The sequence below is a fragment of the Lacrimispora sp. genome, assembly GCF_047605665.1.
Taxonomy (GTDB): Bacteria; Bacillota; Clostridia; order Lachnospirales; family Lachnospiraceae; genus Lacrimispora.
Genome location: NZ_JASGFH010000013.1, coordinates 1 through 57,671, shown reverse-complemented (window position 1 = coordinate 57,671; position 57,671 = coordinate 1). Strand labels below are relative to the sequence as shown.

The 57,671-nt window shown below is 46.7% G+C and carries 45 protein-coding genes (1 of these 45 running past the window's edge); 5 read left to right on the top strand and 40 right to left on the bottom strand.

Annotated elements, in window-relative coordinates; translation table 11 throughout:
* From QM657_RS11950 to lgt, 5 genes are all read right to left on the bottom strand, one after another.
* A protein-coding gene (locus tag QM657_RS11950; protein ID WP_415066892.1) for a DUF4073 domain-containing protein crosses the window boundary here: on the bottom strand, positions 1-4,088 show its 5' portion. It extends 2,038 nt beyond the left edge of the window; only the first 4,088 of its 6,126 coding nucleotides appear in the window; its start codon is at positions 4,086-4,088; its stop codon lies off the left edge, out of view.
* A gap of 348 nt (positions 4,089-4,436) precedes the next feature.
* The gene (locus QM657_RS11945; RefSeq protein WP_415066891.1) at positions 4,437-5,546 is read right to left on the bottom strand and encodes a response regulator; all 1,110 of its coding nucleotides are present in this window, start codon (positions 5,544-5,546) and stop codon (positions 4,437-4,439) included.
* Positions 5,547-5,557: 11 nt separating this feature from the next.
* Entirely contained in the window at positions 5,558-8,569 is a 3,012-nt protein-coding gene (locus tag QM657_RS11940) for an ATP-binding protein (protein ID WP_415066890.1), read from the bottom strand.
* A gap of 235 nt (positions 8,570-8,804) precedes the next feature.
* Positions 8,805-8,957, bottom strand: coding sequence for a hypothetical protein (locus tag QM657_RS11935; protein WP_415066889.1), 153 nt, complete (start codon positions 8,955-8,957; stop codon positions 8,805-8,807).
* Entirely contained in the window at positions 8,926-9,837 is a 912-nt protein-coding gene (lgt, locus tag QM657_RS11930) for a prolipoprotein diacylglyceryl transferase (RefSeq protein WP_415066888.1), read from the bottom strand. The genes QM657_RS11935 and lgt overlap by 32 nt, the downstream gene beginning before the upstream one ends.
* Before the next feature lie 207 nt (positions 9,838-10,044).
* Here lgt and ychF point away from each other — a divergent pair, with 207 nt between their 5' ends.
* Entirely contained in the window at positions 10,045-11,142 is a 1,098-nt protein-coding gene (gene ychF / locus QM657_RS11925) for a redox-regulated ATPase YchF (RefSeq protein ID WP_415066887.1), read from the top strand.
* A gap of 203 nt (positions 11,143-11,345) precedes the next feature.
* Positions 11,346-11,981: a formate/nitrite transporter family protein gene (locus QM657_RS11920; protein WP_415066960.1), complete on the top strand. Its 636-nt coding sequence runs from the start codon at positions 11,346-11,348 to the stop codon at positions 11,979-11,981.
* A 430-nt stretch (positions 11,982-12,411) separates the two neighbouring features.
* Here QM657_RS11920 and QM657_RS11915 read toward each other — a convergent pair whose 3' ends face one another.
* From QM657_RS11915 to QM657_RS11840, 16 genes are all read right to left on the bottom strand, one after another.
* The gene (locus QM657_RS11915) at positions 12,412-13,899 is read right to left on the bottom strand and encodes a glutamate synthase subunit beta (protein WP_415066885.1); all 1,488 of its coding nucleotides are present in this window, start codon (positions 13,897-13,899) and stop codon (positions 12,412-12,414) included.
* A 13-nt stretch (positions 13,900-13,912) separates the two neighbouring features.
* Positions 13,913-18,448 carry a glutamate synthase large subunit gene (gene gltB, locus QM657_RS11910; protein WP_415066884.1) on the bottom strand — a complete coding sequence of 1,512 codons (4,536 nt, stop codon included), beginning with the start codon at positions 18,446-18,448 and terminating at the stop codon, positions 13,913-13,915.
* A gap of 416 nt (positions 18,449-18,864) precedes the next feature.
* Positions 18,865-19,131, bottom strand: coding sequence for an HPr family phosphocarrier protein (locus tag QM657_RS11905; protein WP_415066883.1), 267 nt, complete (start codon positions 19,129-19,131; stop codon positions 18,865-18,867).
* A 102-nt stretch (positions 19,132-19,233) separates the two neighbouring features.
* On the bottom strand, positions 19,234-19,869 hold the full coding sequence (locus QM657_RS11900; RefSeq protein ID WP_415066882.1) for an epoxyqueuosine reductase QueH: 636 nt from the start codon (positions 19,867-19,869) through the stop codon (positions 19,234-19,236).
* A 69-nt stretch (positions 19,870-19,938) separates the two neighbouring features.
* Positions 19,939-21,081, bottom strand: a complete 1,143-nt coding sequence (gene rpoD, locus QM657_RS11895; protein WP_415066881.1) for an RNA polymerase sigma factor RpoD — start codon at positions 21,079-21,081, stop codon at positions 19,939-19,941.
* 117 nt (positions 21,082-21,198) lie between these two features.
* Positions 21,199-22,158: a diacylglycerol/lipid kinase family protein gene (locus tag QM657_RS11890; RefSeq protein ID WP_415066880.1), complete on the bottom strand. Its 960-nt coding sequence runs from the start codon at positions 22,156-22,158 to the stop codon at positions 21,199-21,201.
* Between the two features lie 5 nt (positions 22,159-22,163).
* A complete protein-coding gene (mutY, locus tag QM657_RS11885) occupies positions 22,164-23,267 on the bottom strand; it encodes an A/G-specific adenine glycosylase (RefSeq protein WP_415066879.1) in 1,104 nt (367 codons plus the stop codon).
* Positions 23,254-24,231, bottom strand: a complete 978-nt coding sequence (locus tag QM657_RS11880; protein ID WP_415066878.1) for a biotin--[acetyl-CoA-carboxylase] ligase — start codon at positions 24,229-24,231, stop codon at positions 23,254-23,256. The genes mutY and QM657_RS11880 overlap by 14 nt, the downstream gene beginning before the upstream one ends.
* A gap of 5 nt (positions 24,232-24,236) precedes the next feature.
* Positions 24,237-24,545 (bottom strand): DUF6637 family protein, encoded by a 309-nt coding sequence (locus QM657_RS11875; RefSeq protein WP_415066877.1) that lies wholly within the window; start codon positions 24,543-24,545, stop codon positions 24,237-24,239.
* A 2-nt stretch (positions 24,546-24,547) separates the two neighbouring features.
* Positions 24,548-25,483, bottom strand: a complete 936-nt coding sequence (argF, locus tag QM657_RS11870) for an ornithine carbamoyltransferase (protein ID WP_415066876.1) — start codon at positions 25,481-25,483, stop codon at positions 24,548-24,550.
* Between the two features lie 83 nt (positions 25,484-25,566).
* Positions 25,567-26,727 (bottom strand): patatin-like phospholipase family protein, encoded by a 1,161-nt coding sequence (locus QM657_RS11865; protein ID WP_415066875.1) that lies wholly within the window; start codon positions 26,725-26,727, stop codon positions 25,567-25,569.
* Positions 26,728-26,847: 120 nt separating this feature from the next.
* Positions 26,848-27,780, bottom strand: a complete 933-nt coding sequence (locus QM657_RS11860) for an SPFH domain-containing protein (RefSeq protein WP_415066874.1) — start codon at positions 27,778-27,780, stop codon at positions 26,848-26,850.
* A gap of 1 nt (position 27,781) precedes the next feature.
* Positions 27,782-28,222 carry an NfeD family protein gene (locus QM657_RS11855; RefSeq protein WP_415066873.1) on the bottom strand — a complete coding sequence of 147 codons (441 nt, stop codon included), beginning with the start codon at positions 28,220-28,222 and terminating at the stop codon, positions 27,782-27,784.
* 162 nt (positions 28,223-28,384) lie between these two features.
* Positions 28,385-29,161, bottom strand: a complete 777-nt coding sequence (locus tag QM657_RS11850; protein ID WP_415066872.1) for a TrmH family RNA methyltransferase — start codon at positions 29,159-29,161, stop codon at positions 28,385-28,387.
* A 13-nt stretch (positions 29,162-29,174) separates the two neighbouring features.
* Complete coding sequence (locus tag QM657_RS11845) at positions 29,175-31,085, bottom strand: NAD(+) synthase (protein ID WP_415066871.1); 1,911 nt, start codon at positions 31,083-31,085, stop codon at positions 29,175-29,177.
* The gene (locus QM657_RS11840) at positions 31,085-32,461 is read right to left on the bottom strand and encodes an MATE family efflux transporter (RefSeq protein WP_415066870.1); all 1,377 of its coding nucleotides are present in this window, start codon (positions 32,459-32,461) and stop codon (positions 31,085-31,087) included. Before QM657_RS11840 ends, QM657_RS11845 begins: the two co-directional genes overlap by 1 nt.
* A 165-nt stretch (positions 32,462-32,626) precedes the next feature.
* Here QM657_RS11840 and QM657_RS11835 point away from each other — a divergent pair, with 165 nt between their 5' ends.
* Positions 32,627-33,067, top strand: a complete 441-nt coding sequence (locus QM657_RS11835) for an RrF2 family transcriptional regulator (RefSeq protein ID WP_415066869.1) — start codon at positions 32,627-32,629, stop codon at positions 33,065-33,067.
* Positions 33,068-33,131: 64 nt separating this feature from the next.
* On the opposite strand, the gene QM657_RS11830 is transcribed toward QM657_RS11835, so the two are convergent.
* The 17 genes from QM657_RS11830 to QM657_RS11750 all read right to left on the bottom strand — a co-directional run bounded on the left by QM657_RS11830 (position 33,132) and on the right by QM657_RS11750 (position 54,387).
* Positions 33,132-33,887: an acyl-CoA dehydratase activase gene (locus QM657_RS11830; RefSeq protein ID WP_415066868.1), complete on the bottom strand. Its 756-nt coding sequence runs from the start codon at positions 33,885-33,887 to the stop codon at positions 33,132-33,134.
* Between the two features lie 3 nt (positions 33,888-33,890).
* The gene (locus QM657_RS11825) at positions 33,891-35,045 is read right to left on the bottom strand and encodes a double-cubane-cluster-containing anaerobic reductase (protein ID WP_415066959.1); all 1,155 of its coding nucleotides are present in this window, start codon (positions 35,043-35,045) and stop codon (positions 33,891-33,893) included.
* 109 nt (positions 35,046-35,154) lie between these two features.
* Positions 35,155-35,895, bottom strand: a complete 741-nt coding sequence (locus QM657_RS11820) for an amino acid ABC transporter ATP-binding protein (RefSeq protein WP_415066867.1) — start codon at positions 35,893-35,895, stop codon at positions 35,155-35,157.
* Between the two features lie 20 nt (positions 35,896-35,915).
* Positions 35,916-36,749, bottom strand: a complete 834-nt coding sequence (locus QM657_RS11815; protein ID WP_415066866.1) for a transporter substrate-binding domain-containing protein — start codon at positions 36,747-36,749, stop codon at positions 35,916-35,918.
* Positions 36,750-36,778: 29 nt separating this feature from the next.
* On the bottom strand, positions 36,779-37,441 hold the full coding sequence (locus QM657_RS11810) for an amino acid ABC transporter permease (protein ID WP_415066865.1): 663 nt from the start codon (positions 37,439-37,441) through the stop codon (positions 36,779-36,781).
* A 291-nt stretch (positions 37,442-37,732) separates the two neighbouring features.
* Entirely contained in the window at positions 37,733-40,087 is a 2,355-nt protein-coding gene (locus QM657_RS11805) for a ribonucleoside triphosphate reductase (protein WP_415066864.1), read from the bottom strand.
* A 280-nt stretch (positions 40,088-40,367) separates the two neighbouring features.
* On the bottom strand, positions 40,368-41,615 hold the full coding sequence (hflX, locus tag QM657_RS11800) for a GTPase HflX (RefSeq protein ID WP_415066863.1): 1,248 nt from the start codon (positions 41,613-41,615) through the stop codon (positions 40,368-40,370).
* Between the two features lie 9 nt (positions 41,616-41,624).
* A complete protein-coding gene (locus tag QM657_RS11795; RefSeq protein ID WP_415066862.1) occupies positions 41,625-42,401 on the bottom strand; it encodes a tetratricopeptide repeat protein in 777 nt (258 codons plus the stop codon).
* A 40-nt stretch (positions 42,402-42,441) separates the two neighbouring features.
* Positions 42,442-42,879, bottom strand: a complete 438-nt coding sequence (locus QM657_RS11790) for a dUTP diphosphatase (protein WP_415066860.1) — start codon at positions 42,877-42,879, stop codon at positions 42,442-42,444.
* 2 nt (positions 42,880-42,881) lie between these two features.
* A complete protein-coding gene (scpB, locus tag QM657_RS11785; RefSeq protein ID WP_415066859.1) occupies positions 42,882-43,586 on the bottom strand; it encodes an SMC-Scp complex subunit ScpB in 705 nt (234 codons plus the stop codon).
* Positions 43,587-43,636: 50 nt separating this feature from the next.
* Positions 43,637-44,434 carry a segregation and condensation protein A gene (locus tag QM657_RS11780; protein ID WP_415066958.1) on the bottom strand — a complete coding sequence of 266 codons (798 nt, stop codon included), beginning with the start codon at positions 44,432-44,434 and terminating at the stop codon, positions 43,637-43,639.
* Between the two features lie 75 nt (positions 44,435-44,509).
* Positions 44,510-45,364, bottom strand: coding sequence for a metallophosphoesterase (locus QM657_RS11775; protein WP_415066956.1), 855 nt, complete (start codon positions 45,362-45,364; stop codon positions 44,510-44,512).
* A 177-nt stretch (positions 45,365-45,541) separates the two neighbouring features.
* Positions 45,542-45,766 (bottom strand): hypothetical protein, encoded by a 225-nt coding sequence (locus QM657_RS11770; RefSeq protein WP_415066858.1) that lies wholly within the window; start codon positions 45,764-45,766, stop codon positions 45,542-45,544.
* A gap of 124 nt (positions 45,767-45,890) precedes the next feature.
* Positions 45,891-47,246, bottom strand: a complete 1,356-nt coding sequence (locus QM657_RS11765) for a serine hydrolase (protein ID WP_415066857.1) — start codon at positions 47,244-47,246, stop codon at positions 45,891-45,893.
* A gap of 229 nt (positions 47,247-47,475) precedes the next feature.
* Complete coding sequence (locus QM657_RS11760) at positions 47,476-52,698, bottom strand: stalk domain-containing protein (protein ID WP_415066856.1); 5,223 nt, start codon at positions 52,696-52,698, stop codon at positions 47,476-47,478.
* Positions 52,699-52,803: 105 nt separating this feature from the next.
* Positions 52,804-53,382, bottom strand: coding sequence for a hypothetical protein (locus tag QM657_RS11755; protein ID WP_415066855.1), 579 nt, complete (start codon positions 53,380-53,382; stop codon positions 52,804-52,806).
* Between the two features lie 327 nt (positions 53,383-53,709).
* The gene (locus QM657_RS11750) at positions 53,710-54,387 is read right to left on the bottom strand and encodes an NUDIX domain-containing protein (protein WP_415066854.1); all 678 of its coding nucleotides are present in this window, start codon (positions 54,385-54,387) and stop codon (positions 53,710-53,712) included.
* Between the two features lie 185 nt (positions 54,388-54,572).
* Here QM657_RS11750 and QM657_RS11745 point away from each other — a divergent pair, with 185 nt between their 5' ends.
* Together QM657_RS11745 and QM657_RS11740 are read left to right on the top strand one after the other, a co-directional pair.
* Positions 54,573-55,067 (top strand): superoxide dismutase family protein, encoded by a 495-nt coding sequence (locus QM657_RS11745; RefSeq protein ID WP_415066853.1) that lies wholly within the window; start codon positions 54,573-54,575, stop codon positions 55,065-55,067.
* Positions 55,068-55,189: 122 nt separating this feature from the next.
* Positions 55,190-55,846, top strand: coding sequence for a phosphoesterase (locus QM657_RS11740; RefSeq protein ID WP_415066852.1), 657 nt, complete (start codon positions 55,190-55,192; stop codon positions 55,844-55,846).
* 67 nt (positions 55,847-55,913) lie between these two features.
* On the opposite strand, the gene QM657_RS11735 is transcribed toward QM657_RS11740, so the two are convergent.
* Together QM657_RS11735 and QM657_RS11730 are read right to left on the bottom strand one after the other, a co-directional pair.
* Positions 55,914-56,933, bottom strand: coding sequence for a glycosyltransferase family 2 protein (locus QM657_RS11735; protein ID WP_415066851.1), 1,020 nt, complete (start codon positions 56,931-56,933; stop codon positions 55,914-55,916).
* A partial coding sequence (locus tag QM657_RS11730) for a lysostaphin resistance A-like protein (protein ID WP_415066850.1) occupies positions 56,930-57,671 on the bottom strand: 742 nt, incomplete at its 5' end. The genes QM657_RS11735 and QM657_RS11730, both read right to left, overlap by 4 nt.

Here is a 57,671-nt window from a genome sequence, read left to right as displayed (position 1 = left end):
CTGCCTTTCACACTATTCTCAATAAACAGATCGCCTTCCAGCATCCTTCTGTTAAGGAATTCCGCTTTGTGGTCACCATTTTTCTCAATAGTTCCGGTATATGTAAATGTCACTGGATTAGTGGTATATCCGTCCGAGGTATAGTCCTTCTGTGTAACGGTGTACTTAAGCTCCTCCAGAAGCTTCGGCAGTTGGACCGTTTGATTGTGTTTCAGGAGAATGGTATCCCCGGATTTGATTCTTCCTGTGGTGCCATCCGACTTCGTATAGGAATAGCTTGCGTCCTTACCCTCACCGGCAAAGGTAATGGTGAACTCGAAATCCTTGTCAGGCTCCGCGCCGTTTCCATCCACAGTGTTTTTGATAGTCAGCTTACCGGTGGCTGGAGTGGGCACCACATGGGGATTATTTACATCTGCTTTGACGCCATCCACCAAGACCGGACAGCCCGGTGCATCAATGACGCGCACCCAGTACACCGTAGTGGTAGGCAGCCAGGTGGTTTCATCAATATAGGTCTGCTTAAGCTGGTAAAGTCCCGGCATCTGAATGATGAAGCTGGTCTTGCCGCTGGCATCGGTGGTTTTTTCACCAATTTTAGAACCGTCTTTGTTCTCAGCAGGGGTACCGTCCGGATTAAACAGCTCGAACTTTACACCAGCCAGCGGTTTCCCATCCGGATCAACCTTCTTCAGGTACAGTATTCCGTTGTCAGCCGCATTGCCGCTTACATCACTGCTGTCCAGCACAATGCTGCTCTGGGCTGAAATCTGCGGAAGCGTGTCGTCGCCCAATAGTTCAATCTTGTTGCCGGCAGTGGCTCCCGCCGTCATTCCCTTGGATTCCGTCTGATAAACAAGCAGGTACAGTTGGTTAGGATCATCCATCTGGAATTTCAGCCTGGTGGGTGTTGTGCTGTCCCCCCACTCCACCGATACCTTGACCTCACAGTTTGTATCTTTGAGGTTCAGCGGAGCACCGTCCCGTTCCAACGTGCCGTCAGCCTTTAATTTCCCTTTATAAACAGCCAGATCTGAGGGAGCCAGGGAAAGACTTCCGTCAACATCTTTTCGTAGCTGCAGCCCCGCGCCCAATGTATCCTGCAGATAAACTCCCTGCTTCATATGGAAAGGCGGGGTGTAGTTCACCGTCCACTCCTGGACGCCGGAAACAGGTTTTCGTACCGTTTTACTCAGTGACCGGAAAGGCACAATGACCGGATGCGTCTCGGTTGCCGATTTGACGGTGTCTCCCCATTTCATGGAGAATTCGGCGGTGTTCGTCATCTTGTTGTCGCCGAGCTGATACGTCGCCAGTGCATCGTTAGTTGGCCGGGCTTTTACCAGAATCACATAAGTGCCCCCCAGCTTCGAGAAGGTGAATGTGCCGACATTGCCATTGGCAGTGAAACTGCTGACCACGTGCTTCGGATCGCCTGGTGCGATAACGGCTCCGGCATTGACATACAAAAAGTAGCCGCCATCGACTCCACCATTGGGTGGATTACACGCAAGCAGTTCGTATTTCTTTCCGGGTGCGTACTCGACAAACTCCCAGCCTGCAGGCAGCGTGTCCACCAATTGAATCTCGCTGGCAACCCGGCTTCCGCCATCCACCTTGATCGTATCGGTATTAAACCCGGCCTGGTTGATTGCCAGACGGAAGGTGACTGTTCTGGTGGCTTGGTCATACCCGTACCGGACCAGATTATCAGCAAAGTTGTTGCTTGTATACCAGTTTTGATGGTTGATGGCAGGAATGTTAAATTCCGTACCCTTCCGTCTCCAGCCATGAACCGTCACCTCCCTGCCGCTTGCATCAAGGGGTTTAGCGGCATAGAGCATTTCCTTGTTCAGCATACGAATATGTACCCCATCGCTGGCATCAGCTTGACTTACATAGCTGTCTCCGTCAAAAAACAGAGCACGGTTCCATCTTTCGCCTCCTCCGTCCTGCCGGAAGAGATGATCAGGGTTAGTCATGATGGACTCAAAGGACACTGTCCCCGCCGTCTCACCCTTAAACCCGGTGACCTTTATCAGGTCGGCCACCGCCACGCCGCCCGCAGTCAGGGTAATGACTTCCCCGGTCAGTCCAGTCGCCTTCAGCGTATCCGCACGGTATTTCCGCCATAGCTGATTGTCGTCAATCTTGCCTTTGATAGCCGCCAGCCTCGTATTAGATACCTTCGGATTCTCATCCAGACTGTTTAACACATCACGGGAACCGCCGTATATGAGCAGATCGTAAACGGTTGCATCGGGTACATCGTATTGCAATGTCAAATTTATCGTCCATCTGGTGGATGCAGCATCCCGCACCCACGTACCGCTCTTTGAAAAAGCGTGTGCGCCGATGGTGACCGTGGTGCTGGCAGTTACACCAACATCATTGTCTTGATCGATGCTGTTCGTTTGATCTAACTTCCACTTCGCCTTGGGAATGTTTGTAAACCCAGTCTGATTACCGGTCACCTTGGAGACAATGACCAGTTGGACGGGTCCGTTCGCATCCCCGATGCTGAAAACATTATCCGTAGGGTTGATCGCCCCCTTGTCAATATCATTTACTTTATAGGTGGCCGAGACAAATTCAGTTCCCGCAGGCAGCACATCCTCGATGGTCATGCCCTGCAAATCACTCCGCGGCGTGTTCGCCCGGTGGTGATTGCGTTTATTCACATCAATCGTCCAAGTAATCAGGGTGTCGTTTCCGCTCTTGCTCACCTTGCCATACTGCTGAATCCAGTCGGGGGTGAGCGCGGCCGTTACCGCCGTTGTTGTGGCCCTTTCGCTGCTGCCGTCTGTATCCAGCAGCTTTGCGGAAGTCAAAACAGACTGAGACTGGTTGGAATTTATGTTTGGATCCACCAGCCCGCCGTTCGTTCCATGGTACTCGGAATAATATTTTTCCTTTGGAATCCACGTTTTGAAGGTAATCACCGCTTTGTACTCACCGAAATCATTGGGGAAAGTATATCTCAGATTGGAACCGGTGACAGTCGGCTCTGCACCGTCGACCGATATTGGAGTTTTGTCCACCCCGTCCACAACCTCCACCTTGGAAACCTTAAAGGAATCTTCGACATAGGTTCCGGCAGTGGCAAGCGCTTCGGAGAACATTAGTCCGTTCAACGGCATCTGGATGCTGGGATCACTCGCATCGACAGCAGTCACGACCGCTTTCCATTCAATGGCTCCCTCTTTAAAAGCCGCACCGCTGATCCAGCTATAGTGGCCGGAGGGGCTGTTGCAGATCAGATTGATGCCGTATTGGGGTACCAACGCAGCATTTTGCAGCTTGTACGAATGCCTGAAAATGTCTGTGTCTATTTCCTTTCCAGGGGTTTGGTCCGCTGCCTTGGCAGTGACCCTGAGGGCAATCGTCACATCCCTCTTACCGCCGCCAAAGAAGGTGTCGTCACCGTTAAACCGAATGGTAATTGCCTCCGGGGTAAAGGTGGCGGTGGCAATTTTCAGAGAGCCAATATTGATGTCACGGGAGTTTGTCTCCGTCAGATTTATGCCTGGAAAGAAATCTTCTTTGCTCAGGATCACGGTATCACCCTTTATAATAATATCGCTGCCATCGTTGCCGGTTATGTCACCCAGTGTAGGCACCTTTATGTTTGTCAATTCAATGGTAAAATTGCTCCTGCCGTTGAGTGTCCCATTTTCAGGGATCTCAACAGCGGGACTTCCCTGTAAAATCTTCAGCGTAAAGGTATCGTTAGCGTCCTTGATCACCTGCGTTTTATCTCCGGACTCAAGAGCCTGCTGCAAATTCATTACATTTACCAGCGGCTCCTGGGGTGCTTTAGGCCCCGGCTTTTCTGCCTCGCTGGACGTTGCCTTTTCAAGCTCCTCAGCTTCCTCAGACTCCTCCGGCTCACTGGCCTCACTGGCCTCACTGGATGTAGCTGTTTTTAAACCTTCTGTCCCGCCTTCTTCCCCGTCAACCGCAATGGCAGAATCCTCTATTGTGCCTACCGCATACACTGCATCAGTAAACGGCACTGACTGTAAGGTAAGCAAAACCGCCAGGAAGAAGGAAAAAGCAGCCTTGCATATGTTTCGTTTTTGTTTCACTGTAAAATAATCCTCCGTCTCTTGAAATTTTTGTCGGCGGTAAAACCACCTGTTAAATGTTGTATTTCGTCTTTCCTTGAAACACATTGAAATAGCTTCTTTTTTCCTTTTACAAAAGCCCCCCTTTTCTTTTTAATCCGCTAAACAACAGGCTATGATATGATTCCGCCTTTCATGCCATGCTTAAATCGATACGGCTGCATCCATACGGACAACAAACACAACATATTCCACCTTTTATTTTACAGCATTCGCTGACAAATCACTGACAAAATTCGCGTAAAACACAAAAAGGCGGCACTTCTGCCGCCTTTTTTTAAACTAATTGCAAGTATGTATATAGTTTTGCTAGGATATCTTTACTCCCTTTTCAGAACAATAATCCAATATAGCGGAATCAACATCACTATCATATTCTTCCTTATACAACTTTCTCAATCTGGTTATTTGATAATTCAATCCGGAAATTCCATTCCAGCAAAAAGCAGCTTTTGAAAAAATACGCTGTAATTCTATATCTGGCGCCTGTTTTTTTGCAAAGGTCATGATGGTTTCCATCGCTTCATTGTAATTTTCTGCTTCAAAGCTTACCTCAGCCAGCATTTTCAGCAGTTCCTGATATTTTAAAGCAAAGCTTTCCACAGTAAGCTGTGCCCATAACCAATCCTCGCCGCCCATATAATCACCTTGATAAAGTTTTACAGCCTTTTTCAATGAGGAAAGTTCCCTTTTTTCTTTCATTTGATTATAGAGGCTTTCAAACTCCCAGGCATCCCATGTGATATTTCCAAGCTTCAGCATATATCCTTCATCTGAAAAATCGATCCTGATGGCCTCTCTTCCTGCATCGCCAAGACTTTTTTTCAAGGAGTACATAGCGGTCTGCAGATTGACGAGAGCTTTTTTGGGTTCATATTCAGGCCATAAATCCTCACATATGGTATATTTAACTTTTCTATAGCCTTTATGATGGAGCAAATATGCCAGCAGTTCCTTTGATTTAGAACGATTCCATTTGATTTGAGTGTTGCCGATATGAACTTCAAAGCACCCTAAGGAATAGAGAGTGACTCTGGTGTCATTAACGGCACCCGTATTCCCCTGCTTTTCTCTTATCCTCTGGATTATTTTTTGAAAGCGTGCCGGATGAATCGGTTTTAATATATAATCCATGGCATTTACTTCAAAAGCCTCTGTTGCATAATAATTAAAAGCAGTAATAAATACAACTTTTATCTCAGGATTATAATCCAAAAGCTGTTCCGCAAATTCCAGTCCGTTCACTCCAGGCATTTCAATATCAAGGAAAGCACAATCCGGCTCTGTTTTTCTTATGTCATTCCAGGCAGCTAAAGGATTGGTGTATTTGCCAACCACTTTAAAGTCCTCATATTCTCTTACCGCATCACAAATATCTTCCAGAGTATCCTTCTCATCGTCTACAATAATAACTTTCACACCACCACCACCTATTCTGTATTTAATGGAACTGCCATTGTTATTTTTGTCCCCTTTCCTTCCCTGCTTTCTATATGTAGTCCTTCGCCATACATGAGAACCATACGCTTATGAATATTTTTGATGCCCACACCTTTTGTTTCTTCTGACTGAAGAAGGCTTACTATTTTTTCTTCCGACATTCCCACACCGTCATCTTCTACGGTCAGGAGCAGCTTATTTCGACTTTTTTTGACGGATATTTTAACAGTTCCTCCCTCAATACGGCTCATAATACCATGTCTGACCGCATTTTCAACCAACGGCTGCAAAGAAAGTATGGGAATGGAAACGGAAACATCGTCCTCAATTTCATATTCCACCTTTAAACGGTCCTTAAACCGGGCTTTTTCAATTGCCAAATACGATTCCACCGTCTGTAATTCAGCGGATAAAGAAATGCTTCCGTTGTGATTTTCAAAGTGGAAGCTTCCCCTTAAATAATCAGATAAATGTAATAAAAGCTCCTTTGCTTTTTCAGGCTCTCTGGTACTTAGGGAAGTAATAACGCTCAATGCATTATATAAAAAATGAGGCTTAATCTGCGCTTTTAAAAAGCTGAATTCAGTAGAAACAAGAGATTGTACCATTTTTCTCATCTGTACAAGAGTTCTGACCCTGCTTTTTAATTCTTCTGCTTCAAATGGCTTTGCAATGTAGTCATTTGCACCTGCCTCAAAGCCCATCTTGATATCCTCAGCTCTGGCCTTTGCTGTCAGCAGGATTACAGGGAGCTCTATTCCGGTAAATCTGGTTCGGATTTGTTCCAGCACCTGATATCCGGTCAGTTTTGGCATCATCACATCCAGAATTGCAAGGTCATAGCAGGGAGATTTTTTAATCTCTTCCAGGGCTTCTTCTCCGTCATACACTGTTTTTATGCTGTAATCCTCAAAAGCAAGTATCCCTAGAAGGGCTCTTAAACTGATGGGGTCATCTTCTGCAATAAGGATGGAATAAGAGCCTTTCTTCTCCTTGTATGATTGAGGCTGTCTGCCAACAGGTTCCAAATAAGCAGGAGGAAGATTCTCCACAGGCGGGTTGGCCGCCATTACATCATCTTTACAGACAGGAAGAGTAAAGGTAACTTTTGTACCTTTTTCCGGAATGGAATCTACGGATATATTCCCTCCGTGAAGCTCAATCAGTTGTTTGGTAATGGACAATCCAAGACCTGCTCCCTGATTTTCTTTCTTCAAAGGATCGACCTGATAAAATGGCTGAAAAAGATCATCCAGCTTATCATGGGGGATTCCGCAGCCCGTATCCTTTACCCAAAGAGCCAGCATACCGTTTTGCTGCTGTCCTCCCACTTCAATACTTCCCTTTTGTGTGAACTTCAGCGCATTTCCCAGCAGATTGTAATAAATCTGCTGCAGACGTGCTTCATCTGCATTGGCAAGAGGCAAATGTTCGGGAATGGAGTTGATAAACCGTATTTCTTCTTTTTCTTTTAAATGCTCCATAACATGTATAATGACGGAAGCCAATGACCGTACATCTATTGGCTTTTTCAAAAGTGTGACCTCTCCCTGTTTTAAGCAGGAGATATCAAGGATATCATTGATAAGGGCGCTAAGCCTTCTTCCTGCCGCAATGACCAGCTTTAAATCTTCCTCCTGAGAAGGCTCAAGCTGCCCTTCTCCCTGATTGATCACAGACTGGGTCAGATTGATAATACCGTTTAGAGGCGTCTTGAGCTCGTGTGAGGTATTCGTCAGAAACTCATCTTTCAGTTTATCAAGCTCTAATAACCGGAGGTTCATATTATCAATTGTCTGGAAAGCCTTTTCGTGCTGTCTGGAAATCAGGGAAGAAGTAATCACAATAAAAATCATAACAGTTACAAAGCCGATCAAATTGCTTCTTATTACGTTATTAACATAAAACACACTGTTTATTACGGTTAATAATACACAGATAAAGGCTATACTCAGCTGTATTAAATCAGACCTTTCTAAATTTTCATATCGCTTTTTGACCAGTGCTTTTATAAGCGTCAGTATAATAACCACGTAGATCAAAATCATAAAAAGAAAAGTCATATTTTGTATCTTTGATGAAATACTGATAGGGAAAATGAGGAAAATCAAGGCAAACCCGCTGAACAGTGCAACAACCGTTCTGGAAAACCAGCGAGGCATTACTTCCTTTGCAATTTCTTTTACAAACAGGCACAAAAAGATGGTAGTCAGATAAATCTGTGCAAAATAAAACCGTATATATATGACATATTCGTTGGATAGATTTTCAAACATTTGAAAAAGAATTTTTTCTCCATACTGTAACCTGAATAAGGAAAAGGTAAAGCAATACAGGCTGTAATACAGAGCACTTCGGTTTGCCTGCCTCATTAAAAACAGGAAAAAATAATAAAGGCCTGTAATAAACAGTCCGACCACCGTAAAGCTTATTAAAAAACTGCTGCGCACAGACATGGAGTAGATATCCTTTTGATTTCCCAGATAAATGCTTTGTACAATACCGCCTTTCATATAATCAAAATTAGCGACTTGTACGATAATTTCCACTTCCCTGCTGTTTGGATAGAAGCTTGTGGAATACGAGGTGTTTGCCATGACATATCCGTCTTTTTTTGACAGGGCAGGATTTCCGCTGGACAGCAGCTCATTTCCGTCAATAAATATTCGGTTGGACATGCGGATGATCGTGGTTTGTATTCCCAAGGCAGACATGCTGCTGCCCAAATTGACTTTCAGTCTGTAAGTTGCCGCTCCTTTATCTGCAAGCAGAGTTGTTCCTATACGGCCTTTCCATTCGGAAGGTACTTTTATATATCCGTCCGGAGTTTTTTTATTTGCATCGTTGAAATCCTCAGGAGTAAGAAGTTGATTCCAATAGAATTCCCATTCTCCGTCCAGCCTGATTGCACCGTTCTTGCTAAAGTCCCAGCCGGACAGATCAAGACGGCCTTGTTTTGCAAGGGGCTGAGCAGGTTTAGACGATTTTAAACGGAAATTCACTGCCAGCAATCCAAGACCTATAAAAAAAAGTATAAAAAGAGTTATTCTTTTATACTTATATTGATTTAATTTAGTTATCACAGAAATCCCTCAATTTACTTATATTTTTATGATTTGTATATCGGCTTAAGTTGCTGAAATATTAAGTGCATTGTAAAAGGTGTGAAAAGAGTCTTATCTCTTTCCACACCTTTTTAAAATCTGTATCAGCGCATCCACAGGCTTCTATTACCAATCAGTAGCCTGCAGCAATATATTGTTCAATTAGCTTATCCAGCTCCACACTCCGTAAATAAATCACATCTTTATCATCATGCTCAATGCTGGTGTTTAATCTAATTCTTGCTTCTTCAATATCATGTATCAACTCTTCTTTTGACATCGTCATAATCTGTTTCTCCTTTGCTCTTTTTTCGTATCTGTCCGTTTTTACAGAAGAGCACAAGAGCCGATAATCCTACCAAAATAATAGACAATGCCTGGGACACAGGAATGCCAGTACCAAAGAATATCAACTGGTCTGTACGCAGCCCCTCAATCCATGCCCGTCCCAAACCATAGCCAAGCAGATAGAGAAAAAGTATTTCCCCGTCAAACCTCTTGCGTTTCCGGTACCAAAGCAGGAAAGCCAGAACACAGAGATTCCAGACTGATTCATACATGAAGGTAGGATGTACCTGAATATACTCTATACCGTCTTTTACGATCAAATGATCTAAAAGATCTCTGGATATCATGCTCTCATTAACCAGCGCCCTTCTGATTCTCATGGCAAACAGGCTTTCAGTATATCCGCCAAATGCTTCGCAATTAAAGAAGTTTCCCCATCTTCCTATAATCTGCCCGGTTATTAAACCCAGGCAACCGGTGTCTGCCAAGGAAAAGAAAGAAAGTTTCTTCGCCCTGGTATAAATGAGAAGAGTAATGACAGCTCCTATGATACCTCCATAGATCGCAAGTCCCCCTCCTCTGAGATTTAAAATCTGAATCAGGTCATCCTTATAATTATCCCAATCAAAGATCACATAATAAGCTCTCGCACCTATAATTGAAACAATGATCGCATACAAGGCAAAATCCATATAGATTTCCGGATCTTCTCCCCTGCGTTTTGCATCACTCACTGCAATCCAGAGGCCCGCTAAAATTCCAATCCCTATAATAATCCCGTAAAATGCGATGCGGAATCCAAATATCGAGATACTGTTTCGCAAATGGTCAATGGTAATTCCCAAATTTACAAAACTAATATCCGCCGAATTTGCCATTCGTCTTCTCCTTTCGATGTTTTCTTTATTTTACCCCGTGAAAACGCAAAAATCAAACAGATTCGCCCGACATATTCATCTATAATTCGACAAAAGAAAACGGTTCCTGCGTTTTTTGCTTTTATTTTTAAGTAATATATGTTATTCTATATTAGTTATAGATAAAAATCAACTATAAATATAAACAATATTAGGAAGGTAATTGATATGAAATTAGGTATTGTCGGATTGCCCAATGTAGGCAAAAGCACTCTGTTTAACTCCCTGACAAAGGCGGGTGCAGAGTCTGCCAACTATCCATTCTGTACCATTGATCCCAACATAGGAGTTGTTCCTGTTCCCGATGCCCGCTTAGGACAGCTTGCCGCTCTTTACGATTCCGCAAAAATCACCCCTGCTGTTATCGAATTTGTGGATATTGCCGGTCTTGTAAAAGGAGCCTCTAAGGGAGAAGGTCTGGGCAACCAGTTTCTTTCCAACATCAGGGAGGTGGATGCCATCGTCCATGTTGTGCGCTGCTTTGAAAACGGCAACGTAATCCATGTGGATGGAAGTGTAGACCCAATCCGCGATATTGAGACCATTAATCTGGAACTGATTTTTTCTGACCTGGAAATCTTAGACCGCCGCATTGCCAAGACCGCAAAAGGCGCCATGAACGATAAAGCCCTGGCAAAAGAGCTGACAGTTTTAAAGAAAATCAAAGCCCACTTAGAGGATGGAAATCTGGCAAGAAGCCTGGAAGCAGAGGATGACGATGAAATGGATTTCATCTCCTCCTTAAATCTTCTGACCTTCAAACCCGTCATCTTTGCTGCAAATGTCAGCGAAGACGATTTGGCCGATGACGGTGTTTCCAATGAATACGTGGGAAAAGTGCGGGAATTTGCAAAAGAAAACCACTGCGAGGTCTTTGTCATCTGCGCTCAGATTGAACAGGAAATCGCAGAGCTGGAAGAAGACGAAAAAAAGATGTTTCTGGAAGACTTAGGCCTTACAGAATCCGGCCTTGAAAAGCTGATTGCAGCCAGCTATCACCTGCTGGGCCTCATCAGCTACCTGACTGCCGGCCCCACCGAGACAAGGGCCTGGACCATCAAGGAAGGCACAAAGGCTCCCCAGGCAGCCGGAAAGATTCACACCGACTTTGAGCGCGGTTTTATCCGGGCAGAGGTGGTAAATTACCAGGACCTTTTAGACTGCAAAACCTACAGCGCCGCCAAGGACAAGGGCCTTGTACGCCTGGAGGGAAAAGAGTATGTCGTCAAGGATGGCGATGTAGTCCTGTTCCGTTTTAACGTATAATCATATCACAAAACCGTTTCATACCGGCGTCTTCTGGCGCCGGATTTTTTATGTCCGAAACTCCTCCGCCTCCTCCTGCAGCAGAGATTGATAAAGTATGTCAATAAACGATATTTTCCTTGTAAACCGCCTTCTTTATGCTATAATATGACGTGGTCAGAAACTGCCTTTGAAATACCGCATAAAGGCAAGAAAAAGGGAGTATTTTTAATATGAAAACATTTATAAAATCGGTTATGGCCGGAGTTGCCATCAGCGCCGGAGGCGTCATTTATTTGAGTCTGGACAACCACATTGCCGGTTCTTTTTTATTTTCCATCGGATTATTTACGATCTACGCATTTGGGCTTAACTTATATACCGGAAAAATATGCCGCATCGTTCAGGAAAAACCTGCTTATTTATGGAATGTGCTCAATGTGTACCTGGGGAATTTTGCAGGAACTGTGGGGACCGGATACGTATTCAGGCATACAAAGCTGTCCCGGTTGATCGGACACACCCAGGAAATTGTCAGCGTAAAGCTGTCGGACACCCTGTTCAGCACCTTTATCATGGCTGTCATGTGCGGAATTATGATGTGCATTGCCGTAATCGGCTATCAGACCATAAAAGACGGCATCGGGAAATATCTGGCTCTCGTCCTGCCCATTATGGTATTCATCCTTTCCGGATATGAACACAGCATCGCGGATATGTTTTACTTCACCATGGCTGGCGTGTGGGGCCAAAAGGCATTTTTATACATTCTCATCATTTCCCTGGGAAATATGGCTGGAGGATGCCTGATTCCTCTGTCGAAAAGATGCTTTAACGAGGAAATGCCCTCCCTCCACTGAAATATAAAACGCCTTTCCGCGGTCACGCTGTTTCATCAGCTCAACCAACGGAAAGGCTCCGGGTTAAATCCAGCTTGTCATAAAATAAATAAAAAGCACAGATATGAGAAGAATCAGTTTAATGTTAAAACTGGTGAGGTGACTGCGAAAACTCCGGCCAGGAACTTTTCTGAACATATTTTCTCCATCCTTTCTCTATTTTCAGTAAAATTGACTCTATTTCTTTACAAAAACTACCATCCATACTTATATATTAACGAAAAATACCATTATTTTACAGGTTGTAAATCTTGATATCATTACTTCATTTTTTCGTAACAGACAGCAAATTTCCGTCCTGAAAACTTCTATAATACAGAGTGAGTCAGGAGCGAAAAAGGCAGCCTGCTCTTTTCCCGCAGACTGCCCTTTCATTTCTCTCTATGAATTTTTATGCCAGATTTGAATATCCCATCAGACTGGCATCCACCTCTTTTGCGGCTTCCCTGCCCTCCCTGATGGCCCAGACCACCAGAGACTGTCCTCTGCGCATATCTCCTGCTGCAAATACCTTATCCACATTGGTTTTGTATTTCCCATTTACGGTTTCCACATTGGTCCTGCCATCCAGCTTCACGCCAAAGGCTTCCGCAACATAGTTCTGAGCCCCTAAAAATCCTGCTGCAATCAGAACCAGGTCTGCGGGAATTTCCTTTTCACTTCCCGCCACCGGCTCCATGGTCATGCGGCCTGTTTTTTCGTCTTTTTTCGGCTCCAGGCTCATGAGAACGGCCTTCACAACCTTTCCTGTCTTATCTTTTATGAATTCCTTTACCGTAGTCTGATAAACCCTCGGATCCTTGCCGAATACAGAAATGGATTCCTCCTGACCGTAATCGGTTTTTAAAACCTTGGGCCACTCCGGCCAGCTATTGTCCGGGGTACGGCTTTCCGGAAGTTTGGGCATCATCTCAAGCTGGGTCACTGAGGCACAGCCATGGCGGATGGAAGTTCCCACGCAGTCATTTCCCGTGTCTCCGCCTCCGATCACGATGACATGCTTTCCTTTTGCCGATATATAGCTTTTATCCTGCATGTTGGAATTTAACAGACTCTTTGTGGTGGACTTTAAGAAATCCACTGCAAAATAAATCCCTTCCCCATCCCTTCCGGGGACTTTTAAATCCCTGGGATTGGAGGCTCCGCAGGCCAGAATGATCCGGTCAAATTCTTTAAGCAGTTCCTTTGCTTTCCGGCTCTTTCCCGCATCAGCACCCGTCACAAAGGAAACACCTTCCTCCCTCATGATATCCACCTTCCGGTCAATGATGTTCTTTTCCAGCTTCATATTGGGGATGCCGTACATCAAAAGGCCGCCGATCCGGTCCTCCCGTTCCAATACGGTTACGCTGTGCCCCCTTTTATTGAGCTGGTCAGCAGCAGCCAGCCCCGCAGGGCCGGAGCCGATAACAGCTACCTTTTTGCCGGTCCTCAGCTTCGGAGGCTTGGGAGCCGCCAGGCCGTTTGCATAGGCCCGCTCCACAATGGCGTACTCATTTTCCTTAATGGCAACCGGGTCTCCGTTTAAACCGCAGGTACATGCGGTCTCGCAGGGAGCAGGACACACTCTGGCCGTGAATTCCGGAAAGCTGTTGGTCTTTTTCAGCCTGTTGTAGGCCTGATGCCACGTCCCCGTATACACCAGCTCATTCCACTCCGGAATTAAGTTGTTTAAGGGACAGCCGGAAACCATTCCTTTCATGATCACTCCGGACTGGCAGAAGGGGACGCCGCAGTCCATGCAGCGGGCGCCCTGGCACCGTTGTTCTTTTTCGGAAAGATGCAGATGGAACTCGTTATAATTCTTGATCCGGTCCCTGGGATCTACGTTTTTTCCTGTTTCTCTGTTATATTCTAAAAATCCTGTCGGTTTTCCCATGATCTGCTCCTCCTTAATTTTTTGTATTGGCATAGAATGCTTCGATCTGTGCCTGTTCACTGCTTAAACCTTTTTCCTCCATCTGGACGATGGTATTGAGCATGCGCCTGTAATCATGAGGAAGGATTTTCTTAAACTTAGGCAGATAATCACCGAAATTGTCCAGAATCTCTTTTCCCTTTGCAGAATTGGTATAAGCCACATGTTCCTTGATCATGGCCTTAAGCTCCAGAACATCGTATTTATTGGTGACCTCTTCTAAGGAAACCATTTCCTTGTTAAGCCTCTTATACAAATCTCTTTTCTCATCCAGCACATAGGCGATGCCGCCGCTCATTCCCGCAGCAAAGTTCTTGCCCGTAGGCCCAAGAACCACCACCCGGCCGCCTGTCATGTATTCACATCCGTGATCTCCCACGCCTTCCACAACGGCAGAGGCTCCGGAATTTCGGACGCAGAACCGCTCTCCTGCGATTCCGCAGATGAATGCCTTTCCGCTGGTAGCTCCGTACAGAGCCACGTTTCCGATGACAATGTTATCTTCAGGCTTGAATCTTATACCCTGGGGAGGATATACCACCAGCTTGCCGCCGGAAAGCCCCTTGCCAAAGTAATCGTTGCTGTCGCCCACCAGCTCCAGAGTAAGCCCCTTGGGAATAAAGGCACCAAAGCTCTGGCCGCCGCTTCCCGTACAGTTAATGGTAAAGGTATCCTCAGAAAGCCCCTCCGGATACAGCCTCGTGATGGCAGACCCGAAAATCGTGCCCAAAGCCCGGTCCGTATTGGAAACATCGATCTGAAGGCTCTTCTTCTGTCCCGATTCCAGGGCCTGTTTTAACTTCTTTAAGAGCACCCGCTCATCAATGGTTTTATCCAGTTCAAAGTCATACGTCTGCTTCTGGTCATAGCCAGCCAGCTTCTGCCCTGCATAAGGATTTCCTAAAATGGCGGTAAAATCCACCTTTCCTGCCCGTTCAGAAGGAAGGATATCCTTCTTTTTCAGCAGGTCCGTTCTTCCCACCAGTTCATCCACCCTGCGGATTCCCAGCTTTGCCATGTACTCCCTGAACTCATTTGCAATGAAGTACATGAAATTGACCACATATTCCGGCTTCCCTTTATAACGCTTTCTGAGCTCCGGATTCTGGGTGGCAATTCCCACCGGACACGTATCCAGGTTGCAGACTCTCATCATCACGCATCCCAGCGTCACAAGGGGTGCCGTAGCAAAACCGAATTCCTCTGCTCCCAGCATACAGGCAATGGCGACATCACGGCCTGTCATCAGCTTTCCGTCGGTCTCTAAAATCACCTTATCCCGAAGTCCGTTCATGATCAGGGTCTGGTGAACCTCAGAAACTCCAAGCTCCCAGGGAAGTCCTGCGTTGTAAATAGAATTTCTGGGGGCAGCTCCCGTTCCTCCGTCAGAACCTGATACCAGGATGACCTGAGCCCCAGCCTTTGCAACACCTGCGGCAATGGTTCCCACTCCTGCCTCAGAAACCAGCTTAACGGAGATTCGTGCGCTGGTGTTGGAATTTTTAAGGTCATAAATCAACTGAGCCAGGTCCTCGATGGAATAAATATCGTGATGTGGCGGCGGGGAAATCAGGCCCACACCTGAGGTGGAGTGTCTCGTCTTAGCCACCCAGGGATATACCTTTGCCCCCGGAAGCTGGCCGCCCTCTCCCGGCTTAGCGCCCTGGGCCATCTTAATCTGAATCTCCTTTGCGCTCACCAAATATCTGGAGGTCACGCCAAACCGTCCGGAAGCCACCTGCTTAATGGTAGAGCAGCGGTTTAATCCGTCAGGCCCTACAGTCAGACGCTCCAGGCTTTCCCCTCCCTCTCCGCTGTTGGACTTGCCGTGAATCCGGTTCATGGCAATCGCCAGGGTTTCATGGGCTTCCTGGGAAATGGAGCCGTAAGACATGGCTCCCGTCTTAAACCGTTTTACAATGGATTCTACACTCTCCACCTCTTCCAGGGGAATTTCCTTTGATTTGGAATAGTCAAGCTCCAGCAGACTTCGCAAATTGACGGTCTGGCCTTCCTCTGTCAGCGCATGGGTATACTCCTTAAAAGTCTCATAGCTTCCCGTTCTGGCAGCCTCCTGAAGAAGGTGAATGGTCACAGGATTGTATAAATGCTCTTCCTGTCCCGCTCTCTCCTTATGGCTGCCCACACTGTCCAGGGTCAAATCCACGTCCAGGCCAAGGGGATCAAATGCCGCTGAGTGAAGGGCATCCATATCGCTTGCAATGTCCTCCAATGAAATTCCGCCCACCCGGCTGACCGTATCCGTAAAATACTTGTCAATCACCTGTTTGGAAATGCCGATGGCCTCAAATATCTGGGCTCCCTGATACGACTGTATGGTGGAAATTCCCATCTTGGAGGCAATTTTTACAATGCCGTGAAGAATTGCAGAGTTATAATCCTCGACAGCGGCATAGTAATCCTTATCCAGCATCTGATTTTCAATGAGGGAGCGGATAGACTCCTGAGCCAGATATGGATTGACCGCACAGGCCCCGTATCCCAGCAGAGTGGCAAAGTGATGTATCTCTCTCGGTTCCCCGCTCTCTAAAATCAAGGCCACAGAAGTCCTCTTCTTCGTCTTCACCAGATGCTGCTGAAGAGCAGACACGGCAAGGAGAGAAGGAATGGGCACATGGTTTTCGTCAATATCCCGGTCAGACAGGATGATGATATTGGCCCCATCCCTGTGGGCCCGGTCCGCCTCCAGAAACAGCCTGTCAATGGCCTTTTCCAGAGAAGTGTTCTTATAATAAGTGATGGGAATCACTTCCGCCTGAAAACCGGGCTTTTTCATATATTTGATCCGCAGCAAATCCGTACAGGTGAGAATCGGATTGGTAACCTTTAATATCTTGCAGTTTTCCGCCTCTTCCTTTAAGATGTTGCCTTCCTCTCCCACATAAACCGTGGTGGAAGTGACGATTTCCTCCCGGATGGAGTCAATGGGCGGATTGGTGACCTGGGCAAAGAGCTGTTTGAAATAGTTGAACAGCGGATGGTGCTTTTTGCTCAAAACCGCCAGAGGACTGTCTGCACCCATGGCGGAAACCGCTTCTGCCCCGTTTAATGCCATGGGAAGAATTACGGTCTTATACTCCTCGTAGGTGTAGCCATAGGTCTTTTGAAGCTTTGCCCGTTCCTCGCCGCTTATGGCAGGAACACCCTTGTTTGGAATGGTTAAGTCCTTCAGTTCAATTAAATTGGAATCCAGCCACTCTCCATAGGGTCTGCGGGATGCATAGCTTTCCTTTAATTCCTCATCGCTGACGAGACATCCCTTCACCGTATCAATCAGAAGCATCTTTCCCGGACGGAGACGTTCTTTTCTCACTACCCGGCTCTGCTCAATGTCAATGGCTCCCACCTCAGAAGCCAGAATCATGTGGTCATCATCCGTCACATAATATCTGGAGGGGCGAAGGCCGTTGCGGTCCAATACAGCGCCCACCAGATCACCGTCACTGAATACGATGGAAGCAGGGCCATCCCACGGCTCCATCATGGTGGCGTAATACCGGTAAAAATCCTTAACCTCCTGAGGCATGGATTTATCGTGCTCCCAGGGAGCCGGAATGGTGACCATGACTGCAAGAGGAAGGTCCATGCCGCTCATCATCATAAACTCCAGAGCATTGTCCAGCATGGCAGAATCCGATCCCTCCTGGTTGATAATGGGAAGAACCTTATGCATATCATAGCGGAAATGCTGGGACTCCATGTTTTCTTCCCTGGCAGTCATCTTATCCACATTTCCCCGGATGGTGTTGATCTCTCCGTTGTGAACGATCAGGCGGTTGGGATGAGCCCTCATCCAACTGGGATTGGTATTGGTGCTGAAACGGGAGTGAACCACGGCAATGGCTGACTCATAATCCTTATCCTGAAGGTCTGAAAAGAATTTTCTCAGCTCCTTTACGAGAAACATGCCCTTATAGACAATGGTTCTGCTGCTTAAAGAAACCACATAAGTATTGTCGTTGCTCTGTTCAAAGACACGCCTCACCACGTAAAGCATTCTGTCAAAATCCAGACCTTTTGACCGGTCCGCCGGTTTCTTTACAAAACCCTGGACAATATAAGGCATACAGTCCACTGCCTTGTCACCGATCAGCTCCGGATGAGTGGGGACATCCCTCCAGCCCAGGAAATCAAGGCCTTCTTTTTTGACAATGATTTCAAACATCTTCATGGCCTGGTTTCTGGAAAGCTCATCCTGGGGAAAGAAAAACATTCCGACTCCGTACTCCCTTTCCTGTCCGATTTCCATTCCAAGGGAACGGGTCACCTTCTGGAAAAACTTATGGGAAATCTGAAGCAGGATGCCGACACCGTCTCCGGTCTTGCCCTCTCCGTCCTTTCCCGCACGGTGCTCTAAATTCTCCACAATATGAAGAGCCTGTTCTACGGTCCGGTGGGTTTTCAAGCCTTTTATATTGGCAACCGCTCCAATTCCGCAGTTGTCGTGTTCAAAGCGTGGATCATATAATCCGGGACATTTCATATCCATAAATCTCTTCCTTTCCTTGTTCCTGCCATGGCTTTTCGCATGCCGGCATGCCCGAAGGGGCCCGCCTCTATGCGTTTCCGCTTTGGGGTATTAAAGTGCAACAGTGAATTTTAGTAGATGATACTACATTTTCGGCAGCTTGTAAATGGATTTCTTTCCTTTATTGTCAGATAATACATTAATTAATATATTTACAAATGTATTATCTGAAATTTACGCTTTTAAAACTCTATTTCAACGCATAAATCGATACAATTAAAGCCTCCTCTAAGCGATCTTAAGTAAACTTCTAATATTTTTAAGTTTATGCTTTCAAATATTAAGCATGACCTCATTTCCAATGTTCTTAACAACAAAAAAAGACCCCGGAAACCTCCCTTCCAGGGCCTTGCTTCATATCTTTATAAAATTATGTATTACATCTCGCCGAGGCCGCTCTTAATCGCTTCTGATAAAGCGCTCATAGCTGCTGCTTCATCTTCTCCGTCGCAGATCAAGTTGATCTCTGCGCCGCTCTTGATTCCGGCTGCCATCACGTTTAACACGCTCTTGGCTACGATTCTCTTCTCTCCGTATTCGATAATAACGTCACTCTTAAATTTCATAGCTGTCTGAGACAGAACTCCTGCTGGCCTTAAGTGAAGCCCGGATGGATTTACTACAGTCAATGTCTTTGATAACATAGCAATTTCTCCTTTACCCTTATATTTTAGACATACTCCTTATTGTTAATTTTATTACAATTCCCAGTTCATGTCAAGACAAACCCGGCTTGTCCTGAGTATTTATTTTTCAGATAAGGACTTTTGCCTCTCTCTTTGGGAATATACGCATCCACAGTAATCCTGACGGTAAAGATCATGCTCCTGTGACAGCTCCACAGACCTTTTGTATCCGTTCTTTTTCTTAAAATCAGAAAACAAATACGGGATTCGATACTCCTTTGCCAGCTTTCCGCCTATTTCATTGAGCTTATCCGCATCCTTTAAGGGGCTTATGGATAAAGTGGTGGTAAAATAGTCAAAGCGGCTGGCCTGAGCCACCTTTGCGGCCTCCTGAAGACGAAGCTCGTAACACCGCTCGCACCGGCTTCCTCCTTCCGGCTCCTGTTCCAGCCCTCTTGTGATCCGGTAAAATTCATCTGGTTCATAAGCTCCCACCTCCAGGGTGACGGGGTGGAGAAATTCCATATCCTTTATAAACCGTTCCTGCTCCCTGGCCCTGCTGACGTATTCCGCAGGGGGGTAGATGTTGGGATTATAAAAATACACCGTTATTTCAAAGTAGCGGGATAAGTATTCCAGCACGTAACTGCTGCAGGGTGCGCAGCAGCTATGTAAAAGAAGCCTGGGAACCTTTTCCTCTGCTTTCAGCTCTGCAATGACTTGTTCCAATTCCTTCTGGTAATTTCTCCGGTTCATGGTATCTCCTCCCATCGCTTTTATGAACAGAAAAAAGGCGTGGACAATCTCATGCCACGCCTTTTTTTCTTACAGGAAATCCCGGATACGCTTGCTGCGGACAGGATTTCTCAACTTTCTAAGCGCCTTTGCTTCGATCTGCCTGATACGTTCGCGGGTAACATTAAATTCTTTTCCCACTTCCTCAAGGGTACGGGGATGGCCGTCCTCCAAGCCAAACCGGAGTAAAATAACCTGACGTTCTCTTTCCTTTAAATCACCAAGGAGAGCGTCAATATGTTCTCTCAGCATGACGGATTCCACATTGCCTTCCGGCGTAACCACATTATTATCAGCTACAAAATCACCCAGGTTGGAGTCATCTTCTTCTCCGATGGGCGTTTCCAGAGAAGCAGGTTCTCTGGCGATCTGCATGATCTCCATGACCTTGTCCTCAGACATTTCAAGAGCTTCCGCCAGTTCTGTGACAGAAGGCTCATATCCCAGTTCAAGAGTCAGCTTTCTCTGCATTTTAGACATCTTGTTGATGGTCTCGACCATATGCACCGGAACCCGAATGGTTCTTGCCTGATCTGCGAGAGCCCTTGTCACTGACTGACGTATCCACCAGGTAGCATATGTACTTAATTTATATCCCTTGGTATAATCGAATTTTTCAACACCCTTAATCAGGCCCAGATTTCCTTCCTGAACCAGATCCAAAAAGCTCATTCCACGGCCTGTATAACGCTTTGCTATACTGACTACAAGGCGCAAATTGGCCTCAATCAGCCGCTCCTTGGCGTTATCATCCCCATCAGCTTTCCTCTTAGCAAGGCGCAGTTCTTCCTCTGCGTTCAAAAGTGGTACTGTACCGATTTCCTTTAAATACATACGGACAGGGTCCTCTGTGCCGATCCCATCCAGCAAGTCTATGGCATCAAGGTCAATGTCTTCCTCATCTGAATCCTTCACAAAGCCGTCATCGAGATCACTTTCCAAAAGCAGGTCATCTGACAAGAGCACATCATCAGTCAAAGCGGAATCATCCATGACCGGGATCACGTCCACGCCGCGATTCTCCAGGTACGTATAGATCTGATCCATCTGCTCTGCAGTCAGTTCTTCCCCTATAAAAAAGTTATTGATCTCCGTTACATCCAAAGCACTGTGCTTTGTCTTTGCAAGCTCGACAAGCTTTCCCAGCTTTTCTAAAAAATTATCCTTTTCCACTTAATAACGTCCTTTCGCTAAGAAGTATACATAAAGCCCACACAACTTTTCATTATATACTACTGGAATCCATATTTCAACATATTTCTTCTGAAAAAAGCAGAATTGTTGCTTTTTCTACGGATTTCTCACAATCCGGATCTGTTTCTTCAGGTTGACGATATGGGCCTCCGTTTTGGCCCCTCCGAATTCCCCGTCAAGAACCCAGTCAATAGGCTCCTCCGAGAAAATCTTCAAGGACTTGGTCCGAAATTTGTGGACGTATTCGTTGGGTTCTTCCTTCAAAAACATATAATTGATAATATTCGTCAAATCCAGGGGAGTTTTGGGAGTCCTGATCAGCAGAACTTCAAATTCTCCGTCATCAAGAGCCACATCCTGAGTCACCAGCCCTTTAAATCCCCCCACGCTCATGGTATTAGTGACCATTCCGAAGATAAACTCTCCCTCCAGAAAGAATTCTTCCCCCTCCGGGGAATCCTCTCCCTGCCCTGCGGACAGATTCATCTTATGCAGGTCAGAGGAACATTCTTCGCATTCCACCCGTATGGTGTAGGACTTTATGGAGGATAAACTCTTCATGCATTCCAGCATATAGGCCTGATGGCCCAGAACATTCTTCTTATCCTGGGGAGTCAGATAGGAAACTTCGGTAAATGCTCCAAACGCTGCAATATATACGAAATGCCTGTCCCCGCAAAAGCAGCCGATGTCAACGGGGAAAGGATAACCGGAAACAACTTCCTCCGCAGCAGTCCTCATGTTTTTAGACAGCCTTAAGCTGGTGGCGAAGTCGTTGGTGGAGCCAGCCGGAATATAGCCCAAATCAGGAATATTCTCCAGCCTCATGAGCCCGCTTATGGTCTCATTTAAGGTGCCGTCTCCTCCGCTGCATACCACTAAATCCATGCCGTCTCCGTAAAGACCAGCCACGTCCATGGCATCCTGAGGGCCTTGAGTCACGTGAACCAGAGGCTCATAGCCCGCTTTCACAAAAATATCCAGTATATCGATCAGCTTATTTTTAATCTGTGCCTTCCCGGAACGGGGATTGACAATAAAAAGCATCTTTTTCATTATGTTCACCTGATTAACTTTGTATACGCTTTAAATGCGCTTGGCAGGGAATAAGTATGCTTCATCTCCTCCGCCGTAATCCACAAAAAGTCTCCTGCTGCCCCATCCTTTAGTTCAACGCGAAATCCGGTCATATGCCACTCCACATGACTGAACACGTGCTTGGAACCGGGCAGGGGAAATATATCGGCTTCCTTGACACCCAGTCTGGCAAAAATCTCTTCTTCATTCAGATGCCCCTCCAGATTGGGAAGCTCATAAAGAGAGGGCAAAAGCCCGGTTTCTTCTCTTTTGCGGATCGCCACCCGGCCCTCATGCCAAAGGACCAATACGGTTTTATCCTCTATTCTGCGGGCTTTTTTCGGGGTTCTTACGGGAATCACATCAGTAAGGCCATTGCTTCTTGCAAGACAGACGCTCGCCAAAGGACACTGGCCGCACAAAGGCGCGCCGTTGGGGACACAGACCAATGCTCCCACTTCAATGAGCCCCTGGTTATAGGAACTGGCATACCCCTTTGGCATAACCGCCTTAAGCCGCTCTTCCATCTCCCGCTTGACAGACTGCTTTAAAATATCCTCATGGCTTTCCGTGACTCTCGATATAACCCGGAGCACATTGCCGTCAACAGCGGGAACAGGTATGCCAAAGGCGATGGAAGCGATGGCACCTGCCGTATAGGACCCGATTCCCGGAAGGGTCTTAAGCTCCTCATAAGAAGCAGGCAGCTCCCCTCCATACCGGGAAACAAGAATTTCCGCCGCCTTCTTTAAATTCTTGGCTCTGCTGTAATAGCCAAGGCCTTCCCACAGCTTTAAAAGCCTGTCTTCCTCCACCTCTGCCAGAGCCTTAATATCCGGGAGATTTTCCATAAACCGTTCAAAGTAAGGCTTTACCGCCTCCACCCTGGTCTGCTGGAGCATGATCTCAGATATCCATACACGGTACGGCGACGGTTCTTCCCTCCAGGGCAGGCTGCGGGCGTGTTCCTTATACCAGAAAAGCAGAGGGCCTTCCATGGCTCTTAAACGCTCCATGGTATCCATCTCTTTGTCCTTTGGTTCCAGAATCTGTAACTTATTATAAAGCGATTGATCACACATATCCATAAATTCCTCTGACAGACACCTCACCGGAGATCACATGCCTGACTTCTCCTCCCGGCATTTCCACGAGAAGCTCTCCTTTTTCATTGATTCCCAAAGCCTTGCCCGTATATTCACCGGCAGACTCCAAAACCCGCACTTCTTTTCCCATATTCGCCATATGGTTATTATAGACACTTATAAGCCCGGATAAATCACCCTGGCTCATAAATTCTTCATAATATTGTTCAAAAGCTTCCATAATCGCTGCAATCAGCCGGCTTCTCCTCACTGTTTTGCCCGTTTCCAGAAACAGGGAGGTGGCTGTCGGTCTTACTTCCTCCGGAAATTCCTCCATGTTGACGTTGATGCCGATTCCGGCCACCACATAGTGAATTCCCTCCGGCTCGGCGCTCATTTCCGTCAATATGCCGCAGACCTTCTTTCCGTTTGAAACAATGTCATTGGGCCATTTAATGCCTGTTTCCAGCCCTGTGACCTTCTTGATTCCGTCATATACGGCAAGGGCAACCACCAGGGTCAGCATGGAAGCAGAGGCCGGATGAATATCCGGCCTTAAAATCAGACTCATAAAAACATTTTTCCCGGAGGGAGACACCCAGGCCCTGCCTCTTCTTCCCCGGCCTGCCTCCTGGCAGTCAGACACCACTAAAGTGCCCCAGGCTGCCCCTTCTTCTGCCAGAAGCTTGGCCCTGGTATTGGTGGAATCAATGGTTTCGTGATATTCCACCGCTCTGCCAAAGTTTCCCCTGATACAGCTTTCTATCTCTGTTTTCGTCATTATATCACATGTGTCGACCAAAAGGTAGCCTTTATTGCGCACAGCCCGGATTTCGTAGCCTTCCTCTTCCAGCCTTTGTATGGCCTTCCAGACAGCCGTCCTGGAAACTCCGAAATGGCGGCACAGCTCCTGTCCGGAGATATAATCTCTCCGTTCTCTCAACTGCTTTAGTATCTCTGATTTCAACGGCCTCACCCCCACCAGATGCTTACGGCACTGACTGCCGTAAGTACAAACAGCAGTACGCCGAATAAAAAGACTGCTGTTGCCGCCGCTTTCTTTTTCTTTTCTCTGCCGCTGAGCCTTATTTTATAAATTCCGTTGACCAGATTGAGAACTCCGGCCAGGAAAAAGATCAGAGGAAATAAAAGCATGTGATCCTCCGGGTTTAAAAAGGAAACAACTGCCAGCACCACGATCAGGATGCCCACTCCAATGTGGATGAGATCCACGATCATGGAGGCATTCCTTAAGCTTCTGCCTCGTTCCTGCATATACATTCCTACTCTCCTAATGTAGCAACCATCACTGCCTTAATGGTGTGCATTCTGTTTTCTGCCTCGTCAAATACCACCGATACAGCCGATTCAAACACGTCCTCTGTCACTTCATTTCCCTTGACAGCCGGCAGACAGTGCATAAATATGGTGGTATCCTTTCCGGTCTTATCCATCAGTTCCTTATTGACCTGATACGGCTTTAAAAGCGTAATCCGCTCTGCCGCCTTGTCCTCTTCTCCCATGGAGCACCACACATCGGTGTAAATGGTGTCCGCATCCTTGACCGCATCAACATCTTCCGTCAGGGTGATGGTGCTTCCGCTTTCCTTTGCATAGCCTTTGCACAGCTCCACCAGCTCCTTATTGGGCCATAAGCTTTCCGGAGCCAGTATGGTAAAGTGGACTCCCATCTTGCTCATTCCGATCATCAGACTGTTGGCCATATTGTTGCGTCCGTCTCCGGCGTATACGAACCGAAGTCCTTTCAAATAGCCAAAATGTTCCTTCATGGTCAGAAGATCAGCCAGAATCTGAGTGGGATGGTATTCATCCGTCAGGCCGTTCCAGACCGGAACGCCGGCGTATTTTGCTAAGTCCTCCACGGTTTTATGCTTAAAGCCCCTGAACTCGATTCCGTCAAAGACCCTTCCCAAAACTCTGGCCGTGTCTTCCACGCTTTCCTTATGTCCAAGCTGGATATCGTCCTTTCCCAGGTATTCCGGATGAGCGCCTTCATCTACGGCAGCTACCACAAAGGAACATCTGGTGCGGGTGGAAGGTTTTTCAAATATGAGGGCTATATTTTTTCCCTTCAGGGAATTTCCTGTAATGCCTTTTTTCTTCTTAGCCTTTAAGTCAGCAGACAGATCCAGAAGGTATCCGATCTCCTCCGGTGTAAAGTCCTTTAATGTAATAAAGTTTCTTCCTTTTAAGTTCATAACGCTTCCTCCGCTTTTAGTTGTATTTTTATGCATTATTATAGTATACTTCGCATAATCATGCAACACATATTTATTATTTTTCATTTCAGCAGAGCAGAGACACGGTCAGTGGCCTTCAGCTTTTTCCATATGGCTCCTGTCAGCTCATCTACCGTGTATACCTGAAAACGCCGGATTCTCAAGCGCTTTGCTAAATCCTCCAGAAGGCCAATGTACATATCCTTGTAATCCCAGCCCTCTTTCAGCTTATATTCCTCTGCAAGCCTGGGAAATGTTTTTTCCGTAAAAACCCGGTAGCCGGTCAGGGTGCCCGTATCTTCCTCGTGAATCCAATCCTTTAAATACAGCTTTAACAGCTCCAGCTCCGACATCATCTTATCAAAGTAATAAGGCTCCCCATTGGGGGCATCAATATAGTAAATGCGTCCGGCAAGCCCGTATAAGAACCTCATGGCATCGTAATAACCCAGAGTCATGTTTTTTCTGGCCTGCTTTTTGTCAAATTCTAATATTCCGCCCAAATCCTGCCTGGGAGCGATATGACTGACCGTAACTCCCTCAGGAATCTTGATCACCCGTTCCCTGTCATATCCCCAGCCGTAAATGCGGATGACAATGATGTTTTTATATCCTCTTTCAATGAGCACATCAACGGGAACATTATTAAAACCTCCCCCATCCATATACCGCTTTCCGCCCAGCTTTTCATTCTTAAAAGCAGGAAAATAAGCGCTCGCCAGCAGCATATCCTTTACGCAGCCCTCTTCCCCGCTTCGGATATCCACTGCTTTTCCTTCCCAGTCGGACACGGAATAGGTGACGGCATAGAGCTCTCTTTCGGAGTTTTTGATCTTTTCCTCATCTCCTACCACCTCTTCAATGAGATTTTTTAAGGGAGTGATGTCAAAGCCTCCCTCCTTTACGATCTGCATCCCGCGGTTTATCAGCTCCTGTAGGTTCAAAGATTTAAAATCCTTCTTTTTTATGGCTTCCATCACTTCATCACTGACCGACATGACGCGGGAATACTCAATATTTTTCCACACATCCTCGGCCCGGTCCAGATCATCCATGCAGATGAGGGCCCCGTTTAAGGAGCCTACGGAAGAGCCTGCCACCCCTTTAATCTTTACTCCTGCCTCCCGGAGGGCTTTCCAAACACCAATCTGATAAGCTCCCTTGGCGCCCCCGCCTTCCAGCACAAGCCCATACTCTCTGCTCAAATCCAGTTTCAGTTCCATAGCCCCCTCCTTTAAGCCTGCCTAACCAAAACGCAGCAAGAAAGCGTCTGCCTCCTGCTGCGGTGTTTATAAGGTGAATTTACCCTGCGGACAAAGAGAGTCCCCTTTGAAGGGTAAGGTTTACTTCTCCTTGGGAATCTCCGTAAGGGAAGAAACCAGTCCTGCAAGTCCCTGAATATCAGAAGGGATGATAATTTTAGTGGCCTTGCCGTCAGCGATAACTTTAAAAGCTTCCAGGCTCTTAAGCACCAGAACTGCCTGGTCGGCTCCTGCCTCGCGGATCATGCGGATTCCGTCTGCATTGGCCTGCTGAATCTTTAAGATGGACTCAGCCTCACCTTCGGCCTCACGGATTCTCTTTTCCTTCTCCGCTTCCGCACGGAGGATAGCAGCCTGTTTCTCAGCCTCTGCATCAAGAATAGCGGAATCCTTTTTACCCTCTGCCACAAGTACGGTGGATTTCTTCTCACCCTCTGCACGCAGGATGGACTCACGCCGCTCGCGCTCTGCCTTCATCTGTTTTTCCATGGCATCCTGAATGGCTGCCGGAGGCATGATGTTCTTAAGCTCCACACGGGTCACTTTAATTCCCCATGGGTCTGTGGCAATATCAAGAGTCTCCCTCATCTTGGCATTGATGGTTTCCCTGGAAGTCAGGGTCTGATCCAGCTCCAGATCACCGATTAAGTTACGGAGGGTGGTTGCTGTCAGATTCTCGATAGCCATAATGGGGTTTTCAACGCCGTAAGCATAAAGCTTGGGGTCTGTGATCTGGAAAAACACTACCGTGTCGATTCTCATGGTAACGTTATCCTTGGTGATTACAGGCTGGGGCGGGAAATCAGCCACCTGCTCCTTTAAATTAACTCTTCTTGCCACCCGGTCAATGATGGGCAGCTTGATATGAAGTCCCACGGACCAGGTTGCCAGATAAGCGCCGAGGCGCTCCACCACCAGGGCCTGGGCCTGAGGTACGATCTTAATACATGATGCCAGAAGCACCAAAATAATAACCAGTATAAAAATAATTGCTGAAAATCCAAAAAATCCCATATTATTCTTCCTCCTGTTTCCTGCTTACAATCAGTTTCACACCCCTTATGTCCACGATTTCCACCATGGTGCCCAGGGGATATGTCTTTTCATCCTCCAGCGCTCTTGCCGTCCATTCCTGACCGTTAATGACCGCTGCCCCTTTTCCTTCAATGTTGTTGATCTCAACCGTGACCCTGGCGGACTTGCCCACCAGACTTTCGGAATTGGTCTTAACCGTATTCCGGTTCACATATTTTAATGCAAAAGGTCTTGTAAAGAACAAAAGGATGAAGGATACGATTACAAATACGGAAAGCTGCACCTGAATGTTAGCTCCCATTAAAGCCAGCAAAAATGCCGCCAGAGAACCTCCTGCAAACCAGATAGTGGTTAACGCCATAGTCCCTGCTTCAATGCCCAGAAGCACCACAAATGCAATGAGCCAGTAAACTGCTGCCATTTTCTCACTCCCCTTTCCTGACAACGCTTCCGGTTTCCTTGTTACTGCCCATGTACCTTGGGCATAGTGGGATACCCGCAGGTATTTCCATTATTATCATACTATATGTTGACGCATTTCTCAATATCTCTTATCGTGAAAAGCCTTACAATTTTCTGACGATTACCCTCTGCGCTGCCTTGCTGTCTCAAACATCAGCACGGAGGAGGCTATTGCCGCATTCAATGATTCCACTTTCCCTTTCATGGGAATCTTTACGTATGCATCCGCCAGAGCCGCCGTTTCACTGGTCAGGCCCTTTGCTTCATTTCCGATTAAAAACCCTGTATCAACAGTATAATCCTCTTTTTCATAATTATTCCTGCCATCTAAATGAGCGGCGTAAAGCCTGACTCCCCGGCTTTTTAATTCTTTTAAGGCTCCCTGCAAATCACCGGTATAGGCAAAAGGTACCCGGCAGATGGAACCCATGGTGGAACGGATCACCTTCGGATTGTAAATATCCGCTGTCGTGTCATTCATCAGCACTCCCGTAATTCCTGCCCCTTCTCCTGCCCTTAAAATAGTTCCTAAATTCCCCGGATCCCGGATATCCTCCAAAATCATGAGAAAGGCAGCCCCCGTTCCAAGCAAGTCCTCAGCCTTATAAGCATACTGTCTGACCAGGGCAAGGATTCCCTGGGGAGTCTGGGTGTCTGACATGGTCTTAAACACATCGTCAGCCACAGTCTCATACTTACTTTCTGACAGAAGCTTTTTGTGACTTTCATCCTTTAAAAAGCTCTCTGACACAAAAATGCTGTCTATCCTGTTCTTCGGTATCTCTGTGAACATGCGAAGGCCCTCTGCCACAAAAAGGCCGCTCTCCTGTCTGGCCTTCGCCTTTTTTGTCAGGCTCATCACCTGTTTTACCCTTGCATTGGCACTGCTGGTTATCATAAGTTACCTCGTTTCATAAGTTTTCCAGTTCCTCCAGCCATAGGCGGCTCACCGCGTCACTCGGCATCCGCAAATCCCCTCTCGGTGATACTGCCACAGACCCTACCTTAGGCCCGTCAGGCATACAGGAACGCTTAAATTGCTGGCTGAAAAATCTGCGGTAAAATACCTTAAGCCACTTTAATACGGTCCCGGCTTCATAGCTTTCCCCGAATGCGCAGACTGCCAGGCGGTAGACCTTTTGGGGCCTGCATCCAAACCGCAGGATATGATAGAGGAAGAAGTCGTGAAGCTCATAAGGTCCCACCAAGTCTTCTGTCTTCTGGGCGATCTCTCCATCCTGGGGAGGCAGGAGCTCAGGGCTCACAGGCGTGTCCAAAACATCGAGAAGCACCTCTTTCAGTTCCTTTTCCTCGCAGGTGTCCGCATAGTAACGAACCAGATGGCGGACCAGGGTTTTAGGCACGGAAGCATTGACTCCGTACATGGACATGTGGTCTCCGTTATACGTAGCCCAGCCAAGGGCCAGCTCAGACATGTCTCCTGTTCCCACTACCATTCCGTTTAGCTGATTTGCCACATCCATGAGTATCTGGGTCCTTTCCCTTGCCTGGGAATTTTCATAGGTCACGTCACGGTCAGCTTCATTGTGCCCGATATCCCTGAAATGAAGGGTGACCGCTTCCTTTATATTGATTTCCGTCAGCTCTGCCCCCAGCTTCTTCGTCAAAAGGCAGGCATTCTGATAAGTTCGGTCCGTGGTTCCAAAGCACGGCATGGTGATGGCGTGAATCTGGTCTCTTGGAATGCCCAGCATATCAAACGCCCGGACTGTCACGAGAAGGGCCAGGGTGGAATCAAGTCCCCCTGAGATTCCCAGGACAGCATGGCGGCAGCCTGTATGGTCCAGCCGTTTCTTCACCCCCATAGCCTGTATGGAAAGAATCTCTTCGCATCTGCGGTTTCTCTCAGCTTCATTATGGGGAACAAAGGGCCTTGGGTCTATGAATCTTTTTAACTCCAGATCTTCCTGTTTCATGCGGAAGGAAACCACTTCATATCCCTCCCTGTTTCCGGCAGGAAATGTGGTCATGCGGCGCCTTTCATGGGTCAGACGGTCTAAGTCCATATCCCCATATATGGTTTCATTTCCAAAGCGTTTGGATTCCCCTAAAAGTGTGCCGTTTTCCGCAATGAGATTCTGGCCGCCAAAGACCAGGTCCTGAGTGGATTCGCCTTCCCCTGCATTGGCATAGATATAACCGCATACCAGACTGGCGGAATGGCCTGTGATCAGGCTTCTCCGGTAAATGTCCTTTCCTGTGGTCTCATCGCTGGCAGAGCAGTTTACAATGACCGTGGCCCCGGCCAGCGCGTGTCCGATGGAAGGCGGATCAGGCACCCAGGCATCTTCGCAGACCTCTGCTGCCACAACGAGACCCGGAATATCCTCACACCGGAACAGGATGTCCGTTCCCATGGGGATGAGATCATCCTCCCATTTTACCGTCACAGGCTTTTTATTTCCGGGTGTAAAATGGCGCAGTTCATAAAATTCCGAATAATTGGGCAGATTGCGTTTGGGAACGATTCCAAGCAGCCTTCCGTTTTGAAGAGCAGCCGCCACATTATAAAGCTTTCCGTCCCTCTCCCATGGCATTCCAAGGAAAACCAGCATATCAAGGCCCTTTGTGGCCTCTAAAATTTCCTTCAGCTCCTCTTTCGCCTTTAAAAGCAGGGCTTCCTGTCCAAAAAGGTCTCCGCAGGTATAGGCCGTTAAGCACAGCTCCGGAAATACCATAATCTTTCCATGATGTTCTGCTCCCTCTTTGATCAGCTTGCAAATCTGCTCCCTGTTAAACCGGGGGTCCGCTACCTTTACATCAGGGGTTGCTGCGGCAACCCGGATATATCCATGTTTCATCACTCTTTATCTCCCATCTGTTCATTCCTGTCCTTTGGTATCCAATTCGCTTTTATGCTGTAAATACAATCCATGAGCGTGGTGGTGACCCATGTTATAGGATAACACCACATCACCGCCTCAAAACTGGGGAAAAATGGCACCAGGAAATTAATATAAACCATGCGCAGAAGGCACATATTTCCCACTCCGATCATCATGGAAACCATGGTGCGCCCGCTTCCGCGGATGCTGCCCATTAAAATCTGATGAATGGCCATGGTCCAGTAAAAAGGCAGCAGTATGACCATGGTAGAAGTTCCGTATTGAATCACGTCCGGGTCCGGGGAAAATATCTTTAAAAACGGCTCTGCATAAAAATACAAAAGCGTGGAAATCAAAGCCGTATAACCCAGGCTTATGACAATACCCTGAAAAATCCCCTGTTTCACCCTCTTCGCATTCCCCGCACCGATGTTCTGGCCTGTAAAGACTGTGGACGCCAGACAGAAGCTTTGAAGGGGAAGCATGGCAAAACCGTCGATCTTGGTATAAGCGCCAAACCCGGCCATTGCGGCAGCGCCGTAGATGTTGACATTGGCCTGTACCACCACATTGGACAAAGCTATGATGGACTGCTGGATTCCCGTGGGAATGCCAAGCCTCAATATACGCACCATCATCCGTTTGTCAATGGCGATCCGGGAAGGAATCAAGCGGTAGCATTCCCCGGTTTTCACAAGAGACCTGATAATCAGGACCGAAGACACTGCCTGGGCAATGACGGTTGCGATTCCGGCTCCTGCCGTTCCCATTTTAAAAACCGCCACAAATAACAGGTCCAAAACAACATTCACGACAGAAGAAATACCCAGATAATAAAGGGGCCTTTTGGAATCTCCCACCGCCCGCAATATACCTGCTCCCATATTGTAAACCAGATTAAAAATTGATCCGGAAAAGAAAATTCTTAAAAAAGAAACAGAATTGGGCATTACATCCTCCGGAGTTCCCATCCATTCCAAAAGCAGCGGAGAAAGCAAGATTCCGATCAGGGTGAGAAGTCCCCCTCCGATCAGGCTCAAGGCAATGGAAGTGTGGACGGCCCATTGAAGCTTTTCCTTTTCTCCGGCCCCGTAATACTGGGAGATGATCACTCCTGCCCCTGTTCCGATTCCCATTGACATGCCAATGATTAAGTTAATCAGGGAGTTGCTGGAGCCTACGGCTGCTAAAGCCTGGCTTCCCACAAAATTGCCCACCACGATGGAATCCACAGTATTGTAAAGCTGCTGGAATAAATTTCCCAGCAAAAGAGGTATGGAAAAAGAAAGAAGCTGTTTCCAGATCACTCCCTCGGTCATAGCTTTTTGATTTTCCCTCTGCTGTTTTTTCACCAACAATCCTTCCTTTCTCCCTTATTCCAATGAATATTAGTATACATCCATTTTGGCAAATTGGGAAGCCGGAGAATTAAAGGTTTACTTTTAAAGGAATTTCATGTAGAATGAGCTTATATCATACTAATCTGATAAGAATGATCAGGAAGGAGACTTGCAGCTATGACATTTTCTACTAAGGGTCGCTACGCCCTTCGTATGATGCTTGATTTTGCACTTCATCCGGGCGAATGCACCAAGATCAATCAGGTGGCGGAGCGTCAGGGGATTTCTGACAAATACTTAGAACAGATCGTCACCATTTTAAGCCGGGCCGGGTACGTGAAAAGCAAAAGAGGTGCCAAGGGCGGCTACACCCTTACAAAAGACCCTGACCAATATACGGTGGGCATGATTCTGCGCCTTGCAGAAGGCAGCCTGGTTCCCGTATCATGCATAGAAGAAGAGACCAATCCCTGCAGCAGAGCCGATGTGTGCGCCAGCCTTATGGTATGGAAAAAGCTGGATGAAGCCATTTCCGGCGTGGTGGACAACATCACCCTTGCAGATCTGGTTGCAGAACAAAAAAGGCTGGATAAAAATTCCGACCATTATATGATTTAAAACAAAGGGACTTTCGCAGATTCATCGTTTTGCGAAAGCCCCTTTCTTTTTTATGCTGTTATACTTATCCCTTTAAAGCAGCGCCTATGGCACCGGCAAATCGGGATAGCGAGGATGCGTGAACCGGATGCTTTAAATGCTGTTCAAGGGCGGTCTTAAGCCCTTCTAAATCAGCCAGTCCTCCGGTTAAAACAACGGCCGGTTCAATCTCTATACGGGCAGCCAATGCCATGACTCTGGCCACCATGGACTGAACAATTCCCCCCGCTATTTCTTCACGGCTTTTGCCCGCTGCCAGAAGAGATATGATCTCAGAATCAGCGAATACTGCACACATGCTGCTGAGAGAACAGCACTTGCCCGGCTTTAACAGGCTTGAAAAATCTGACAAATCAATTCCCAGCCGGTGGGCGGACATTTCTAAAAATCTTCCCGTTCCGGCGGCACACTTGTCATTCATCTGAAAAGACACCACTTTGCCGTTTTCCACTGACATCACTTTTGAGTCCTGTCCTCCGATATCAATCACCGTGCGCACGCCGGGGAAAAGATACTCCGCCCCTGATCCATGACACGTAATTTCAGTCACCGTCTTGTCGGCAAAATCAATTCCAACCCTGCCATATCCGGTGGCTACAACGCGAATCTCCTCTCTGGAGACCTTTGCCTGATCCATCAAATCCTCAAGCACTGTCCGTGCAGTTTCTTTGGGACTCCAGCCCGTAGGCTTTACACACATGGCGGCGATTTCCTGATTGCGGATCAGAACGCCCTTACAGGCTGCTGAACCGCAGTCAATCCCTGCTGTTATCTTATCCATTTCCTATAACATCTCCACAAATGCACCGGCCCGCGTTGAAAGCTGTCCGATATCAGCGGTGCCGTAATCCGTTTCCAACTGAAGGTAAGGAATATTCCTGTTTTTCAGGAATGTCTTAACTGTGTATGCTTCTATCGCATAAGTATGACACGCCTGCAAGGTCATTTCCACCACTCCGTCTACTTTAAACTGTTCACATAACCGTCCCAGAAGTTCAAACCGGTTGGGGTTTGGAGTCATAACGGAACATCCGATCTGTAAATAGTGATCCGCAATATTGGTAATGGGGTCCCCGTCTTCCCGGCACTGCCGGTCCATCTGTTTTGCGCCTGTACAGTTTTCAAAGGCAACCACAACTGCACCTGCATCCTCAATCACCTTTACAACCTTTTCCGTCACCCCGCCCATAGGACATCCGGTGATGAGAATGCGGGGTGCATCTTCGGCTACAGGACGGTTTCCGGCGTCATACGATTCCATTATGCCGTTGATTGCATTCTGGATTTCATCCACCTTCTCCTGCCAGTCAAATTTATACTGTGCTCCAAACAGAATCTGAAGCTGGCGCAAACCGCTCATAGGAGGCGGACATAACGTGCTGAGCTCGTACAATTCCTTTAAAAGCCTGCGTTCGATGTTGCGTTTATGTATGGCTTCCCTGAGCATATCATCTGTAATGGTGACGCCAAAATCATTTTCCACACGGGACTTTAATCTCACCAGCTCTGCCCGCCAAAGGGCCTTGGCTTCGGGAGTATCCTGTCGGTGAGGGAGCTCTAAAACATGGACATTCTTTTTCTGGGCAAGCAGCTCATACATTTTTATCTTGCCGTCACAGGTTGTTTCACCTACTACCAGATCGGCAAAATACATGTATGGACATTTGTCAGTAATGGCAAACCCATAGCTGGACTTTATCAGAGGGCACAAATTACTGGGCAGCACTTTTTCCGCTTCCGGAATGGTCTCATCACTGGTTGAGCACAGACTCACACTCACCAAGTCTGCCGCCATAAAAATTTCCAGGGGAGTATACGTACAAAACTGGCCTACCACCCCTTTCCCCGCATCTTTGATTTTCTTGATGGCAAGAAATCCGTTTTTTCTCGCTTCTGCAAAGCTGTCAAATACCTGGGGCAATTCTGTTTTCATCTCAATCATTGTTTTTCTCCCTTCTATAATACACCAATACGTTCCTTCTCCTTCATACAAACCCGTCTTACAACAATAAACGGGAAAAGTTTTCCCGCTTATTGTAATCATCTTATTAAAACTGCTTTTTATAGTTTAAAAAACGCTGAATTCTCACGTCTTCCGGAGAATCCAATATCTCCTCCGGCCTTCCGTCCGCAACGATTGTCCCTTCGTTCATGAACAAAATGCGGGTGGCAACCTGACGCGCAAATTGAATTTCATGGGTGACAAGAAGCATGGTGGTCCCTTCCTGTGCAACGGTCTGTATGGTATTTAAAACCTCTCCTACCAGCTCCGGGTCCAGAGCAGACGTGGGTTCATCAAACAAGAGGACGTCGGGATTTACCGCCAGCGCCCTGGCAATGCCCACGCGCTGCTGCTGTCCGCCGGAAAGCTTAGAAGGAAAAAAGTCCTGCCGGTCCATCAGGCCCACCTTTTCCAATAGCTTTAAGGCAATGGTCCTGGCCTCTTCTTTATCCATTTTAGATACCGTAATCAAGGCTTCCATGATATTTTGCTTTGCTGTTTTATTTTTAAAGAGATTATAATTTTGAAAGACCATGGATGAGTGCTTGCGCAGTTCCAATATATCCTTTCTCGTGTGCTGCTTCGCATCGATTGATGCGGAACCAATCTTTATAATTCCTTCCGTAGGCTTTGTCAAGTAATTCAGACACCTCAGCAGGGTGGATTTTCCGGTTCCGGATGGGCCGAGAATCGCGACTATTTCGCCTTTTTTCACACTTAAATTAATGTCTTTTAAAACAGCCGTCTGTCCGTCAAAGGTCTTTGACAGATGTTGTATTTCAATCATAAAGCACCTCGCCCTGCTGTTTATTCATGAATCAGCTGGGTCATATCCGAAAACATCCATTTTGTAATGATTTTAGAAGTCGTTCCATCCTTCATCATTTCATCGAGGACCTTATTGACTTCATCGCAAAGAGCCTGTCCCTCATCACCTTTTTGGAAAAAGTAAGCAACGTTATTGGAGAGAAGACGGCTGTCCAGAATATGAAACTTCATGTTCTGTGAATTTTCATATTTGTAAACAAGGCTGTCTGTCGTTGCCATTGCATCAATTCTTTTTAAATTAAGGTCCTGATATCCGGTATCACTGGTTTCATAAACCACTACGTTCCAATCATACGTTTCAGCCATTTTTTCAACAGATACCTGGGAGGCCTGTCCCTGGGCAACGCCAATGGTGGCACCCTTTAATTGTTCAAAGGTATTGATATCAGACTTGTCATCATTGACAATAATGCACTGGGCATCGCCATAGTAGGGATTGGAAGTGAGATATTTTTCTTTTCTGGCTTCCGTCACCGCAAAACAGTTTGCCGCTACATCCACCCGTCCGGTATCCAATTCTCCAAACAGAGAAGAAAACTCCACCTGTTTCGCTTCAATCTCCCAGCCTGTGCGTTTTGCAATCTCGCTCCACATTTCCGCATCAATTCCTGTCCAGGTCTTTCCGTCAGCGCTGAGAAGGCTGTAAGGCTCTCCTGAACCGCCTGTCGCAATAACAACTTTGCGGGACTGCTCCTTGGTGGCGGCTTCACTGGCCGTTTCGCTCGCTGCGGTGGTGTTAGCGGACGCACCGCCGCTGCATCCTGTCAATATAACTGCTGTCATAGCAAGCAGCAAAGGTAAAACTTTTTTCATTTGAATTTCCTCCATTATATGTAATAAATTTAATACATCTCTGAACATTTCGTATCCATAACCTTATGGACACGGGTGAGAGCCAGAACCAGAAGCCAGTAGATCAGCATAACCGCCAGATAAATTTCAAAATAGCGAAAAGACTGGGCGCCTTCACTCTTAGCCTGTCCCATAACATCCCGTATACCGAGCATAAACGCCAGGGAAGTGGACTTTAGCAAATTAATTAAGTCATTAAAAAGCGCCGGCAGTGCCACCCGGAAGGTCTGAGGTAAAACAATTCTTGTGATCGTCTGGAGCTCTGACATTCCCAACATGGCTGCCGCTTCTTTCTGGCCCGGATCAACAGAAAGCAGGGCTCCGCGAATGCTCTCTGACATAAATGCCCCCGTATTAAAGCTCAGCACCAGGGCTACGGCTGTCAGCGGCTTCATATTCAGCACGATTTCACTGATATGGGCCAGACCGTAATAGAAAAAATACAGTTGGGCGACTAAAGGTGTACCTCGCAGAACAGACAAATATAAGCGGGTAACAGGATAAAAAATCTTAACTTTGTAATAGCCGATAACCGCAATGATAATACCGATGAAAAGGGAAAAAACAGCGGCTATAAGAGTCAGCAGCAGTGTTACCTGCAATTTTGATGCAATTTGGGGAAATACTTCAAAAAAATAAGAGAAGTTAAACAAGACTGATGTTCCTCCAATACGTAATAAAAACCTCAGGCAATTATAACACCCGGTTATATCGAAATCCAATCGAAAATTCGAATATACTTATTTGTTTTATCTATATATATTTTCAGAAATTATTCTCAACACAGATACGTTTATTCGGCAATTTCAGTTCAATAAATAGAATTTATCTATCAGTTTTTATTGTGGCTTCGCCTGTTATCACTCCTTCTATCAGCTTCCGCTTATTTTTAAAGGGCCGCGACTAAGATTAGTCGCGGCCCTTTTGAACACCGTAATATTTTTTTATCTTTCCGCGTACTTGCGGATATCAGAAATATTGGATATTTTCTGAATCAGCCCTTCCTTTACAATGACAAGAGTAGGCGCCTGCATGATTCCAAGGCCTGATGCCAGCTCGGAATGCTTTTCTGCATCAATGGTTTCATAAGCTGAATTCTGTAAAAACTGTTTTGCCATCCGGCAATTGGGGCAGGTCTGGGTGACGAATAAGTAGGTGCCCTCCGGGATTTCCACCTTTTTCTCCCCGATTCTTTTCCTGACTGTCTGGCCTCCCTTTTTCAGCATGGAACGGGAAAGGCTGTACTCTGTCCTGTTCTTATATTCCTGGGTCTTTCCTTCATTCCAGTTCTGGACAGGGCGGTAATAGCCTGTAATACGGCTGTAAACCTCTGCCGGTTTTCCGCAAACCGGGCATACCCGCTGTTCTCCCACAAGATATCCGTGATCGGAACAAATGGAGTAAGTAGGGGATAAGGTGTAGTAAGGCAGGCGGAAGTTTTCTGCAATGGTGTGAACCAGCTTGGCTGCCGCTTTCCAGTCAGGAAGCTTTTCTCCCAAGAATGCGTGGAACACGGTTCCCGAAGTATAAAGGGTCTGAAGCTCATCCTGAATCTCCAGCGCGTCAAAAACATCGATGGTATAATCCACAGGCAGATGGGAGCTGTTGGTGTAATACGGTGTATCCCCTTCATTTCCCGCTGCCTTAATTTCCGGATAACGGTCCCTGTCGTGCTTTGCCAGACGGTAAGCCGTGGACTCTGCCGGAGTCGCTTCCAGATTGTAGAGATCGCCGTATATTTCCTGGTAATCAGAAAGCTTCTCCCTCATGTGATTTAACACTTCTTTTGTAAAATCACGGGTTCTGGTGCTCGTCAAATCCCCTCCCAGCCATCCTGCATTTAAACCGGCTTCGTTCATGCCTACAAGGCCGATGGTGGAGAAGTGGTTTGCAAAGCTTCCCAGATAACGCTTCGTATATGGGTAAAGCCCCTGGTCCAAAAGCTTGGTGATGACTTCCCGTTTGGTGTGCAAAGACCTGGCGGAAATGTCCATCATATGATCAAGGCGTTTATAAAAATCCGCTTCATTTTCAGAAAGGTAAGCGATCCGGGGCATGTTGATGGTGACCACGCCTATGGAACCGGTGCTCTCTCCTGAACCGAAGAAGCCTCCGGTCTTTCTCCTCAGCTCCCGCAAATCCAGCCTTAAGCGGCAGCACATGCTTCTCACATCGCTGGGCTCCATATCGCTGTTAATGTAGTTGGAGAAATAAGGGGTGCCGTATTTGGCTGTCATCTCAAAAAGCATGCGGTTATTTTCCGTATCAGTCCAGTCAAAGTCCTTTGTGATGGAATACGTGGGGATTGGGTACTGGAAGCCGCGCCCATTGGCATCTCCTTCGATCATGGTCTCAATAAATGCCTTATTGACCATATCCATCTCTTTTTTACAGTCCTTGTACTTAAAATCCATCTCTTTTCCGCCTACAATGGCATTCAGTTCCGCCATATCCGCCGGAACGGTCCAATCCAGGGTGATGTTTGAAAAGGGAGCCTGGGTTCCCCACCGGCTGGGGGTGTTGACGCCGAAAATAAAGGATTCAATGCACTTTTTCACTTCCCGGTAAGGGAGATTGTCTGCTTTGATAAAAGGAGCCAGATAAGTATCAAAGGAGGAAAATGCCTGTGCTCCTGCCCATTCATTCTGCATAATTCCCAGGAAATTGACCATCTGGTTGCAGAGGACGGATAAATGCTTGGCCGGAGCAGAGGTGATTTTCCCCGGTATTCCTCCAAGCCCTTCCATGAGGAGCTGCTTTAAGGACCAGCCTGCACAGTATCCGGTCAGCATGGATAAGTCGTGAAGATGGATATCCGCATTCCTGTGAGCCCTCTCGATCTCCTGGTCATAAATCTCAGAAAGCCAGTAGTTGGCTGTAATGGCTCCGGAGTTGCTGAGAATCAGGCCGCCCACAGAGTAGGTGACAGTGGAATTTTCCTTGACACGCCAGTCCTCAACCTTCACATAATTATTCACCACATCCTTATAATCCAGGATGGTATCTTTCATGTTCCTTATCTTTTCTCTCTGTTTTCTGTATAAGATATAGGCCTTTGCCACATCGGTATAGCCTGCCTGCTCCAGAACGTGCTCCACGCTGTCCTGAATCTGCTCCACTGTAATCTTGCCATCCCGGATTTTCTCCTGGAAATCGGCAGTCACCCTAAGAGAGAGCAGTTCTAAAATCTCATCGCTATAGACCTTTCCCGTGGCTTTAAATGCCTTTTTAATGGCTTCCGTGATTTTACCAAGACCAAACTCCGCGTCTTCCCCATTTCTCTTTACTACCTGTATCATCAAGCATAAACTCCCTTCCATCTCAGCCCCCATCCGGCTGGTTGTTTTTATCGCATAGGGGTATTATAGCAGAAGAGAAAGAAAAGCACAATATATAGTCTGGAAAATTATTCCTTTTCTATATATTGTGCTTTTTTGTTTAAATTCTATAAATTGACAGGTTCATCCCATAATCTCGTTAACCAGTATAGCATAATACGCCCTCGGTTACAATATACTTATTTAACAAAAAAATGGTCGATTTTTGTAATATACCGTCAAAATCCAACTGCTTATATTTTTATATCAGCCCTGCGTACAGTTCCGCAGGAACATAGGCATTTACAAGAATTCCATCCTCCCGGTACTCTTCCTTTAATAGCTGGCCGTATTTCCGGATGGTCTGTATTTTTCCTGCTTCCTGATAGGAATAGACCTTTTCCAAATACACCTTCTGGTTTCTGAGAATGGTTTCCAGGAGATTGACAAGCTCATCAAGGCCCTCTCCTGTCTTTGCCGATATCTTCACCTGATGATCCGAGGAAATGTCCCGCAAAATCACTCCGGGCTCTGCCGCATCAATTTTATTGAACACGGTAATCATGATCTTTTCCTGGACCTTCAGTTCCCTTAAGGTTTCATACACCACATGCATCTGCACATCCATCCGGGGATTGGAACAGTCCACCACATGAAGGATGATATCGCTGTATTTGGCCTCCTCCAATGTGCTTTTAAATGCTTCGATCAAATGGTGGGGAAGCTTTCTGATAAAGCCTACCGTATCCGTAAGAAGGATCTGCTGGCCTCCCGGAAGCTCTAAATTTCTGGTGGTCGGGTCCAGGGTTGCAAACAGTTTATCTTCAGCCAGTATCCCTGCATCGGTCAGTTTATTTAACAGGGTGGACTTTCCTGCATTGGTGTAGCCTACAATGGCGGCTACAGGCACGTGGTTTTTGTCCCTCTGCCTTCTGGCAATATCCCTGTGGCGCTTCACTTCCTCTAAATCCGCCTTCAACATTCCGATCCTGTCATGAATCAGACGGCGGTCCATCTCCAGCTTTTTCTCACCCGGTCCGCGGGTTCCGATTCCGCCTCCCAGACGGGACAGAGAGCTGCGAAGGCCCACAAGGCGGGCTGCGCGGTATTTAAGCTGCGCCAGCTCCACCTGGATTTTTCCTTCCCTGGTAGTGGCCCTGGCTGCAAAGATATCTAAAATCACCATGGTCCGGTCCATGACCTTAATATCCAAAGCTGACTCCAGATTCCGAAGCTGGGCCGGGGAAAGCTCGTCATCACAGACAATTCCCGTGGCATCAAGCTCCCATAGCCGCTCTTTGATTTCCTCTATCTTACCTTTTCCCAAGTAAGTTCCCGGATGAATCCGCTCCCGGTTTTGTATCACCTTATCCACAGTGACAGCTCCTGCTGTCTTTACCAGCTCTTCCAGTTCGTCAAGAGATGCCGCTGCATCGTCTTCCTCCCCGGTGCTGACTGCCACCAGAATCACCCGTTCTTCAATTTCTCTTAATTCAATTAATTCTGCCATCAATTTTTCCTATCTTGTTTTTAAAAATGTGATCTCCCGTTCTGCCGCCTCATCAGGGCCGTGAACGGACACATACTGCTGCATCAAATCAAGGGCTGTTTTAAAATCACCGCTGTACTCCCTGGCAACGGCCCTGTTAAACAAAAGCTCCGGGACCTGGGAACTGTCCGGCATGGAAAGGCCCAGTTCAAAATATCCGTCCGCCCCGGTCCAGTCCTCTTCTGCCATCCTGCACAGCCCCATCCGGTTATAAAGCCCGGCACTTTGTTTCCCCTTTGACAGGGCGTCTTCATAAAGGGCCATGGCCTGACCGGCTTCTCCTGCCTGTTCCATGGCCTCGCCTGCCGCCATCAAAGCTTCCAGGCTTCCTGGCGCTTTTCCTTCCGGGTCCAGGGAAAGACTTTTCTGGTAATCCTCTGACGCCCCTGCAAAGTTTCCTGCCCCTGCCCTGGCAGCGGCCCTCATGTTAAAATACTCCGCATGCCCGCCGTCGACCTGGATCAGAATGCCGTAAGTATCTGCGGCTGAGGCGTAATCCTCTGATAAATACTGGGCCTCGCCGCGGTATTTTAATACATCCTTTTCAAACTTTCCCACCAGACCCTTTGAAGACTCAATCGCCTGGTCAAAGGACTCCAGAGCGGCCTCATAATTGCCGGCATTTAAGGCCTCGATTCCCGCTGCCCGGTAGGTGTATTTCGTTTCCTTTTTCCCGCAGCCTGAGGACATGGCAAGTACAAGGGAAAGAACCAAAACTGCCGCTCCGTATCCTGTCTTTCTTTTCATATCTTTATAATCTCCACTTTTAAGAAATTAAATTCACTGATCACTGCTTTCCTGTGCTTCCGTGACCGCCCCGGTCCTGGTGTCCCAAAACCTTTGTCTCCTCAAAGCAAAGGGCCGGCTGGTGAGCCATGATCCTGAACTGGCATATCCTGTCATTGACATGAATCACCGTATCCTTAAGGGCGTATGCAGGGAAAAACCACTGGTCATTGTCCCCGCAGTAGGTCTCATCAATCACTCCCATGCTGTTGGTCTGAATGATGCCGTAGTTTTTAAAGGTGCTGCTTCTCGGCACCACATGGGCTTCATAACCTTTCGGAAGCTCCATGGCAACTCCCAGGGGAATCAGCTTAAAGTCACCGGCTTTCATCTCAATTTCCTCAGCCGCCCGCAAATCAATCCAGTCGGACTTTCCTTCAACATAGCAAAGCTCTTCGATTTTATCTGTAAAGTATTTAATTCTTATGGTTTCTGTCATGATCATTCCTCCTGAGCACTGCCCTCTCTGCTGTCTTCTTCTCCAATTGCTGTCTCCGGTTCCGATACCGCATTCCCGGTTTCTTTCCCCGGCATCAGGTCGCTGACTTCTGAAAGCTCTTCTTCCACTTCCATCCGGATTTCCTCTGTAACCACCGGGTCTGCGGCTGGAAGGTTCTGGGTGGAGCCGATGCCGAATCTTCTTAAGAATTCCTCTGTCGTGGCAAAAAGAGCCGGGCGTCCCGGCGCATCCATACGGCCCACTTCATATACCAGGTTGTATTCCACCAGCTTATTGACTGCGTGGTCGGACTTGACCCCCCGTATTTTCTCTATTTCCACCTTTGTCACAGGCTGCTTGTAGGCTATGATGGAAAGAGTTTCCAGAGCCACTTCCGTGAGGACCTGTTTTTTCGGTGTTGCGGCCACACGGATTAAGTTTTCATAGTATTCAGACCGGGTGCACATCTGGTAGCTGTTTTCCAGCTCAATGATCTGCAGCCCTCTCTTTCCTGTATCATAGCGCTTCATGAGGCGAAGGACCACCTCTCTTGCGGTCTCTTCATCCTGCTCTATGGCAGCCGCCAGCCTTCTCAGTTCCACCGAATTTCCCATGGTAAAAAGAACGGCCTCAATCACGGCTTCCCAGTGTTTCTCTTCTTTCGTCAGTTTCTTCGATCCCTCTGTACCCAGAGTTTCCTTATCCATCTGTTTCCTCTCCCCAGTCGTCTTTCAATCCCCTTAAAAGGGCCTTCCCTTTACCCTGCGGACAAATTCACCTCGCCCGCCAGGGGGCTTTCTTCTCCCTCAGGCTCCAGAGTCTCAATGAGCATGTCGTCAAACAACTGCTCCTGGCTCAGTCTGATCTTTCCGATCTTCATAAGCTCTAAGAGGGCCAGGAATGTCACCACCACTTCCACCCGGTCAGCCTGTCCCTCTAACAGTCTTCGAAAAGAAAACTGCCTGTATTTTCTGGCATAGTCCATCACGGAGTTGATTTTGTCCTCCAGGCTTACGGATTCTTTTTTGATGTTTCCAAAACGGCTTCTGATGGGGTCTACCCGGTCTGAATTGCGTTTCGTCACTGCCCGGAATATTTCCTGGAGCTTTGCCAGGGTCAAACCGTCTAAAAGGCTGTCCAGATCAAGAGGCGGTTCATACTTTGCCACTTCAGGCGGAACCGTAGGCTCCTTATAAAGCAGCCTGTCGGCTCCCACTTCCCGGTCTCTCAGCTCCTGGGACATGTATTTATAATATTTGTATTCCAGAAGGCGGGCTACCAGCTCTGCTCTTGGGTCCTCCTCTTCGCCTTCCTCATTGACTTCCTTGGGCAGAAGCATCCGCGCTTTGATATCAATCAGGGTTGCCGCCATGACCAGAAACTCGCTGACAATGTTTAAATCCTCTGTTTCCATATGATTTACATAGTCTAAATACTGTTCTGCAATGACTGAAATGGGAATATCATAAATATTCACTTTATTTTTATCAATCAAATGAAGCAGAAGGTCCAGAGGGCCTTCAAAATTGTCCAGTTTATATGAAATTCCCATGATTTCCTCCAATGCAGATCAAACACACTGCTGATTAGTATACCAAACCCTGCTCCATCTGTAAATATATGGCAGGTTTTAATTAGAGGACGGCTTTAAATCCACCACCACCACCTGAGGCTTATCGTTTAAGCGGATGTTGATGGAGTGGGTTCCAAGACCCCGGCTGACGATCATGTACTTTCCGTCTTCTTCAAACTCCCCGGCGCACCAGGGGAGAAAGAACTGATATTGGGGAGTCATAACCCCTCCCAGGTAAGGAAGCCTTATAGTTCCTCCGTGAAAATGGCCGGAGAGGGTCAAATCCGCTCCCCAGTCCCTGCAGGAATGAAAGTAAAGCGGAGAATGGCAAAGCAGAACCTGAAACCGGTTTAAGGACGCTTTTCCCGCTTTTTCTTTTATATTTTGGGCAGTCAGCTCGCAGGGGTGGAAATTTTCATAGCTTTCAGGGTCTAAATCAACGCCTGTAACCGCAATATCTTCCCCGAAGAGCTCTGTCTTATTTTCCAAAACCCTGGCTCCCAGATTTTTTAGACTGTTTACGTAAGTTCTGTACTGGTCTCCATAGACTGAACTTTCCCAGGCCATCCGGTTTTCGTGGTTGCCGTTTCCGCAGTATACGGGATACCGCTCTGCAAGCGCTTTGATCAATTCCAGAGGAATGCGGGTGTCAGCGTTTCCCTTGCTGACCGTCATATCGCCTCCCACCAAAACCAGGTCCGGTCCGATCTGACCGACAGCATGAATCAGTCTTTCATTTCCCTTTCCAAACTGGTGGTTATGGAGGTCGGAAAGGAATACCAGGGTGCAGTCCTTTCTGATCTTAGGGCTTTTTATCACAGTTCTTTCCACGGAAAGCTGTTCTTTTTCATATTCAGAGCGCAGCCATAAACCTGCGACTGCAGCACAAAAAGCTCCGGCAGCTAACCACATTTGATCGTTCCTCATCTTTCATCCATTTTCCATTTCTGCCTTTTATCATACAATGGAGAGCCTGTCCCCGTCAAGTCCATGGACTTAAGAAAAAGAGCCCTTCCAGGCTCTCCTCCATACTGAAATATTTGATTTGTCTGCCTGATAAAAGGGCCGTGTTTCTTCTGCATCAATCAATTACAGCCGGGAAGCCCAGCCTCCGATTAGGTATTCAATAATAAGATTAGGCACGATTACCATAAGCCCAACCGCTGCGCTTATGGCCATAACCCCCAATTGATATTGCCGGTAGCCTGAAATGCCGGGGGAAGGCGGCACCGTAAATGCGAGGCGGTACATGGCGAAAAAAAGAATGCCAAAGCAGATTGAGTAAAAAACCGCATTAAAAATATGTCTTCTCATTAATTTATTTCTCCTTCCTCACCAAATTATAATCCATTTTCGGCTAATATGCAATACCGGCTGGCGGTTATTTCCTTCTTCACCTTGCCCCCCAGGGGGCCTTCTCTTTGCCCATAGGGCAAATTCACCTTGCCCATGCGCCGGAGGAATCCAGCTGGTAGCCGTCGGGGGTGACGGTATTTTTAAGCATGACTCCGTCTCCGCCTAAGTAATACCATTTTCCGCTGCTTTCCACCCACATATTCAGTGCCTTGGCCCCGCTGCTGCGAAGGTAATACCAGGTCCCTGCTGAGAGCTCTCTCCAGCCGGTAGCCATAATGGAGTCGGAATCAAACCAATAGTCCACTCCGTCTATCTTCTGCCATTCATTGGCAGCTTTTGCTCCGTTTTGTTTGATATAATACCATTTTGATCCGGTCTGCACCCAGCCGGAGGATGGTGTCTGGGGAGTCTGGGGATTTTGGGACGTCTGGGAAACGACTGCTTCTGATGATTTTACAGCGAATCCGTAATCCAAAAGAGCCTTTGTATCTGCATAATGAGTGGATTTGCTTTTCAAGATAACCGCAATCAGGCGCACGCCGTTTTTCTCCGCACAGGTGATTAAAGTGTTGCCTGCCAGGGAGGTATAGCCGGTCTTTCCGCCGATCACGCCCGGATAAAATCTGGAGTCCCCGGAATAAAGCATCTTATGTCCCATGGAAACGGTTCTGGCCTTGGCGTTTTTCGTGGCGGGAATCTGATACGTCAGAGTGGAAGTCACCTTTCTTACGGTCTCATTCTGGAAAGCTGCTCTGGCAATCAAAGCCATGTCGCGGGCCGTGGTCTGATGGCTGGAATTATTTAAGCCGTTGGGATTGGCGAAATTGGTGCCGGTGCAGCCCAGCTCCTTTGCCCTTGCATTCATCAGGGCTGAAAAATTGCTGACGCTTCCTGAAATATGTTCTGCCAGACCGTTGGCGACTTCATTGGCTGACTTTAACATCAGGCCGTAAAGGCTCTGTTCTACGGTCAGCTTGTCCCCTTCCACAAGGCCCAGGGTCACAGCTCCTGACTCCAGATTTGTGGTGGCTGACTTTGAAAATGTCACAGTATCGGAAAGGCTGCTTTTCTCTGCAACCAAAAGAGCCGTCATAATTTTTGTGATGCTGGCAGGATAATACTTTGTTTCCCCGTTTTTGGAGTACAAAATGGTTCCTGTGGCAGCGTCCATAAGAACCGCGCCCTCGGACTGAATCTCCGGCTGGGCTATGTTTTTAGCTTCTGTTGTCGTCTGGGATACCGGTTCGTTTCCTGCTGCCGGAAGGCTTACTCCAGGGCCTGCTTCGGGCTGTCCTGCCGAAGGTCCGCTGACGTTTTCCGTCCCGCTGCTGCTTCCTGGAAAGGCTGGAACCATAGGAACGTTTCCATAAGAAGGGATAACCGCAAGAAGGCTGAAACTGATTGCCAGGCCCCATAATCTTCGTGATCTTTTTATCATATCCTGTAATCTCCTGTGCATTTTCTTTTATAGGTAATTTCTGACAACAGTATACCACAAATTCCCGAATTTTCCGATTAAAAATTTCTTACAAACTTTCTTAATCTTCTTCAAAAAAGGGGTTTTTTGAAATTTTTGTATTTTAATCCCGGACAGCCCAACGTCAAACGGATAAAACAGCCGGCCTCCCCGATTGAAATCGGAGCGGCCGGCTGCTGTCTTATTCTGGCTATCTATAGATCAGTACCTGTTTTGACGCTTCTTCCCATACGGCATTGGCTCCCAACTGTTCTGTGATATATTGCATCGGCACAAAGATATGGCCATTCATCATAACTGCTGTTCCCAATCCGTCAGGAAGCTGATCTCCTGTTTTTAAGGATAATGTTTTTCCGTCCCTGGTAATGCTCATGGTCTGAGTTGCTTCATCCCAGTCTGTCTTTGCTTCCAGCGCTTCTGCTACGGATTTCAGAGGCATCAATATCTTGTCTTCAACGGTCACAGGGGCGGTGCTGCCTGATGCGGCCAGTCCGTTTATGAGGTACTGGCTGTCTCCGATTTTCCACTGTACCCGCTTTAAATCATTGGAGATGATGACTCCCATGACGCCTGAATGATAAGTGCAGTATGTGAAGCTCTTTCCATCCGCACTGAGCTCTCCGCCCAGCTTTTGCAGGATATTTCCGTTGCTGTCGTATACAATACCTGTAAGACCCGCTAACTGCTGCGCTGTGAGATTCAATTGGGAGATATCCACTGTCACCCTCTCAGGCTCACTCAACCGTTTCACAGGCAATCCGTCTACGCGGATATCCAGCTCCATCCGCTTTCCTGCAAGGGTTTCATTGAGCGGGTCTATATTGGTGAGATTTGCTGCTGTCTGAGGATTCATGACACTCAGTAACGGAGTAAAAATGATCTCAACACTGGACCCTTCTTTCAGCCCCAGCCCCTTAATGAGTCCTGGAGACAGGGTCAATTGGCTTCCCTGATTTTGAAGGATGACAGGTTTACTCTGCTGCTGGCTGGCAATCAACTGCTCACCGCCTATCACAACGCCCTTTTCTTTCTGCCCTATGGTAATTACCGGTGCATTTCCCTTTGCAAGAGCGGATTCAATGGCTCTCTTTGACCGTTGCTGATTTATGCTTTCCATCGGTGATGACTTTGTGCCGCCCTGGTCTGAGCCGTCACTGTCATCAGAGGATTCAGATGAATATCCGCCTGAAACAGAGGCAGCTACACGGATGGTATTGCTGGCTATTCCGTCTTTGCTGTATGCCATAGCACGAAGCTCCAGCGTACCGTTTTTTTCAATGCTTAAAGTCTTTCCATCGGAGGCTACCTTTCCCGGTCCGCCTGCCACTTCCCATTGTATGTCTACGTCTGATAAGTCAAATTCTTCTCCTGATAAGTCATAGCCCTTAACCTGCATATGGGAATTGCCAATCTGCATATTGCTTAAGTTGACTGATTCACCTCTGTTTATTTTTAAGGGAATCTGTGCATCTGCTGATTTGGCCGCCGTCAATTCCAGGGTGTGGAGGAAGGGGGCTGTTTTTAAATAGAGAAGTTCATTATCAGAGTCTAAAATTGCAAGCTCGCCTGCGCCGTTTGCTGCCATATGCAAGGAAGCTCCCGGTCTGAAATTCCAGCCCGCAGCCAATCCTCCGTCTTCTCTGACTCCCGTAGATGCTTTTCCTCCTGCAATTCTATAAACATAGCCCTTCTTCATGAACCTGCCATGATAATCTCCATCTGCTGACGGTATCATATAGACAGAAACCGGATTGCCAGATTTAAACTCATTAAAATAAATATTATCAGCAGCATCCACAGTCACACCTGCCATTGACCAAAGGGGGAACAGCGGGCTGACAGGCTTATTATCGATATCTATCCCCGTCTTTCCCTCGGTTCCATCACCGATCAGGTTTATAAAGCTGCCGTCAGGATATACCTTAATAATGCGCTTATTGGAGTTATCGGAGACATACATGTTTCCCTTACTGTCAAAGGCCGGCCCATCTCCGTAATCTTTCACTTCCGTCTGGCGAATATCACTTCCCTGGGTGCTTGGAGCCTTTTTGTCATTAAATTTTCCGTTTCCTGCGATTACATAGATATAACCTTTCTTCAGATCTGATAATCCATACAGCTTATCATCTCCTGTATAATCCTTTGCAGGAATGACTCTCACCGTATTGGTTCTATTTTCTGAAATATAGATATTTCCCGCATAATCCACTGAAATACCGTAAGAAGTAAGGAATTTAGCCTCTAATGCAGGGCCTCCGCTGCCGTTATGGGTGTTAATATCTCCTCCGCCCGGAAGCCGTGTTCCCGGAGTTCCATCCCCTGCCACGTAAGAGAGGATACCGTTCTCATCTACATGATACAAACGGTTATGATTATTGCCTGAGTCATAGCTGTCAAGGAAATAAAAGCCTCCATAAGGTGCAATAGCTAAAGCCCTGGGGCTGGAAAATCCCACTTCATGAGCAATAGAGCCTTCGGGCGGCGCATCTCTGTTTTCCTTTTGGTATTGACCTGCCACTGTATATATGTAATTGGCCTTTAAATCGGATAACCCATATAAACTGTCGTAATCCCGGACCGGAACCAGCCTGATTCCTTTACCGCGAAAATCTGAAACAAGTATATTCCCTTCCTCATCAAATACCGGCCTTGCATAGCCGTCTGAGCTCGTTGACGCTTCCGATGCAGGAATTTTATCTTCGAATAAAGCCTTATCTTTTTTTGTAATTCTGGACAGAGTGCTTGCTTTTTTCTTCGTTATAATTTGTATGTTACTTACCACATTTCCCTGTTTTGCAGCAACTCCTACAGAGTCATTGCCGGTAAGGCGAATTTCTCCGCCTGTAATCACAGCGCTTCCAAATCTTACTTCCCATTCCAGTTCGCTGCTGACAGGGAATTTATTTCCCATCTGATCATAACCTTGTACTGTCAGGATTTCGTTCAACGCCTGCTTTTGAAAATCCGATTGATAGACTAAAGCCGGATCTCCTGACAACGTGATGGAATACAGCCTTGGGATTTTATGATCGTATATCTCCAGGGTTTCAGGCTCTGACTCATTGCCATTGATGGAGCCTTTTATCGCAATCTCTCCCATCCCGTTTACGACCAGTTTGATGTGATCTTTCAGTTTAGCAATCCCCCCGCCATCATCTATGAGTTCCCATTGATACGGTGATTCCATGGCATCCATATCAAATGGTTCACCAAATTGATCCGTTGCCTGAAATGACACATACTGGCTTAAATCAATGGTCTCATCTTCTCCTCCTGTCCAGGGTATATCACCTTCCACTGTCATCTTCAGCTCCGCTATGACAGGGGCCTTAGACGGTTCCTGTATGCGCAGCACTTTACTTGAGTTGCCCGTATCATCATAAGCCTGTATGAAAAAGATATTATTCTCACTGTCAATGGCTACCTTACCTACTTTTTTTCTTCCCTGGGCATATACCGCTTTACCGCCCTGGTCAGCCTGATCAGTCCCGGCCCCTGTATTACCCTTACCGCCAAATACAGTATAAATCTTGCTGGAGGAAGAAATCTCCCCGCCTTCTGGCTGCACCATGCGTATTACAGCATTTCCATCTTGACGTGAACTGTCATAGATAAACAAGTTTCCGTCTTTATCAAATCTCATGCCATATGGTTCGATGAAGTTTGCCTCCTCAAGATCCCCGCCATCACCACTGTATTTTCTATTTTCCGCTTTATCACTGCCTGCTAAAACGGAGATTTTTCCGGACGCCAGATCAACCTGATAAATAATACCTCCTTTTACTGAAGTATTGTCAGAAGCAGAAACATATAACTGTCCGTCGAGAACGGCTATACTTCTCACATGAGTTGGAATTTTTACACTGACTGCATCAGCTCCATCCACCACATCTTCTGACCCGCCGCCAGCAATAAGCTTCGGCTGTTCCTCGCTGTTTTCCAGCTCCAATACACGAAATTGGGCAGTATCTGCAATAAATAGATTGTTTTCATCGTCAACTACAATATCACTGACGGAATTAAACTTATCCGGTCCCTGAACCAGAGTGTATATGTATCCTTCCTGACGTTCTTTACCAAAATATTCGCCATCCTTCGCTGCAATCATGAGCAGCCTTGTAAACCTGCCCGTTCTGTCAGTAATATATACATTCCCATCTCCATCCACTGCGATGGCATTAGGGGAGTTTAATTTTATTTCTTCATTTTTCTGACCGGTAAGAGGGATATCGTCGGCATTGCGCTGAGCAGCTTGTTTCCCTGTTCCTGCAATCGTATAAATATACCCTGCGTACATCCACTGGCCAAAATATATACCGTCTGCCTTCGGCACCATACGGACGACGTGGCTTCCCTGATCTGCAAAATAGAGATTATCCTCATTATCAAACGCAATAGCCTCAATGCCGTTAGTCAAACCTTTTAAAAATGTGTCTTGTGCCAGGATCTTATTTCCCAGATAATCCTTCCCTTTTTCATCTGTATAATTTCCTCCTGCAAATACAGTAATAATGCCGGGAATGCCTTCCAATGATGAAATGGCGGAATCCAATGTTTCAAGCGCATCCTTCATTTCCGTTGCATCTTCTTCTTTTAAGGCACCATCTGCATCCTCTATGGCAGATTTCAGATTTTCCCAGCTCTCTTCTGTGTAGGCCTTTTCCTCGAATCCCCGTTTTGCATAACGGATTTTAAATTCCAATCTCTCATGTACATCCCCATCATCAGAAAGCCTTCTCAACATAACCGCCGGTATAAGGGTTACTTCCACTGCTTTTGAAAATGGACCGTAAATTTCTTCTTCCATATTTACAGCTCTTACCCGAAACCAATAGGTCTGATTATTCTCTAAATTTTCCACCGTATAGGTATATTCATCCTGCCCTGAGGCTTCAACATAGTCTTCGCCCGGTGCCTCATATTCTTTTGCTTCAAAATCTTTTGAAGCACTCCATTGAATCATATAACCGGAAGCAGACTCTATCTCTTCATCCGTTTCCCATTGGAGCTCCACCTGGCCGTTTCCGGGAATTGCGGATATGATTTGGGGTGCGGGCAATTCATCGGCAAGATTCTTTTCCGGTTTTATATCTGTAGCGGCTGGCACCTCCTCCGCAGCAGTCTTCGATTCTTCCTCCACAATAGTTTCTGATTCTCCCTCTGCAGTGGTTTCTGATCCTTCTTCTGCAGTGGTTTCCAATTCCCCCTCTGCAGTAGTTTCCGATTCTTCCTCTGCAGCGGTTTCTGATTCTCCCTCTGCAGTCTCCTCCTGTCCTTCTTCGGAGGCAATGTCTTCATAGGGCGGATTCTCCCCATAGAATTCAGCCAGTGCAGGAACATTCACACACCCCAATATCATTGTGAAAACCAGTACGATTGCTGCAATTCTCTTGATCATTTGATTCTTCTCCATTTGTTCCTTCCTTTTAAAAGAGTTTTTTATTGTGCAAAAAACTTGCAAGGAGGTTCTCCTTGCAAGTTTAATAGCCGCAACAGCTTTTTTTACTTCAATTTAATACTAATTGATTACAATTGATGTGATATTGCTCACCATATCCGGTGCATTTTTATCCGTATTGCTGCCTGCCTGTCCAAAGAATAAGCGAATCGCATTATTATTGTTTTTGGGGTCAAATGTAACGCAGTCAGTGGAAGGCGGTGTGTTTTGAACTGCCAGTCTCACACCTACACTTGACGGAAGTCCGGTGCACGGATAGAAATTGCGGCTTGCATAAAGATGACTGTATGACAGCACGCGGTTAAATGAGGGACCGGCATTAAATGTAAATATTTCTGTGCCTGTCAATGTGATTCCTAATTTGTTATTCAGCAGATTTGCCAGCAAGGCTCCGTCTGCCAGGTAATATCTCAATTCATTCTTGTTATTATAGGTGGAATACAGCACATTTGCCTGATAACTGCTGTCACCGATAATATCTGCGGTGGTAATCGTTCCTTCAAATGTAGTCCCCACATATACATCAATCGAACTGGTAGGAGCGGCAAAAGCCTGTCCTCCCATAAGCATAACAAAGGTCAAAATCATCGCCAAAGTAACACCCAGGCGTCTTGCATTATTTCTCATTTTAAATAACATACACATTCCTCCCTGTTTTTTATTTTATTTTTAGCTGTTGCAGCAAAAAGCTCTGAACATGAATACAAAAGGTTTCTCCTCAAATCATTTATAGCTCCCTTATATCGGGCTGTTTATCAAATTCATCTAAAATATTTTCTTACATTTTAAGTTTTTTATTTAATTTTCTTATGCATAGTGTAATCGATATGTTTTTAAAAATCAATCGTTTTCGAAAACAAGTTTCGACAAAACATTTACATTTTGGCAGAATCTTGTCGGAATGCGTGGTTTTGGGCACAAAAAAAGTGCACTTCCTGTATTGGAAGCACACTTTCATCAAAAACTCTATTCTACATATTCTCTTTCTATCTCTTCCAGCCGATCCATGGCCATACTCAATATTTCAGCATGGTCAAAGGCCAGTTTCTCCTGATACAGAATGTCGATAGCCGGCAAAAGTTCTGCATCTGTCTCTCTTTTCCACATCATTCCCCGGCGTTCATACGTTTCTGTGATCCGGTAGCTCATAAATATATGTTTTTCTTCACTTTCAATGGTGAGTCCGTAAGTAGCCCCGTTTCCCAGGTCAGACAGCTTTTTCTTCTTTACCTGGAACCAGCAGGCTTCTTCTGCGTCATCTCCGGCCCTGGGAACCAGGCTGTCTTTTGGGACGGCTGCCATGTAAGACACGGATATCACTCTGGTCCTTGGGTCCCGCTTTACGTTTCCCCAGGTATAAAGCTGCTCCATAAAAATATGTTTTAATCCTGTTTCCTCTTCAAGCTCTCTTGCTGCCGCATCTTCCAGGGATTCCGACATTTCCACAAAACCTCCGGGAATTGCCCACTGTCCGATACAGGGATGGTTTTTCCGTCTGATAAGCAGAATCTCTGCCTCTGCTTCTTCCTGATCCACCGCAAAAATCAGCATGTCAACTGTCACTGACGGACGTTCATAATTTCCTGGGCGATACTGCGCAAGAAATTCTTTTTCTGTCAGTCCTTCTTCATTCTTTCGTTCCATTCTGCTCTTCTGCCTTTCTTCCTACCAGGTTCTCAGTGCTCTAAGCTCTCATTAGCTATACTATACACAAACTTTTGCCTGCTATCAACTACTTTATAAAAAGATTATACTTTTCATAAACCGCATGATGAAGCCATAAAATAGGAACATAAAATCTCAATGCAGATTGTAAGGAGGTATCAGCCATGCAAGCTCAGCAAATTACGCCAGGAATGAATTTTAAACATATTTTAACCAGCCAGACTCCACAGGCCATGGCCTGGGTGACAGGCGGAAAGGATTTTCCCGATATCAGCGGGATGGTAAGGTTTTATTCCACCCCTTACGGCGGAATCCTGGTTGAGGCGGAATTTTTCAATCTTCCCAATATCAACATCCCTGGCTCCAGCGACTTTTATGCGTTCCATATCCATGAATACGGTGACTGCAGCCAGAATTTTGCAAACACTGGCGAACACTTTAACCCCAGACATCTTCCCCATCCATATCACGCCGGAGACTTCCCTCCCCTTTTCGGCAATCAGGGCTATGCCTGGATGGCTTTCTATGATAAACGGTTCTTTATTGAGGACATTATGGGAAGATCTGTTGTGGTTCACCGCATGGTGGATAACTTCACCTCCCAGCCCTCAGGAAACTCCGGAGAGAAAATTGCCTGCGGCGTTATTAAAACCAGTTAAGGTTTCCTAAATAAAATATTAACATTTTTTAAATACCCTTGTAGTGGCAAAATGAGTGTGATATAATCCTTCCGAGCTGCTAAACATTATTCCAACCAACAAAATGGAGAAGGGTAACTCTTATGAAAAATCTGTTTTACAGGTACAGACACGCCTGGGTTTTAAGTTATGCCTTTATTTATCTCCCATGGTTCCTTTACCTGGAAAAAAAGGTGACCAATCATTACCATATCATGCACGTTGCCATAGATGATTACATTCCTTTTAATGAGTATTTTATTATTCCGTATTTTTTATGGTTCTTTTATGTATCGGCGGCTATTCTTTATTTTTTCTTTGCCGGTGTAAAGGATTATTATAAACTGTGCACCATGCTGTTTACGGGGATGACTATCAGTCTGATGGTTTGTACTGTGTTTCCCAACGGAACGGATTTCAGGCCTGTCATTAATCCGGATAAGAACGTTTTTTCCTATATTGTTTCTTTTCTTTACAGCAAGGATACGTGCACCAATGTGTTTCCAAGCATTCACGTTTATAATTCCATCTGCGTTCATATCGCAGTCAGCCATAGTGAAAAGTTGAGACAAAACAGGCTGATTCAGGCTGGTTCTTTCCTGCTGATGGTTTCTATCTGCCTTGCCACTGTCTTCTTAAAACAGCACTCCGCATTTGACGGACTGGGGGCTTTGGTTATGGCCAGCATCATGTATCAGTTTGTATATTCCGGTTCTTATGTACGGGGACGGAACGAAGTTTCTGAAAAAGCAATTGGGTGATAATAAAATGGGACTGCTGCAAGAGTATTTTCTTGCAGCAGTCCTTTTTTGTAAGGTGAATTCGCCGTTAATTGAAACCGAAGAATCTCTGGGTCATTTTATAAATAGCGATGGGGAACTGGCGTCCGCTCTTGCCGGGTAAGTTCACGCCCTGTCCCATGAAGCCCCATCTGAGTCTTAAGTACAGCTTTAAGTTCTGTTTTCTGAGATGCTGCCAAAGCTCTGCTTTCTTCTCCATATTTTCTTCGCTCTCGGACTTGATAGCCAGAATGGAAGAAATGGTCATCATGATTTCCAGATACCGGACCATGTAGTGACGGAGCTTGCGCTGTTTGACTTTTGTCACATCGTAGTAGCCAAGCATCAGCTTTGTCACCCTGATCTGCTGGTCGATGCGGCCGATCATAATGGTTTCGTTGACGGACTGGTCTTCCCTTCCGATGTAGTAGCGGTAAAAGTTCACGTTTAAGTAGTACATGGTCTTTACGTGTGGCAGAGGCTGGTAGACGAAAATGTTATCCACGTAAAAAGTATGCTTGGGCAGTTCCAGGCCGCATTGTTTCAGCAATCCGGTACGGTAAATGACGGAATGCATGAGGATGTACTGTCCCATTATGAATACTTTTACGTCATCCCAGGTGAATATCTGGCCTTCGGGAAGGGCTGTCCGGTAGTTCATGACTTTTTTTCGTTTTGCGCCCTGTTTTTCATAGACAAAGTTGCTGATCAGCATATCCAGGGTCTGTTCTCCGTATACAAAGGTTCTTAAGGCGTCCAGGATTTCCCGGTAGGCGGATTCGTCCACCCAGTCGTCGCTGTCCACCACTTTAAAATAAATTCCCTGGGCATTTCTTAAGCCTGCATTGACGGCTTCGCCGTGGCCGCCGTTTTCCTGGTGTATGGCGCGGCAGATGCCTGGGTAGTTCTTTTCGTATTCATCTGCAATTTCTCCAGTTCTGTCCTTGGTAGAACCGTCATTTACGATTAGGATTTCGACTTCATCTCCTCCGGGAAGCAGGGATTCAATGCAGTTCCTCATGTAGGCTTCAGAATTATAGCATGGAATTGCTACAGATAACAGTTTCACAAAATGTCCTCCTTTAAGGTGTTTTTCTGGTATATCCATATTCCGCAGATTATGGAAAGGGCTGCAAAAATGATTGCTGTGGCAGCCAAAGTCAGTTGGGTTGGAGCGGTAAATAACTTAGGGAAAAAAGGTGTTTGGGTTATGCATAGGGAAAGCAGGTTCGCTGATATATGAAGCAGCATGGGGGCTGAAAGAGATTTGTAAAGCTCGTACAGCCAGGCTGCTGCTATTCCTATGAAAAATCCGTATACTCCCTGGGGGAGATTTCCGTGGTAAAGGGCGAATATTAAGGCTGAAATGCAGGCCGAGGGGAGGAAGGGCAGCTTGTCACGGATAGGGGCAAAAATCATTCCTCTGAAAATGAGCTCTTCTGCTATTGGGATGATGAGGGCGGTTGATAATAGCTGGATAGTGAAGGGCGGGGAATATATGGCCTTGGCGGCTTCCTGGTAGGCAGGGGAGTTTTGAGGCAGGTTCAGGGCGGTTATTATGGTGTTTAAAAGGATGCATAGGGAAGCGCCGAATGCCGGGATTGGGAGCAGGTGGATGGATGGTGATGGTGTCAAGGGGCGGAGGGTTTGGTCTTTGGTGTAGATGCAGGCCAGGGCCGGGGTGCATAGGAGGGCGGATATGGCAGTGGACTCCAGGGGGCCGAGGGGGGTAAGCAGGTATATGGCCGTGGTGATGGCGGTGTGGAAAAATAGGGGGAGGATTAGGCGTAGGGGTATGGAGGGCATG

Excerpts from the sequence above, each read along its gene's own strand:
- QM657_RS11935 (WP_415066889.1), bottom strand. The coding sequence starts at position 8,957 with ATGACGATGTCAAAAGAAGAGTTGATACATGATATTGAAGAAGCAAGA.
- lgt (WP_415066888.1), bottom strand. The coding sequence starts at position 9,837 with ATGGCAAATTCGGCGGATATTAGTTTTGTAAATTTGGGAATTACCATT.
- ychF (WP_415066887.1), top strand. The coding sequence starts at position 10,045 with ATGAAATTAGGTATTGTCGGATTGCCCAATGTAGGCAAAAGCACTCTG.
- QM657_RS11915 (WP_415066885.1), bottom strand. The coding sequence starts at position 13,899 with ATGGGAAAACCGACAGGATTTTTAGAATATAACAGAGAAACAGGAAAA.
- gltB (WP_415066884.1), bottom strand. The coding sequence starts at position 18,448 with ATGGATATGAAATGTCCCGGATTATATGATCCACGCTTTGAACACGAC.
- QM657_RS11905 (WP_415066883.1), bottom strand. The coding sequence starts at position 19,131 with ATGTTATCAAAGACATTGACTGTAGTAAATCCATCCGGGCTTCACTTA.
- QM657_RS11900 (WP_415066882.1), bottom strand. The coding sequence starts at position 19,869 with ATGAACCGGAGAAATTACCAGAAGGAATTGGAACAAGTCATTGCAGAG.
- QM657_RS11890 (WP_415066880.1), bottom strand. The coding sequence starts at position 22,158 with ATGAAAAAGATGCTTTTTATTGTCAATCCCCGTTCCGGGAAGGCACAG.
- mutY (WP_415066879.1), bottom strand. The coding sequence starts at position 23,267 with ATGGATATGTGTGATCAATCGCTTTATAATAAGTTACAGATTCTGGAA.
- QM657_RS11875 (WP_415066877.1), bottom strand. The coding sequence starts at position 24,545 with ATGTATATGCAGGAACGAGGCAGAAGCTTAAGGAATGCCTCCATGATC.
- argF (WP_415066876.1), bottom strand. The coding sequence starts at position 25,483 with ATGAACTTAAAAGGAAGAAACTTTATTACATTAAAGGACTTTACACCG.
- QM657_RS11865 (WP_415066875.1), bottom strand. The coding sequence starts at position 26,727 with ATGGAACTGAAACTGGATTTGAGCAGAGAGTATGGGCTTGTGCTGGAA.
- QM657_RS11860 (WP_415066874.1), bottom strand. The coding sequence starts at position 27,780 with ATGGGATTTTTTGGATTTTCAGCAATTATTTTTATACTGGTTATTATT.
- QM657_RS11855 (WP_415066873.1), bottom strand. The coding sequence starts at position 28,222 with ATGGCAGCAGTTTACTGGCTCATTGCATTTGTGGTGCTTCTGGGCATT.
- QM657_RS11850 (WP_415066872.1), bottom strand. The coding sequence starts at position 29,161 with ATGATAACCAGCAGTGCCAATGCAAGGGTAAAACAGGTGATGAGCCTG.
- QM657_RS11845 (WP_415066871.1), bottom strand. The coding sequence starts at position 31,085 with ATGAAACATGGATATATCCGGGTTGCCGCAGCAACCCCTGATGTAAAG.
- QM657_RS11835 (WP_415066869.1), top strand. The coding sequence starts at position 32,627 with ATGACATTTTCTACTAAGGGTCGCTACGCCCTTCGTATGATGCTTGAT.
- QM657_RS11830 (WP_415066868.1), bottom strand. The coding sequence starts at position 33,887 with ATGGATAAGATAACAGCAGGGATTGACTGCGGTTCAGCAGCCTGTAAG.
- QM657_RS11820 (WP_415066867.1), bottom strand. The coding sequence starts at position 35,895 with ATGATTGAAATACAACATCTGTCAAAGACCTTTGACGGACAGACGGCT.
- QM657_RS11815 (WP_415066866.1), bottom strand. The coding sequence starts at position 36,749 with ATGAAAAAAGTTTTACCTTTGCTGCTTGCTATGACAGCAGTTATATTG.
- QM657_RS11805 (WP_415066864.1), bottom strand. The coding sequence starts at position 40,087 with ATGATACAGGTAGTAAAGAGAAATGGGGAAGACGCGGAGTTTGGTCTT.
- hflX (WP_415066863.1), bottom strand. The coding sequence starts at position 41,615 with ATGGCAGAATTAATTGAATTAAGAGAAATTGAAGAACGGGTGATTCTG.
- QM657_RS11795 (WP_415066862.1), bottom strand. The coding sequence starts at position 42,401 with ATGAAAAGAAAGACAGGATACGGAGCGGCAGTTTTGGTTCTTTCCCTT.
- QM657_RS11790 (WP_415066860.1), bottom strand. The coding sequence starts at position 42,879 with ATGACAGAAACCATAAGAATTAAATACTTTACAGATAAAATCGAAGAG.
- scpB (WP_415066859.1), bottom strand. The coding sequence starts at position 43,586 with ATGGATAAGGAAACTCTGGGTACAGAGGGATCGAAGAAACTGACGAAA.
- QM657_RS11775 (WP_415066956.1), bottom strand. The coding sequence starts at position 45,364 with ATGTGGTTAGCTGCCGGAGCTTTTTGTGCTGCAGTCGCAGGTTTATGG.
- QM657_RS11770 (WP_415066858.1), bottom strand. The coding sequence starts at position 45,766 with ATGAGAAGACATATTTTTAATGCGGTTTTTTACTCAATCTGCTTTGGC.
- QM657_RS11765 (WP_415066857.1), bottom strand. The coding sequence starts at position 47,246 with ATGATAAAAAGATCACGAAGATTATGGGGCCTGGCAATCAGTTTCAGC.
- QM657_RS11760 (WP_415066856.1), bottom strand. The coding sequence starts at position 52,698 with ATGGAGAAGAATCAAATGATCAAGAGAATTGCAGCAATCGTACTGGTT.
- QM657_RS11755 (WP_415066855.1), bottom strand. The coding sequence starts at position 53,382 with ATGTTATTTAAAATGAGAAATAATGCAAGACGCCTGGGTGTTACTTTG.
- QM657_RS11750 (WP_415066854.1), bottom strand. The coding sequence starts at position 54,387 with ATGGAACGAAAGAATGAAGAAGGACTGACAGAAAAAGAATTTCTTGCG.
- QM657_RS11745 (WP_415066853.1), top strand. The coding sequence starts at position 54,573 with ATGCAAGCTCAGCAAATTACGCCAGGAATGAATTTTAAACATATTTTA.
- QM657_RS11740 (WP_415066852.1), top strand. The coding sequence starts at position 55,190 with ATGAAAAATCTGTTTTACAGGTACAGACACGCCTGGGTTTTAAGTTAT.